The organism is Arthrobacter sp. Edens01 (assembly GCF_001307035.1).
Taxonomy (GTDB): Bacteria; Actinomycetota; Actinomycetes; order Actinomycetales; family Micrococcaceae; genus Arthrobacter_B.
Genome location: NZ_LKIU01000002.1, coordinates 1 through 56,068 on the forward strand (window position 1 = coordinate 1; position 56,068 = coordinate 56,068).

General features: G+C 64.2%; 52 protein-coding genes and 1 pseudogene (1 of these 53 cut by a window edge). 36 read left to right on the top strand and 17 right to left on the bottom strand.

Translation table 11 applies throughout. The features are described from left to right. Nucleotides 1-185: 185 nt before the first annotated feature. The gene (locus tag AO716_RS00400) at nt 186-1,490 is read left to right on the top strand and encodes an MFS transporter (protein ID WP_055238997.1); all 1,305 of its coding nucleotides are present in this window, start codon (nt 186-188) and stop codon (nt 1,488-1,490) included. Between the two features lie 96 nt (nt 1,491-1,586). Here the strand turns inward: AO716_RS00400 and AO716_RS00405 are convergent, their stop codons facing one another. From AO716_RS00405 to AO716_RS00420, 4 genes are all read right to left on the bottom strand, one after another. After that, nucleotides 1,587-2,774, bottom strand: coding sequence for an ABC transporter permease (locus tag AO716_RS00405; protein ID WP_055238998.1), 1,188 nt, complete (start codon nt 2,772-2,774; stop codon nt 1,587-1,589). Beyond that, nucleotides 2,771-3,655 (bottom strand): ABC transporter ATP-binding protein, encoded by an 885-nt coding sequence (locus AO716_RS00410; protein WP_055238999.1) that lies wholly within the window; start codon nt 3,653-3,655, stop codon nt 2,771-2,773. The genes AO716_RS00405 and AO716_RS00410 overlap by 4 nt, the downstream gene beginning before the upstream one ends. Before the next feature lie 110 nt (nt 3,656-3,765). After that, nucleotides 3,766-4,494 (bottom strand): response regulator, encoded by a 729-nt coding sequence (locus AO716_RS00415; protein WP_055239000.1) that lies wholly within the window; start codon nt 4,492-4,494, stop codon nt 3,766-3,768. 87 nt (nt 4,495-4,581) lie between these two features. Next, nucleotides 4,582-6,030 (bottom strand): sensor histidine kinase, encoded by a 1,449-nt coding sequence (locus tag AO716_RS00420; RefSeq protein WP_055239001.1) that lies wholly within the window; start codon nt 6,028-6,030, stop codon nt 4,582-4,584. Nucleotides 6,031-6,219: 189 nt separating this feature from the next. On the opposite strand from AO716_RS00420, the gene AO716_RS00425 reads away from it, so the two are divergent. Further along, complete coding sequence (locus tag AO716_RS00425; RefSeq protein ID WP_055239002.1) at nt 6,220-7,395, top strand: M20 metallopeptidase family protein; 1,176 nt, start codon at nt 6,220-6,222, stop codon at nt 7,393-7,395. A gap of 86 nt (nt 7,396-7,481) precedes the next feature. On the opposite strand, the pseudogene AO716_RS17865 reads toward AO716_RS00425, so the two are convergent. Together AO716_RS17865 and AO716_RS00440 are read right to left on the bottom strand one after the other, a co-directional pair. Continuing rightward, nucleotides 7,482-8,407: pseudogene (locus tag AO716_RS17865) on the bottom strand (LysR substrate-binding domain-containing protein). A 50-nt stretch (nt 8,408-8,457) separates the two neighbouring features. Then, entirely contained in the window at nt 8,458-9,768 is a 1,311-nt protein-coding gene (locus tag AO716_RS00440; protein WP_055239005.1) for an MFS transporter, read from the bottom strand. A 158-nt stretch (nt 9,769-9,926) separates the two neighbouring features. On the opposite strand from AO716_RS00440, the gene AO716_RS00445 reads away from it, so the two are divergent. Beyond that, complete coding sequence (locus tag AO716_RS00445; RefSeq protein ID WP_055239006.1) at nt 9,927-10,394, top strand: DUF3237 domain-containing protein; 468 nt, start codon at nt 9,927-9,929, stop codon at nt 10,392-10,394. Nucleotides 10,395-10,542: 148 nt separating this feature from the next. Continuing rightward, nucleotides 10,543-11,985, top strand: coding sequence for an APC family permease (locus tag AO716_RS00450; RefSeq protein ID WP_055239007.1), 1,443 nt, complete (start codon nt 10,543-10,545; stop codon nt 11,983-11,985). A 67-nt stretch (nt 11,986-12,052) separates the two neighbouring features. Here AO716_RS00450 and AO716_RS00455 read toward each other — a convergent pair whose 3' ends face one another. Then, nucleotides 12,053-12,265 (bottom strand): DUF2945 domain-containing protein, encoded by a 213-nt coding sequence (locus AO716_RS00455; protein ID WP_055239008.1) that lies wholly within the window; start codon nt 12,263-12,265, stop codon nt 12,053-12,055. A 125-nt stretch (nt 12,266-12,390) separates the two neighbouring features. Here AO716_RS00455 and AO716_RS00460 point away from each other — a divergent pair, with 125 nt between their 5' ends. After that, nucleotides 12,391-12,945: an acyl-CoA thioesterase gene (locus tag AO716_RS00460; protein ID WP_055239009.1), complete on the top strand. Its 555-nt coding sequence runs from the start codon at nt 12,391-12,393 to the stop codon at nt 12,943-12,945. 80 nt (nt 12,946-13,025) lie between these two features. Next, the gene (locus tag AO716_RS00465) at nt 13,026-13,640 is read left to right on the top strand and encodes a dihydrofolate reductase family protein (RefSeq protein WP_055239010.1); all 615 of its coding nucleotides are present in this window, start codon (nt 13,026-13,028) and stop codon (nt 13,638-13,640) included. On the opposite strand, the gene AO716_RS00470 is transcribed toward AO716_RS00465, so the two are convergent. Both AO716_RS00470 and AO716_RS00475 read right to left on the bottom strand, forming a co-directional pair. Further along, nucleotides 13,637-14,323, bottom strand: coding sequence for an SAM-dependent methyltransferase (locus AO716_RS00470; RefSeq protein WP_082413215.1), 687 nt, complete (start codon nt 14,321-14,323; stop codon nt 13,637-13,639). The genes AO716_RS00465 and AO716_RS00470 overlap by 4 nt on opposite strands. 133 nt (nt 14,324-14,456) lie before the next feature. Further along, nucleotides 14,457-16,262, bottom strand: a complete 1,806-nt coding sequence (locus AO716_RS00475) for a hypothetical protein (RefSeq protein WP_055239011.1) — start codon at nt 16,260-16,262, stop codon at nt 14,457-14,459. A gap of 369 nt (nt 16,263-16,631) precedes the next feature. Here AO716_RS00475 and AO716_RS00480 point away from each other — a divergent pair, with 369 nt between their 5' ends. From AO716_RS00480 to AO716_RS00485, 3 genes are all read left to right on the top strand, one after another. Continuing rightward, nucleotides 16,632-18,089 (top strand): OFA family MFS transporter, encoded by a 1,458-nt coding sequence (locus AO716_RS00480; protein WP_055239012.1) that lies wholly within the window; start codon nt 16,632-16,634, stop codon nt 18,087-18,089. After that, on the top strand, nt 18,086-18,187 hold the full coding sequence (locus tag AO716_RS17870; RefSeq protein WP_195840660.1) for an MFS transporter small subunit: 102 nt from the start codon (nt 18,086-18,088) through the stop codon (nt 18,185-18,187). The genes AO716_RS00480 and AO716_RS17870 overlap by 4 nt, the downstream gene beginning before the upstream one ends. A 154-nt stretch (nt 18,188-18,341) precedes the next feature. Continuing rightward, entirely contained in the window at nt 18,342-19,379 is a 1,038-nt protein-coding gene (locus AO716_RS00485; protein ID WP_055239013.1) for an NAD(P)-dependent alcohol dehydrogenase, read from the top strand. 10 nt (nt 19,380-19,389) lie between these two features. On the opposite strand, the gene AO716_RS00490 is transcribed toward AO716_RS00485, so the two are convergent. The 3 genes from AO716_RS00490 to AO716_RS00500 form a co-directional block, all read right to left on the bottom strand. Beyond that, a complete protein-coding gene (locus AO716_RS00490) occupies nt 19,390-20,784 on the bottom strand; it encodes a D-serine ammonia-lyase (RefSeq protein ID WP_055239014.1) in 1,395 nt (464 codons plus the stop codon). Nucleotides 20,785-20,845: 61 nt separating this feature from the next. Beyond that, nucleotides 20,846-22,387: a M81 family metallopeptidase gene (locus AO716_RS00495; RefSeq protein ID WP_055239015.1), complete on the bottom strand. Its 1,542-nt coding sequence runs from the start codon at nt 22,385-22,387 to the stop codon at nt 20,846-20,848. Further along, nucleotides 22,384-23,715, bottom strand: a complete 1,332-nt coding sequence (locus AO716_RS00500) for an MFS transporter (RefSeq protein ID WP_055239016.1) — start codon at nt 23,713-23,715, stop codon at nt 22,384-22,386. The genes AO716_RS00495 and AO716_RS00500 overlap by 4 nt, the downstream gene beginning before the upstream one ends. 59 nt (nt 23,716-23,774) lie before the next feature. On the opposite strand from AO716_RS00500, the gene AO716_RS00505 reads away from it, so the two are divergent. Next, nucleotides 23,775-24,893, top strand: a complete 1,119-nt coding sequence (locus AO716_RS00505) for an Lrp/AsnC family transcriptional regulator (RefSeq protein ID WP_055239017.1) — start codon at nt 23,775-23,777, stop codon at nt 24,891-24,893. 3 nt (nt 24,894-24,896) lie between these two features. Here the strand turns inward: AO716_RS00505 and AO716_RS00510 are convergent, their stop codons facing one another. Beyond that, entirely contained in the window at nt 24,897-25,682 is a 786-nt protein-coding gene (locus AO716_RS00510) for an SDR family oxidoreductase (protein ID WP_055239018.1), read from the bottom strand. A 267-nt stretch (nt 25,683-25,949) separates the two neighbouring features. On the opposite strand from AO716_RS00510, the gene AO716_RS00515 reads away from it, so the two are divergent. Both AO716_RS00515 and fmdA read left to right on the top strand, forming a co-directional pair. Next, nucleotides 25,950-26,240, top strand: coding sequence for an FmdB family zinc ribbon protein (locus AO716_RS00515; protein WP_055239019.1), 291 nt, complete (start codon nt 25,950-25,952; stop codon nt 26,238-26,240). Between the two features lie 32 nt (nt 26,241-26,272). Beyond that, nucleotides 26,273-27,529: a formamidase gene (gene fmdA, locus AO716_RS00520; protein ID WP_055239702.1), complete on the top strand. Its 1,257-nt coding sequence runs from the start codon at nt 26,273-26,275 to the stop codon at nt 27,527-27,529. Between the two features lie 48 nt (nt 27,530-27,577). Here the strand turns inward: fmdA and AO716_RS00525 are convergent, their stop codons facing one another. Then, entirely contained in the window at nt 27,578-29,557 is a 1,980-nt protein-coding gene (locus AO716_RS00525) for an acyl-CoA dehydrogenase family protein (RefSeq protein WP_082413216.1), read from the bottom strand. Nucleotides 29,558-29,732: 175 nt separating this feature from the next. Here AO716_RS00525 and AO716_RS00530 point away from each other — a divergent pair, with 175 nt between their 5' ends. The 8 genes from AO716_RS00530 to AO716_RS00565 all read left to right on the top strand — a co-directional run bounded on the left by AO716_RS00530 (nt 29,733) and on the right by AO716_RS00565 (nt 36,600). Beyond that, nucleotides 29,733-30,368, top strand: coding sequence for a TIGR03085 family metal-binding protein (locus AO716_RS00530; protein ID WP_055239020.1), 636 nt, complete (start codon nt 29,733-29,735; stop codon nt 30,366-30,368). Between the two features lie 101 nt (nt 30,369-30,469). Then, entirely contained in the window at nt 30,470-30,913 is a 444-nt protein-coding gene (locus AO716_RS00535) for a MarR family transcriptional regulator (RefSeq protein WP_055239021.1), read from the top strand. A gap of 47 nt (nt 30,914-30,960) precedes the next feature. Further along, nucleotides 30,961-31,305 (top strand): bifunctional 3-phenylpropionate/cinnamic acid dioxygenase ferredoxin subunit, encoded by a 345-nt coding sequence (locus tag AO716_RS00540; RefSeq protein ID WP_055239022.1) that lies wholly within the window; start codon nt 30,961-30,963, stop codon nt 31,303-31,305. Between the two features lie 2 nt (nt 31,306-31,307). Further along, on the top strand, nt 31,308-32,537 hold the full coding sequence (locus AO716_RS00545; RefSeq protein WP_055239023.1) for an NAD(P)/FAD-dependent oxidoreductase: 1,230 nt from the start codon (nt 31,308-31,310) through the stop codon (nt 32,535-32,537). 105 nt (nt 32,538-32,642) lie between these two features. Then, nucleotides 32,643-33,689, top strand: coding sequence for an iron-siderophore ABC transporter substrate-binding protein (locus AO716_RS00550; protein WP_055239024.1), 1,047 nt, complete (start codon nt 32,643-32,645; stop codon nt 33,687-33,689). Between the two features lie 128 nt (nt 33,690-33,817). Next, nucleotides 33,818-35,041, top strand: a complete 1,224-nt coding sequence (locus AO716_RS00555; RefSeq protein WP_055239704.1) for a mechanosensitive ion channel family protein — start codon at nt 33,818-33,820, stop codon at nt 35,039-35,041. Between the two features lie 100 nt (nt 35,042-35,141). Continuing rightward, nucleotides 35,142-35,453, top strand: a complete 312-nt coding sequence (locus AO716_RS00560) for a PRC-barrel domain-containing protein (protein WP_055239025.1) — start codon at nt 35,142-35,144, stop codon at nt 35,451-35,453. Nucleotides 35,454-35,532: 79 nt separating this feature from the next. Next, nucleotides 35,533-36,600 (top strand): YihY/virulence factor BrkB family protein, encoded by a 1,068-nt coding sequence (locus AO716_RS00565; protein WP_055239026.1) that lies wholly within the window; start codon nt 35,533-35,535, stop codon nt 36,598-36,600. On the opposite strand, the gene AO716_RS00570 is transcribed toward AO716_RS00565, so the two are convergent. Further along, complete coding sequence (locus tag AO716_RS00570) at nt 36,582-37,541, bottom strand: DUF368 domain-containing protein (protein WP_055239027.1); 960 nt, start codon at nt 37,539-37,541, stop codon at nt 36,582-36,584. The genes AO716_RS00565 and AO716_RS00570 overlap by 19 nt on opposite strands. A 72-nt stretch (nt 37,542-37,613) precedes the next feature. Next, a complete protein-coding gene (locus tag AO716_RS00575; RefSeq protein ID WP_055239028.1) occupies nt 37,614-38,651 on the bottom strand; it encodes an NAD-dependent epimerase/dehydratase family protein in 1,038 nt (345 codons plus the stop codon). A 136-nt stretch (nt 38,652-38,787) separates the two neighbouring features. Between AO716_RS00575 and AO716_RS00580 the strand changes: the two genes are divergently transcribed. From AO716_RS00580 to AO716_RS16830, 6 genes are all read left to right on the top strand, one after another. Beyond that, a complete protein-coding gene (locus AO716_RS00580) occupies nt 38,788-39,831 on the top strand; it encodes a glutathione S-transferase family protein (protein ID WP_055239029.1) in 1,044 nt (347 codons plus the stop codon). Nucleotides 39,832-40,018: 187 nt separating this feature from the next. Beyond that, nucleotides 40,019-41,077, top strand: a complete 1,059-nt coding sequence (locus AO716_RS00585; protein ID WP_235471968.1) for a FecCD family ABC transporter permease — start codon at nt 40,019-40,021, stop codon at nt 41,075-41,077. 41 nt (nt 41,078-41,118) lie between these two features. Next, entirely contained in the window at nt 41,119-42,129 is a 1,011-nt protein-coding gene (locus tag AO716_RS00590) for a FecCD family ABC transporter permease (RefSeq protein ID WP_055239705.1), read from the top strand. A gap of 3 nt (nt 42,130-42,132) precedes the next feature. Continuing rightward, nucleotides 42,133-43,026, top strand: a complete 894-nt coding sequence (locus tag AO716_RS00595; protein WP_055239031.1) for an ABC transporter ATP-binding protein — start codon at nt 42,133-42,135, stop codon at nt 43,024-43,026. Next, nucleotides 43,023-44,090 carry a siderophore-interacting protein gene (locus AO716_RS00600; RefSeq protein ID WP_055239032.1) on the top strand — a complete coding sequence of 356 codons (1,068 nt, stop codon included), beginning with the start codon at nt 43,023-43,025 and terminating at the stop codon, nt 44,088-44,090. Before AO716_RS00595 ends, AO716_RS00600 begins: the two co-directional genes overlap by 4 nt. 226 nt (nt 44,091-44,316) lie before the next feature. Next, entirely contained in the window at nt 44,317-45,135 is an 819-nt protein-coding gene (locus AO716_RS16830) for a M23 family metallopeptidase (protein ID WP_235471969.1), read from the top strand. Nucleotides 45,136-45,196: 61 nt separating this feature from the next. Here the strand turns inward: AO716_RS16830 and AO716_RS00610 are convergent, their stop codons facing one another. After that, entirely contained in the window at nt 45,197-46,189 is a 993-nt protein-coding gene (locus AO716_RS00610) for a diacylglycerol/lipid kinase family protein (RefSeq protein WP_055239033.1), read from the bottom strand. A gap of 89 nt (nt 46,190-46,278) precedes the next feature. Here AO716_RS00610 and AO716_RS00615 point away from each other — a divergent pair, with 89 nt between their 5' ends. The 10 genes from AO716_RS00615 to AO716_RS00660 form a co-directional block, all read left to right on the top strand. Beyond that, nucleotides 46,279-47,052, top strand: coding sequence for an SGNH/GDSL hydrolase family protein (locus AO716_RS00615; RefSeq protein WP_055239707.1), 774 nt, complete (start codon nt 46,279-46,281; stop codon nt 47,050-47,052). Nucleotides 47,053-47,318: 266 nt separating this feature from the next. Continuing rightward, on the top strand, nt 47,319-48,884 hold the full coding sequence (locus tag AO716_RS00620; protein WP_235471970.1) for an MFS transporter: 1,566 nt from the start codon (nt 47,319-47,321) through the stop codon (nt 48,882-48,884). A 107-nt stretch (nt 48,885-48,991) separates the two neighbouring features. Next, nucleotides 48,992-49,492, top strand: coding sequence for a MarR family winged helix-turn-helix transcriptional regulator (locus AO716_RS00625; RefSeq protein ID WP_055239035.1), 501 nt, complete (start codon nt 48,992-48,994; stop codon nt 49,490-49,492). Continuing rightward, the gene (locus AO716_RS00630; RefSeq protein ID WP_055239036.1) at nt 49,493-50,638 is read left to right on the top strand and encodes a glucose-1-phosphate adenylyltransferase family protein; all 1,146 of its coding nucleotides are present in this window, start codon (nt 49,493-49,495) and stop codon (nt 50,636-50,638) included. A 354-nt stretch (nt 50,639-50,992) separates the two neighbouring features. Continuing rightward, nucleotides 50,993-51,229 (top strand): 50S ribosomal protein L28, encoded by a 237-nt coding sequence (rpmB, locus tag AO716_RS00635; protein ID WP_055239037.1) that lies wholly within the window; start codon nt 50,993-50,995, stop codon nt 51,227-51,229. Beyond that, on the top strand, nt 51,229-51,396 hold the full coding sequence (rpmG, locus tag AO716_RS00640) for a 50S ribosomal protein L33 (RefSeq protein WP_013602737.1): 168 nt from the start codon (nt 51,229-51,231) through the stop codon (nt 51,394-51,396). The genes rpmB and rpmG overlap by 1 nt, the downstream gene beginning before the upstream one ends. A gap of 2 nt (nt 51,397-51,398) precedes the next feature. Continuing rightward, nucleotides 51,399-51,704 carry a 30S ribosomal protein S14 gene (gene rpsN, locus AO716_RS00645; protein ID WP_055239038.1) on the top strand — a complete coding sequence of 102 codons (306 nt, stop codon included), beginning with the start codon at nt 51,399-51,401 and terminating at the stop codon, nt 51,702-51,704. Between the two features lie 235 nt (nt 51,705-51,939). After that, the gene (locus AO716_RS00650; protein ID WP_055239039.1) at nt 51,940-52,224 is read left to right on the top strand and encodes an HU family DNA-binding protein; all 285 of its coding nucleotides are present in this window, start codon (nt 51,940-51,942) and stop codon (nt 52,222-52,224) included. Nucleotides 52,225-52,363: 139 nt separating this feature from the next. After that, nucleotides 52,364-54,505 carry a cytochrome c oxidase assembly protein gene (locus AO716_RS00655; protein WP_055239040.1) on the top strand — a complete coding sequence of 714 codons (2,142 nt, stop codon included), beginning with the start codon at nt 52,364-52,366 and terminating at the stop codon, nt 54,503-54,505. Next, nucleotides 54,502-56,068: the 5' portion of an NHL domain-containing thioredoxin family protein gene (locus tag AO716_RS00660; protein WP_055239041.1), read on the top strand. It continues 344 nt past the right edge of the window; the window shows 1,567 of its 1,911 coding nt (coding positions 1-1,567); its start codon is at nt 54,502-54,504; its stop codon lies beyond the right edge, outside the window. The genes AO716_RS00655 and AO716_RS00660 overlap by 4 nt, the downstream gene beginning before the upstream one ends.

The following is a 56,068-nucleotide window of genomic DNA, read 5'->3' on the forward strand; positions in this document are numbered from 1 at the left end:
AGACCAACCCTGGACATGGATACCCCAGCCAACCGGCTGAACATGCTGCTGCAACCGGCAGCCTAACCCCCCAGCGTTGCACCCACCACTTGACTTAGCCACCCCAAAGCAGCCGTAACTGACCTCTCGAGGGACGCATTCACCCCGCCCCACTCACCCGATGCAACACTGGCAAAGGAGCCATCATGTCTGCACAGTCTTCGGCTGCCGTCCCGGCGCGGCCGGCGTCAGCCACCGCAGGTAAGAAGAAGTCGCTGCTGGCGACCACGGCCGGCAACATTCTGGAGTGGTACGAATGGAGCGCCTACGCGGTCTTCGCCCCGTTCATTGCCGCAGCGATGTTCAACCCGGATGACCCCGTCTCGGCGCTGCTCTCGACACTCGCAGTGTTCGCCGTCGGCTTCCTCATGCGGCCGCTGGGCGGCATCGTTTTCGGCCGTGTGGCTGACCGAAGGGGCCGGAAGTTCGTCCTGATCACCACCATGCTGATGATGGCCGGTGGTTCACTGGTCATCGGCCTGATGCCCAGTTATGAAACCGTTGGCGTCTGGGCTTCGGTAATCCTGTTGGCAGCGCGTATCGGCCAGGGTTTTGCCCACGGCGGCGAGTCAGCCACTGCGAACACCTACATTGCTGAAATCGCCCCGAATCACCGGCGCGGCATGTGGGGGAGCATCGTCTTCGTCGCAATCTTCGCTGGATCAATCCTCGCCTACACGGTGGGCGGTTCGGTGACCGCTGTGCTGGGCGAGAGCGCCGTGGCCGAATGGGGATGGCGGATTCCGTTCATCCTGGGCGCATTCCTGGCCCTCGCCGCGCTCTACCTCCGCAAGGGCATGATGGAGAGCGAAGTGTTCGACGCCGCAGCCGGCGCCGGCGCCGATGCAGCGCCTCCGCTGCCGCGCCGGCAGATTGTCCGGGCGATCATCCTCATGATCGCCATGACCTCGGGCATCACCGCGGCGCACTACACCTGGACTTCCTACGCGTCGACCTACGCGATCACGCAGCAGGATATGCCAGCAGCTTCTGCCTACTGGGTGACGGTCGTGGCCCAGCTGATTGCACTGATTTCGCTGCCGTTCTGGGGCAGGCTTTCGGACTCGGTGGGACGCCGGCCGCTGATGCTGGGCTTCGCGGCCCTGATGATCCTGCTGCAGCTGCCGCTGATGGGCCTGATCAGCTCTGATCCCTGGACGCTGCTCGTAGCGTCCTCGCTGGCGCTCGTCGTCGTCGCCATTCCCGGGGCCCTGCTCTCGGCAACACTGTCGGAGAACTTTCCCACCAAGGTGCGCACCCAGGGCATCGGGTTTGCCTATTCGATTTCCGTTGCCGTGTTCGGCGGGACGGCCCCGTACCTGAACGCCCAATTGATCGAATGGAACGTGGGCTGGATGTCCAGCGTGTACATCATGATCCTCTGCGGCTGCACCGCCGTCGCGGTGTGGATGATGCCTGAGACCAAGGGCATTGACCTCAAGGACGCCTAACCCCCCCCCGCCCGACGAGGCAACAGAACGAGATCACAGAAACTGCCCGTATGAACGCTCATACGGGCAGTTTCTGTCATGTCGATGGGCGGGAAGCTACTGCTCCAGCTTCATCGCCTTGCGCAGGGTCAGCGCTCCGCCGCCCTGCATCACCGCGCGGCGGTAGATCTTCTCGCCGAACCGCAGCAGCGCATAGGCGGCAGCCAGGGCGATGGCCAGGGATACGAACGTCTCCCACAGCGGAATCTCGCTGCTGAGCATGCGCACCGGCATGGCCACCGTTGAGATGACCGGGACGAAGGACGCCACCACCAGTAGCTGTCCCTTGGCGAACAGCCCGGCGAAGAGCGCCGCGATGATCACGGTCAGCACCGGGCCGGAGCTGTTGTTCAGGTCCTCGGAGCGGGAAGCCATTGAACCGAGCATGGCCCACAGGGACGCCAGGATCAGGAAGCCCACCAGGAAGAAGACCAGGAACCAGCCCGACGCCGGAATGATGGTGCTCACCGAGTCTGCCGTTCCGGTGAAGGTCAGGGCCAGCAGGGCAGCACCGGCGTAGAGGGCCAGCTGGATCATGGCCAGGATCGTGTTGCCGGCAACCTTGCCGTAGAGCAGCTGGCGGATCGGAATGGCGGTGGCCAGGATTTCGACCACGCGGTTCTGCTTCTCCTCCAGGACGGAGGTTGCAATCGCCATGCCGAAGATGATGGCCGCCATGTAGAAGAGGAACCCGAAGACGAACCCGGTGAACTGGGCAACGAACTGGTTTTCCGCGTTGCCGTTCAGCAGGGCGGTCTCGAACTCGCTGCCTTCCAGCAGGGCTTCGGACGTGGTGCCGGCCTCACCGGCGTTGATCTCGAGCGCGTAGGCACGCAGGGCCTCGGTCATGCCCTGCTGCAGTCCGCTGGAGAGTTCTTCGTTGCCGGTGAGCATCCACTGGCCGTCCGCGTCGCGGGTCAGTGCGGCGTCGGCTTCTTCGCTGCTGACCAGTTCTTCGGCGCCCTCGGCGCTGGAAGCCACTACGGCCTCGAAGCTGGTGTTCCCACCGTCGGCCTGGCCGGTTTCGTGCGCGAGGTCAACGACGGCGGTCGCCGCGGAATCGTTGACGGCTACTGTGTATTCCTCCGCCTTGGTGCTCATGTAGGCGTTGAAGACCACGACGCCGACAATCAGTACCAGCGTGACGAGCGTGGAGATCAGGTAACTGCGGTCGCGGGCCTTGACCATGACCTCGCGGAGGGTGACGATCGCCCACGCCGGGGTGGGCCGGGAAACGGTGCTCATGCTGCGGTGACCTCACGGTAGATTTCGCTCAGGGACGGACGGATCGGGGCGAATTCCTCAACGGAACCCCGGGTTAGTGCGGTGGCCAGCAGCCGCTGGCGCGCGTCGTCGTCGTCGAACTGGAGGATCGCAGTGGGACCGGCGACGTCGAGGACCCGCACTCCGGGTTCGTCACGGACCCAGCCTGCGTCCGGGGAAATGGTGATCCGGTGGCGGTTCACGGCCTGCGCCCGCAGGTCATCCCCGGTGCCGGAGGCAATGACCTTGCCCTGCTGCAGCACAACCATGTTGTCGCAGAGCCGGTCCACCAGGTCCAGCTGGTGGCTGGAGAAGAGCACCGGAACTCCGGCGGAGGTGCGTTCGCGCAGCAGCTCGACCATTGAATCCACTGCCACCGGGTCCAGACCGGAGAACGGTTCGTCGAGGATCAGGACGGTGGGCTTGTGCAGGAGGGATGCCGCGATCTGGACCCGCTGCTGGTTGCCCAGGGAGAGGGATTCAAGCTTGTCCTTGGTGCGTCCGCCCAGGCCAAAGCGTTCCAGCAGCTCGATGGCGCCCTTCCGCGCTGCGGCGCCGCTCATCCGGTGAAGCTGGCCCAGGTAGACCAGCTGGTCCAAGATCGGCTGCTTGGGGTACAGGCCGCGCTCCTCCGGCATGTAGCCGAAGCTGGAGCGGGCCTCGGCGGTCAGCGGCTCGCCGTCGAGCAGGATCTCCCCGGCCGTGGTGCTGAGGACGCCCATGATCATGCGCATGGTGGTGGTCTTGCCGGCACCGTTGGCGCCGACAAACCCGGTCATTTGGCCCGAGGGGATATCGAACGTCACCGAATCGACGGCGGTCTTGTCACCGAACCTTCGGGTGAGATTGCGGACCTGCAGCATGGGGGTACTGCTCCTTTTCCCGGCAAGCCGGACAGTTGTGGAAGATTAACTGCCTTAAGCCTAGGGAATGGAGCACGACGGCGGATCGGCCGTTCGGGGGAAGCTGCGGGTTACGCCTCGCGGCCTGCCTCACCCGGAAGAATGAGTCCGGATTCGTAGGCGAAAACCACGGCCTGCACCCTGTCCCGCACCTGGACCTTGCCCAGCAGGTTGGAAACGTGGGTCTTGACGGTTGCTTCCGCAACGAACATGCGGGCAGCGATTTCGGCGTTGCTGAGTCCGGCTGCCACCAGTTCCAATACCTCCCGCTCACGCGCGGTCAGGGAAGCGAGGAGCTTCTGCTGGGCCGGGTCCGGCTGTGGCTCCACCGGGGCGGGACCTGCGGGCGCTGCGGCGGTGTTCCGCTCGGCTTCCAGCTGGCGGGCGAAGCGTTCAATCACCCGCACCGTCACTTCCGGAGCGAGCAGCGCGTGCCCGCAGGCTACCGAGTGGACTGCGCCAACCAGGTCATCGGGATCGGCGTTCTTGAGCAGGAACCCGCTGGCCCCGGCCTGGATGGCGTCAAAGAGGTAGTCGTCGCGTTCAAAGGTGGTGAGGATGATGACTTTGGCGCGGTCCGCCGCCACGATCTGCTCCGTGGCCCGGATGCCGTCCAGTACCGGCATCTGCACGTCCATCAGGATGATGTCCACGTCATTGGCTGCCGCGAAGTCCACGGCTTCCTGTCCGTTGGCGACTTCACCCACCACTTCGATCTCATCTTCGACGGAGAGCATCATGGCGAAGCCGGCGCGTACCAGCGCCTGGTCGTCAGCAAGCAGAACACGGATCGGTTCCATTAAGTCCTCAATAAATCCCCGGCCGGCCCAGTGCCGCCCCCCCCCGGATTACGATAGCGGCTTCCCGGGGCCGGCAGGCAAAGCGTGTTAGCGCAGCGTAAAACGAACCCGTACACGCCAGCCGCCGCCGTCGCGGGGGCCAATGTCCGTGATTCCGCCGTGCAGGGCGGCACGCTCGCGGATTCCGCGCAGCCCGTAGCCGGTGCCGCCGGTGCCCTGCCGGGGACGGCCGTCGTCGACAGTTTCAACTTCGACCCAGCCCAGGGAAGGGGCCTCCGGAGCTGCCGGTGTGCTGCCGCTTCGCAGGGCGACGACGGCGCTTCCGGCCGTGGAATGGCGCCGGATGTTCGCCAGGGACTCCTGGATGGTCCGGTAGACAGAGAGCGCGAGCGGCGCGGAGAGGTTTTCCAGCACGCCGGGTTCATGTTCGGCCCGGTGGAACTTCACGTCCAGGCCGTTGTTGCGGAAGTCCTCCAGGAGCTGGGGAATCTCCTCCAGCCCTGGTTCCGGCTGCCGCTGCGCCGGGCCGTCTGTTTCCGAATCGGAAGAGCGCAGGACGCCGAGCAGGGACCGCATCTCCGCCACGGCATCCCGGCTGGAGGACTCGATGGTCTGCAGCGCACCGGCAGCGGCGTCTGGCTTCTTTTCCAGGACCCGCCGGGCTGCACCGGCCTGGATACCGATCACCGAGATGTGGTGGGCAACGACGTCATGCAGTTCCCGGGCGATGCGCAGGCGTTCCTCGATGACTGCCTTACGGGCCAGGTCCGCCGCCTGCGCCTCGAGCTGGAGCGCCTGTTCGGCCAGCTGTTCGCGCTGGTGGGCACTGCGCCAGGAGTTCCAGCCGAACATGATCGCCCCGCCAAAGTAGGCGGCGTTGAGCATAAAGGAGTACAGCACATAGGAAGTCAGCGGCGCGAACAGTCCCACGGGGTCATTCGAACTGATGTTGAACGCCTTGAGGATTTCGTCGTAGCTGCTGGAAAGCGTGAAACCCACGATAATCCAGAGGAACATGGCGGCGACCACCACTGTGACCGCCAGCCACAGTGCCCGCCGGTTCCGTGCCCATGCGACGGCGCTGTAGAGGGAAGCGAAGTAGGCTGCCTGGAATCCCAGCGTCTGGCTGATCGGCGGCATGGTGATGCCGACTATGAGGAAGGTGGCCGAGCTGAGCAGCAGCACCGTTATGGGGAATCGGCGCCGGAAGACCAGGACAACGAAGATGGATGCCTGCACCAGGTGCTGGACCCACGGATTGCCGATGTCCCCGTCGCCAAATGCGAATCCGCGCATGAATTCAAGCATCACCGCGCTGAGCAGGAGGGCGATGAGCACGCCGATCACGTCACGCCGGTACCCCTCGGGGTCAGGAGCGGGGCGTTCCCAGTCGTCCTCCGAGTTCCAGGGCAGGCTGAGCCGGAACCTGCGGATCCGTCCGGCCAGGCTGCGAAGGGACTCTCCGGACACTCCCGGTTTCTTCTCCTGCACCACTGGACCGGCGGTGTCCGTCCCGGACGGCTGGGTTTCAATCATGGCCAACAGTCTAGATCCGGGACGGCCGCTTCCGGATCCGCCGTACGACGGAACCGGAAGGTTATGAATGGCGGCGCACAACCCGGTTCTGTGCCTGCTGACAAGTGCCTTTGGACGCCCGGAGTGGTTTACTTCGACGCAGGACTAAAGTCCTTTTACCGCTGTGCTGGACAAACCGTAAGGACGAGGATGTTTGCTGCTGAGGGCCAGGACCTGCTGCCGGATTTGGTGTCCCTGCGCCGGGATATCCACCGGGAGCCCGAGGTGGGCCTGCACCTGCCGCGAACCCAGCAGAAGATCCTGGATGCCCTGGACGGTCTGGGCCTGGAGATTACGACCGGCAAGTCGCTCAGCTCCGTGACCGCTGTGCTCCGCGGAGGTGAAGACGGACCGTCGGTGCTGCTGCGCGGAGACATGGATGCGCTGCCGGTTCAGGAACTCACCGACCTGGAGTACGCCTCAACAAACGGTGCCATGCATGCCTGCGGCCATGACCTCCACGTCGCCGGCCTGGTCGGTGCTGCCCGGCTGCTCGCTGCGCAGCAGCGGGACATCTCGGGGAACGTGATCTTTATGTTCCAGCCCGGGGAAGAGGGCGACGGCGGTGCCGGGCTGATGATCGAGGAGGGCGTCCTTGAGGCGGCGGGGGAGAAGCCCGTGGCAGCCTACGGCGTGCACGTCCGGCCCGGGCCGCTGGGAGTCTTCCGCACCCGCCCCGGAACCCTCATGGCCGGGGCCAACGAACTGCGGATTACCATTCACGGATCCGGCGGACACGGCTCCCAGCCGCACAATGCCCTGGACCCGGTGCCGGCGCTGGTAGAGATCGCCGGAGCGCTTCAGGTGATGGCGACGCGGAAGTTCTCCGTCTTCGACCCGATCGTCCTGACCGTCACCCAGCTTGAAGCGGGCCGGGCCATCAACGTCATTCCGGATACCGCCAGGCTGGGGGCCAGTGTGCGCACCCTCTCCGCAGAATCAGTGGACAGGCTGATCGTGGAGACCAAGGCGCTCGCGGACGGGATAGCTGCAGCCCACGGCTGTACCGCGGAAGTCAGCTTCGAAATCCTCTACCCCATGACCGAGAACGATCCGTCACGGACCTTCGAGGCGATCCGTGAGCTGCGCGAGCTCTTCGGGGAGGAGCGCGTCATCCAGTCCCGCGACCCGCTGATGGGTTCCGAGGACTTCTCCCTGGTACTGCAGAAGATTCCCGGGGCGTTCCTGTTCCTGGGGGCTACGCCGCCGGAGGTGGATCCTGAGACAGCGGCGTGGAACCACTCGCCGCGGGTGCTCTTCGACGATTCGGTCCTTGCCGACCAGGCCGCCGCGCTGGCGCAGCTCGCTTTCAACCGGCTGACGTAGTTTCGGGGGCGCAGCTCTGCCCTGTTGCCCGGGTTTTCCCAGCCCTCTTTGCTGGTGCGGCCTGTGTGGCCGCACCAGCCCCAGCGCTAACTATGGCTGGGATACAGGGGGTCGGGCGCATAGGAAGTGACGTTTTGCTGCGCGAGCTCGATGAAGCGCAGGGCCTTGGCTGAGAGAGTCCGTCCTGCCGGCCAGACGACGGACACCCGTTCCAAATGGGGCTGCGGATCCAGTGCCCGGGCCAGAACCGGAAGGCCTTCGTAGCTTGAGGGGTTCCGTGGGAGCTGGATGAACAATGAGTACCCCAGCCCCTGCGCCACCAGTGAGCGGGCCAGTTCGAAGTGGCGGGTCCGGTGCCGGATGGTGGGGGAGAGCCCCTGGGCTGTGAAATAGGACAGGATGTCGTCGGCGCTCGGCGGGGCATCAAGAAGGATCATCGGTTCGTTTTCCAGATCCTTGGCCCGCACTGCCGGGCTTTCGGCGAGCGGGTGCCGGCAGCGAGGATCACGTGCATGGCAGTGTCATACAGCCAGGCGGTTTCCACCCTGCGGTCCAGATGCATGTTGTACATGATGGCCAGTTCCAGGTCCCCGGCCTTGAGCTGCTGCAGCAGTGTCTCCTGGTCGCTGGGATGAATGCTCAGTTCCACGTCCGGGTGCAGCCGGGCGAACAGCTTCACCAGCTGGGGCAGGATGGTGGGAGCCAAAGACGGATAACAGCCGACGGCGAGCGGTCCTGCCAGCTCCCGGGCACCGGCTGTCGCCTCCAGATTCTCCGCCGACCGCAGCAGGGAGAGCGCCTGTTCAAACACATACTGGCCGCTGGCGGTCAGCATCACTCCGTGCGATTTGTGCCGGGTGCACAGCTGGGATTTCAGGGCCCGCTCCAGCTCGTCCAGGGCGGCAGCCATAGCCGACCGGGAGACGTGTTCCCTGGCGGCAGCAGCACTGATGCTGCCGGCGGAAGCGATGGCACAGAAGTAACGCAGCTGTCGCAGGGTGAACTGGCTCATCGGTACAGCCTAGAGGCTGGGTCCCGGCGGCCTGGCCGGGACCCGGTGCTCTAGTCCAGCCGGCGGTTCCGGGTCTCGGGCATGGTCAGGATAACCACAGTGCTGACGGCGCACAGGACCATGATGTAGACAACAAAAACAACATGCAGTCCGATGCTGGAGAGCCAGGTGTTGAGGTACGGTGCAGTCCCGCCGAAGATCGCACCTGAGGTCGCGTAGGCAATCCCGATCAGCGTTGCCCTCAGCCGGGTGGGAACAAGTTCCGCGAACACCGCCCCTAGCGGAGCGCAGTTGGCGGCCAGGAGGATGGACGCCAGCGCGACGGTTCCGAACAGCGAGAAGGGGCTGGAGCCAAGTCCAAACTCCAGGGGAATAGCCGCAATGAAGAAACCAACACTGAACACCAGCAGGACCGGACGCCGTCCCCAGCGGTCCGAGGCTGTACCCATGAGCGGAATCGCCAGTAGGAACACCGCCTGGCCGCAGAGCCCTGCAACAAGAGCTGAGGTCGGATTCATGCCGTGCACCGAGACCGCGTAACCGGGAGCAAATATGAACCAGGTGTAGAAGGCCACTACGCCGCTGATGGTCAGTCCCACGATCTGCAGGGTGCCGCGGCGGTTGGCCGCGAGCTGCCGGAGGGCCCAGCGAATGCCGGTCTCACGCTCGGTCTTGGAAGCAGCATTCGCTTCATAGACTGATGACTCTGTCATGGTTCGGCGAATGTAGATGGCGTAGAGACCCAGCAGCGCACCAATCGCGAACGGGATGCGCCATCCGTAGCTGGCCATGTCCTCATCGGAAAGCACCGCTGTAAGGATGGCGCCCAGGCCTGTGGCCAGCATCGAACCGACGCCGACGCCGATCCAGGGGCTGGAAGCCCAGAGCCCGCGCCGGCCCTCCGGCGCTACCTCGGCGAGGTAGGTAAAGGCTGAACCGGTTTCACCTCCGTGGGACAGGCCCTGAACCAGCCGGGCCAGAAGAAGGAGAATCGAAGCGAAGACGCCAATGGCATCGAAGTTCGGTGCCACGGCAATCACCAGGCTTCCGAGTGCAGCCAGGGCAATGGCGAGTGTCAGGCTGAAACGCCGCCCTCTTTCGTCGGCAATCCGCCCGAAGAGCCAGCCGCCGATGGGACGCATCAGGAAGCCGACGGCAAAGATGGCCAGCGTGGAAAGGAGTGCGGACACCGGGTTGTCCGTTTTGAAGAACTGGGCGGCGAAGAACGGCGCGAAGATCGCGTAGATGTTCCAGTCGAACCATTCCAGGGTGTTCCCGATGTTGACGGCAACCAGGTCGCGCCGTTTCTTGCCGACAGTAATGCCGCCGGGTGTTCCGGTATTCGTGGCCGTGGGACTCATTGCTCCTCCATCGCAGCGCAGTCTGTTCCTGCTGCGGGGCAGGCAGGATGGTCCCACTATCCGAGGAGTAGTTGAGAACGTCAACGGTATTAAAGCGGCGTTTGATGTCGGAAAAACCGTCATCGCGCACATGCTTATGCTCCCGCTACGCTCATCCCATGAATCCCACACCACCCACCCTGACGTTTCTCGCTTCCATCTCAGTTCAGGTGGGCCAGCCGATCGAGGTGGGGCAAACGCCGGGAGGGCTGCGGCGGATCATCCCCATCCTCGGCGGCAGGGTGGAAGGACCGGAGCTGCGCGGCAGGGTCCTGCCTGCCGGTGCTGATTTCCAGCTTCTGCGCAGCGCGACGCTGACCGAGCTGGAAGCCAAGTATGCGGTGGAGACGGACAGCGGGGAACGGCTCTATGTGAACAACTTTGGCCTGCGGTCCGGCAGCGAAGAGGACATCGCGGCGCTGATGCGCGGTGAACAGGTTGACCCGGCCCGGATCTACTTCCGCTGCACGCCCCGCATTGAAGCGCCCGACGGCGGGGCCTGGGCCTGGCTTTCAAGCCGCATCCTTGTGGGCACCGGGGTCCGGCTTCCGGATGAGGTCCGGCTGGATATCAGTACGGTCGACTAGCGGGTCGAGCCCGCCGTATAACTTCCCGCCCTGGCAGCGTCCTAACCGGGGCGAAACATTAGGTGTGGCCAGACCATCCCAGTAGCGTGAGTGAGCAATTTACTTCGGTGCCCTAACGGCACAGCTCTACAGAAAGGGGGGTGGCGGCATGTCTGCGAACACCGGAACCGAACCCTCACTCAAAAAGGTCCTTGGCCGCATCGACGTCCTGGCCCTCGGCTTCGGCGCCATGATTGGCTTCGGCTGGGTCGTACTCACAGGAGACTGGCTCTCCAGCGCCGGCACCGGCGGAGCCATCCTGGCCATGCTCACCGGCGGAGCCATTATGGCCATCGTCGGCCTGACCTATGCGGAACTGTGCGCCGCGATGCCCAAGGCAGGCGGCGAGCACAACTACATTCTGCGAGCGATGGGCCCGCGGACTTCATTCATCGGGTCCTGGGCGATCATCGGCGGCTATGTCACCATCGTGGCCTTCGAGGCTGTGGCACTGCCCCGCACAGTGCAGTACATCTTCCCGGACCTCAGCCAGATTCCGCTCTGGACAGTTGCCGGCTTTGAAGTGCACCTGACCTGGGCGCTGGTGGGTGCCGTTGCCGCCGTCGTTATTACCTGGATCAACATCCGCGGCGTGAAGGAAGCCGGAGTTGTGCAGACCTTCGTGGTCCTGTTCCTGCTGGCCATTGGCCTGGTCATGATTGCCGGTTCCTTCACCGGCGGCAGCGCATCCAACATGGAGCCCTGGTTCACGGGCGGGATGAACGGATTCTTCGCCGTGCTGGTTGTGGTGCCGTTCCTCTTCATCGGCTTTGACGTGATCCCGCAGTCCGCCGAGGAAGTGAACATCCCAGCCCGCCAGATCGGCCGGCTGGTGGTTGTCTCGGTCATCCTGGCGACCATCTGGTACGTCATGGTCATCCTGACCACGTCCTCCGCCATGCCTGCCAGCGCGCTGGCAGGTACGGACATTGCCACGGCAGACGCGGTTGGTGCCATGTTCAATTCAGACTTCATGGCCAAGATCCTCATTGCCGGCGGCATTGCAGGCATCCTTACCTCGTGGAACTCGCTGCTGATGGGTGCCTCGCGCCTGATGTACTCACTGGCCCGTTCGGGCATGCTTCCGGCCTGGTTCGGACGCCTGCACCCGAAGTACCACACCCCGCACAACGCACTGCTGTTCATTGGCGGCCTGAGCGTCCTGGCACCCTTCGGCGGAGCGGAGATGCTTGGCTGGCTGGTGGACTCCGGCGCCCCGAGCATCGTGCTGGCCTACACGCTCGTCGCAATTTCGTTCCTGATCCTGCGCCGGCGTGAGCCGCTGATGGAGCGGCCGCTGCGTGTAGGCGGCAAGGGCAAGGGCGGCATCGTCATTGGAATCGCAGCTGCGATCCTCGGCACGGCGCTGTTCAGCCTCTACATGCCCGGCATGCCGGCCGCGCTCGGCGTTCAGCCGTGGCTGCTGTTCGGCGTCTGGTGGATTATCGGACTCGCGATGTTCTTCCGGGTTCCGGGCGGGATCAAAGCCGGCCCGGAAGCGGAGGACCAGGTGCTCGCGAAGCTGCGTGCGCGGGCGGCAGCCCGTTCCTAGCCCGGGCACACCGGCAGTGACGGCGGCGGTCTCCGGGCGGGAGGCCGCCGTCGTTTGTTTCCCGGTCCTAGCCCAGCTTCCGCAGAGCCTCGCGCCGGTGCACCGCATGCAGTGAGGTGGCGTCGCTGCAGACCTTGTACTGCGGTTCGTCTTCCGAGCACAGCCGGCGCCGGCCCATGAACTCAAAGTCGGAGGTATGGACTTCGGTGATTTCCCCGGTGACGGATCCCGTGCGCGAGTTCCACCGCACACGGTCGCCCACCTTGAATTGCTCGCTCATGCCGAGAAGTCATAACACTGCAGTGGCCACCATGTAACGGGTAGACGGCGGTATTTGGGTGCGTGCCGGCAGAAACGCAGGTAACGGTTGATGCTGTCTAAGTTACTCGTGGGTAATATGACGGCATGCACCTGATCTTCCGCACGCTGCTGCTGCTCCTCACCGCCCGCCGCCGCCGGCCCAAACTGGATCTCTTTGACACGTCTTCGCTGCCCATGCGCGTCCTGCCGACCGACCTGGACTTCGCGAACCACGTCAACAACGGCATGTACCTTTCGCTGATGGACCTGGGCCGCTTCGACCTGATGATCCGCAGCGGCTTCTGGAAACTGATGCGCCGGAAGGGCTGGGGCCCGGTCATCAGCAACGAGACGATCAGCTTCCGCAAATCGCTGGAACCGTGGCAGCGCTACAGCATCGAAACCAAAATCATTGGCTTCGATGACCGTGCCATCTACTTTGAACAGCGCATGGTGGTCGACGGCGAGATTTACGCGAGCGCCTTCATCGCCACCCGCATGCTCTCCAAGAAGGGCCCGGTCAGCAATGAGGAGATCTTCGAAGCGGTAGGCCGCCGCCCACCGGAAGACCTGGTGCTCCCTGACTGGATCCAGGACTGGCGGGCGAACGTGGCGCTGCCGGGAACGCGCCGTCCCGCCCCGCACGCGTGGGCGGCGTAACCTACCCTTGACTGCGCTCCGCCGCTGACCGAGCCTAGGGGAACCGCCGCGAACGGTGGACCGGATCCGGGAGGTGCCTCATGCGGCTCACAGTGAACACATTCCTGAGCGTTGACGGTGTGATGCAGGGGCCCGGTGCAGCAGACGAGGATCCGTCCAACGGGTTTGTCCGTGGCGGATGGCTGGTTCCCCTTGCAGGCGAGGAAATGGACAGCCTGGTCTCCGGGTGGTTCCGGCAGGCGGACGCAATCCTTCTGGGACGCTCCACTTACGAGATGATGCAGCCGTACTGGGAGCTTGTGACTGACGGGTCCGACGTCGTCGCCGACGCATTGAACCATCTGCCGAAATATCTGGTGTCCAGCACGATTACAGAACCCAGCTGGCACAACACCTCAGTGATTTCGGGGGACGTTCTCGGTGCTATCGGAGCGCTCAAGGAGCACTCACAGGGGGAGTTGCAGGTGCATGGCAGCTACCGGCTGGCCCGGGCGCTGCATGATGCAGGCATGGTGGACGAATACCGCCTGCTGATCTTTCCCGTGGTCGTTGGCAGCGGAAAACGGCTTTTCGAGGACGGAGCGGCGCCGTCGTCCTTCATGGTTACCGGCACTCATATAACCAAGTCCGGAGTCGTGGCGCTGTCCCTGCTTCCCCGGCCGTTCACCGTGGCGGAGATGCCCAGGGAACCTTAGGCGCCCCGGCGGGCAAGCAGCACGTTGTCGTGGATGACCGCTTCCTGCCCCTCCGGCCCCTGAACCGTCCGCGGAATGGCTTCAGCAGTTTCAATGATCCAGCCCCGTTCAGCCAGCCCGAGTTCCGCGGCAAGTTCCTCCGCGGTCGGCAGGGCAGGGTCCGGCGCAGGATGGCGTCCCCACGGCGGAAATCCCTGATGCCCGACGACGAGGAGGCGGCCGCGGGGTGCCACCGCTGACACCGCGCGCTGCAGGATCGCATTGCGCGGAAGGTCGGTGGGGGAGTGCAGAAACTGGGCGCAGACCAGGTCGTAGCCGTGGTCCGTTCCGGAATCCGTGGCCGACCATTCAGCCAGGTCGGCTTCGACCAGCGTGACGAGGTTTTCGACGCCGGCCTCCCGGGCGTGCGCGGAAGCCCGCTCAAGGGCAACCGCCGAGATATCCATGCCGGTGACATCCCAGCCCTGTTTGGCCAGCCACACGGCGTCGGCACCCTCTCCGCAGCCAAGCTCGAGGGCCGTTCCGGGCTTGAGTCCCTCGACTTCACGGACAAGCAGCGCGTTGGGGTTCCCGCTCCACACCTGGGTGCTTTCACGGTAGAACCCGTCCCAGAACTGGTCGGGCGGCGGCAGAGGAGCGGAGTCTTCCGGGGCGGCGTGCTGATGGGACTGGTTTTCCTGCATGGTTGAACTTTAGTTCCGGGCTACGCGGCGTACCAAGACCGCCTGCCAGGCATAAGAAAGGCCGGGCACCTTCCCCAAAGGGTTGGTGTCCGGCCTTTCCGTCGTCGGTGGTGCGCTTATCGGCGCGCCGCTCCTAGTGCTGCGAGCGGCGGCTGCGGCCTGCAAGCAGCAGGGCCAGCGGGATAAGCAGCAGAGCCACCGGGATCAGGATCGCCAGGATGGCGGGGGAGCGAAGCAGCTCTCCCGGAGTCATGGCGGAGGTGCGCTCCATCATGGTGTCTGCACCGGTGGAGATTTCCCCGTTGCCGTCGGCCAGCGTGACCGTGCCGTCGGCCAGTTTGCCGTTGCCCTCGGCCAGGTCGGCTGCGCCGGTCTTCAGCGTGGTGGTGCCTTCCTTGAGCGTCTTGGCGCCGTCGTCGAGCTTGCCCATGCCTTCGTTCAGGGAATCCGAACCGGAGAGCAGGCGGCCCGAGCCGTCGGCCAGTTTGGCGTTGCCCTCGGACAGCGAGTAGGCGCCGGTTTCGAGCGTGCCCAGGCCGCTGGTGAGCGTGCCTGCACCGTTGGCGAGCTTCGCGTTGCCCTCGGAGAGGGCGTACGCGCCGTTCTCAAGGGTTCCCAGGCCGCTGTTCAGGGATCCTGCACCGGCCGCAAGCTGGGCGTTGCCGTCGGAAAGAGACTGGGCGCCGCCTTCGAGGGTTACAAGGCCCGTCTTGAGGGTTCGAGCTCCGGCCTGCAGGGTCTTCGCGCCGGTAGTTAGCTCAGCACCGCCGTCCGCAAGTAGTCCTGCGCCAGCCTGCAGCTTGGGTGCGCCCGCTGCGATCGCATCGGCGCCCGCTGCCAGCTCGGGGGCCTTTACATGGAGTTGCGCCAAGCCTCCCGCAAGCTGTTGGGAGCCTGCGAGGAGTTCCTTCTCGTTAAGGCCTTGGTTGATACCGATTACCAGCTCCATTAGTCCTTGCAGCTTGGCAGCCGCAAGCCGCAGATCATCCGCGCTGCCGGCCGGGACAAGCAACGGCTCATACGGTTCCAGACGATCTGCTGCCGCCTCGAGTCGAAGCGCACCCCCTGGCCTTCCCGGAGCTCCCATCTCGGCACCGGCTGCATAGTCGGCGGCAATCTGCGCTGCGACACTGGACGCCTGACCATCCTGGGGGACATTTATGCCGTCCCAGACCGCCTGGACTCCACCTGACACACGAGATCCCCCTGCAGCCAGTTGCTCAATCCCTGCGGCCGCTTCCGAGGCTCCAGCAGCCAGAGCTGCAGAACCGTCGACCAGCGGCTGCATCTCCGACTCCAGCTGCCGCGCGCCCGCCGTGAGCTTCTCGGCGCCGGCAACTAGCTGGCCGGTTCCTCCAGCGATCTGCTCCGAGCCTTCACGGGCGCTAGTGGTGCCGGCAGCCAGCTGGTTCGCCCCATCTGAGGCGGATGCAGCACCGTTGGCCAGGGTGGAGGCACCTTCACGGGCACCGGTCGCACCGTTCGCCAGCTTGTTGGCACCGTCTGAAGCGGAGAAGGCTCCGTCGGTCAGCGTCGAAGCTCCTGTGTAGGCATTCGTTGCACCGGTTGCGAGCTTGTTGGCACCCTCGGAGGCGGCAGCAGCGCCGTCGTTCAGGGTGACCGCTCCTTCATTGAGCGACTTGGCTCCGGTCTTGGCCGTGCCGATGCCTTCGGCGAGAGTCTGTGCACCGTCGTCAACCTTTTCAGTGCCCGCGGCGACCTTGTCTGCGCCTTCCTTTGCGGCTGCAGCGCCTTCCTTCAGGTCGCCCGCTCCGGCGGATGCCCGCTGGGCACCTTCAGAAAGCTGCGTGGCACCGCTGGCCACCTGGCTTGTGAAGAGAACAAAGAAGGCCAGCAGCAAGACCAGGAACAAGGCCAACAGGCCGGTCAGAATGCTGAGCGGCCGGGTAGTGGACCGGCCGGTCGTGGAACTCGTCATTGAATATCCCTTTTCTGATTCAACTGCGGTCCCGTGGACCGCGTGGACTGCGGGAGTACGCCTGTGGGCTCCGCCTTCGTGGTGCACTGCGCAGCTTTTCCGGGTGTCATACCGTGTAATGAATCGGGGTTACTGAGCAGTAGGAATGTGATGTCGGTTACATCTAACTTACTGAGCGGTAACAAAGCAAGGGTTTTTCAAAATTAGTTACCCGCCGGTAGGTTGCGGCTGGTCCAGACATGTGACCCAGCTGATCACGGCGTGTCGGCACCCCATGAGGCCCGGTAATCGACGAGGCTGGGCGCACAGGCCGGTGCCGCGCTGGCGGCACCGGCCGGCCAAAACCGCTGGGAGACACAGGAGTCTTAAATGAGCTGGCTGGACCGAGAACGCATCATTGCACCACCCGGATTCAACCGCTGGCTTATTCCTCCAGCCGCTTTGGCAGTGCACCTCTGCATCGGCCAGGCCTACGCCACGAGCGTCTACAAAACGGCACTGGTCCAGTACTTCGACGCAAGCCTCACCCAGATTGGCGTCATTTTCTCCGTCGCGATCGTGATGCTCGGTCTCTCGGCAGCAGTGATGGGAACCTGGGTGGACCGGAACGGGCCGCGCAAAGCCATGTTCGTGTCGGCGCTGTTCTGGTCCGGCGGGTTTATGGTCGGCGCCCTGGGCATCTTCACCGGGCAGCTCTGGCTGGTCTACATCGGCTATGGGTTCCTTGGCGGTATTGGCCTGGGCATCGGCTACATCTCTCCGGTCTCCACCCTGATCAAATGGTTCCCCGACCGTCCAGGCCTTGCCACCGGCATGGCAATCATGGGATTTGGCGGCGGTGCGCTGATCGCAAGTCCGCTGTCCTCTGCTCTCCTGGCCTTCTACGACCCGGATTCCGGAACCGACGGCTGGGTTGCCAGCGGCGATGCCGTCGGAAAGCTCTTTGTGACCCTCGGCATCGTTTACCTGGTCTATATGCTCTACGGGGCATGGACCATCCGCGTCCCCGCAGACGACTGGAAGCCCAAGGGGTTCGATCCCGCCACGGTGGCCAAAAAGCCGCTGGTAACCACAGCCAACGTCTCGGCGTCGAACGCCATCAAGACCCGCCAGTTCTGGCTTGTCTGGATTGTGCTCTTCTGCAACGTGACGGCCGGGATCGGCATCCTGGAACAGGCAGCGCCCATGATCCAGGACTTCTTCCGCCAGCCCGACGGCGCCTCCCTGGTTACCGCCGCAGTCGCGGGCGGCTTCGTGGGGCTGCTTTCGATCGGCAACATGGGAGGCCGGTTCGTCTGGTCTGCCACCTCTGACGTGATCGGCCGCAAACGGATCTACATGATCTACCTCGGTGCCGGAGCTGCGTGCTACGTGCTGCTGGCCCTGTTCGGATCATCGTCGACCATCCTCTACGTGCTCCTGGCGTTCATCATCCTCTCCTTCTACGGAGGAGGATTCGCCACGGTTCCGGCGTATCTGCGGGACCTCTTCGGAACGTTCCAGGTCGGTGCCATCCACGGCCGCCTGCTCACGGCATGGTCCGCTGCGGGCATCGCCGGCCCGCTGATCGTCAATTCATTCCTGGACGCACAGGGCACCCCCGGGGAGCTGACTGCACAGGCATACCAGCCTGCACTGCTGACCATGGTTGGCCTGCTGATCGTCGGGTTCATTGCCAACCTGCTGATCAAGCCCGTGGCTGAGAAGCACCACGAACCGGCCAAGACACCGGCACCGGGGCGAACGGCTGAAGCAGCGGACGCAACAGCAGCGGACGCAACAGCAGAGAAGGACCTCGATTCAACCCTTGAGGAAGGCACCCGATGAGCAACGTGAAACTGACTTTTAGCTGGCTGCTGGTGGGAATTCCACTGGCCTACGGTGTCTTCCAGACCCTGACGAAGGCGGCGGCACTCTTCGGCTGAGCGCGTTTCCCGGCATACCTGCTCCAGTCCACAGCCCCGCAGCCCGGTACTCGGCCTGCGGGGCTGTGTATTGAGCTGATCAATGCAAGGATTAAGGGGCAAATCCATCCACCCGTGCGGGCGGGATCTGCCGGTGCGGAGACAGGAGCATGCCATGAAGGCCCTTCAATACCGCAGCATTGGTGCAGCCCCGGAAGTCGTCGAAATCGATACCCCGGAGCCCGGACCGGGACAGGTGCGGCTCAAGGTTACTGCCGCGGGCGTCTGCCATTCGGATGAATACATCATGTCCCTGCCCGAAGGCGAGTACGTCTACGGACTGCCGCTGACGCTGGGCCACGAAGGCGCCGGCATTGTGGACAAAATCGGCGAAGGCGTGAAGTACATCGAAGAAGGCCAGTCGATGGCCGTCTACGGTCCGTGGGGCTGCGGGCTCTGCTACGAGTGCTCCTCCGGACGGGAAAACTACTGCCGGAACGCGGCCAAGTTCGGCATTGCCCCTCCCGGGTTGGGGGCACCCGGTTCCATGGCGGAATACATGATTGTTGACAGTGCCCGGCATCTGCTCCCTCTTGGGGATCTGGACCCGGTGAAGAACGTTTCCCTGACAGATGCGGGCCTGACGCCGTATCACGGCATCAAGGGCTCCCTGGAGAAGCTGCACTCCGGTGCCACCGCCGTCGTCATAGGGGTGGGAGGTCTGGGGCACGTGGCCATCCAGATCCTGCGTGCGCTCACCAGCGCCACGGTCGTGGCGCTGGACATTGACGAGGCAAAGCTGAACCTGGCCAGTGACGTCGGTGCCCAGTACACCTTCCCGTCCGAGGCCGGCGCCGCGACCATGATCAGCGACCTCACCAACGGCCTGGGCGTCGACGCCGTCTTCGACTTCGTAGCCAACCAGGCCACCCTTGACCTGGGCCAGGCAATGGTTCGCCACCAGGGCGACCATGTGCTGCTTGGTGCCGGAGCAGGCACCCTGAAGATGGGGCTGGTGTCGGGTGCGGCGTGGGATGTGTCAGTGCGCTCGCCCTACTGGGGATCGCGCACCGAGCTGTTCGAGGTCCTCGACCTTGCCCGGGGCGGGCACATCAACGTGCACACCGAAGTCTTTTCACTCGATGACGCACCGGCTGCCTACGAGAAGCTGAAGAACAACCAGCTGCTGGGCCGGGCCGTCGTCGTCCCCTAGCCGGAGGAGCTCACTTGATTTCAGCCGAGTCTGTCACTTCGGCGTCGGCGCCGTCGGTGTGGAGGAGGATGTTCCGACCCTCCTCCATATAGCGGTTCATTTCAGCAGTGGGAACCATTCCTCCTCCCGTTGTCCATACGATGTGGTTTGCCGCGGCCAAGCAGTCCTCGTCCAAGCCGAACGCTGCAAGGTAGGCGTCGTCCGAAAGAATCCGCCAGGGGTTGGTGAAACCGGCTGTGGCCGAGGGTTCCAGCGATATGTCCTCGGCGTCCTGCAGGAGGCTGACAAGCGATTTCATACGTTCGTCGCTGACCGTCACGTACCCGTCCACCAAGTCCTGCATGCGCTGTCCCACCAGACGAGAGGGCCTGCCGACGGCCAGTCCGTCAGCTGCTGTGCGGCCGTCGAGGCCGATGTCTTCCACGCAGATTTGGTCGTGCAGCCCGGACCTGACGCCCAGCGACATGGAGGGTGACCGCGTCGGTTCGGAAAAGACGCAATGGACGGCGTCTCCGAAGGCGAGCTTCAGCCCGAACGTTACCCCACCCGGCCCTCCTCCGACGCCACATGGCAAGTGCACGAACAGCGGATGGTTCGCGTCGACGGGCACCTCAAGGGCAGCCAGCTGGCCCGCGAGACGCGCCCCCGCTACCGCGTAGCCGGCGAACAACCCCAGAGAGTCCTCGTCATCAATAAAGTGCGTGTTAGGTGAGCTCGCGGTGGTTTCACGCGCCTCAATCAGAGCGGTCGAGAAATCTGCGTCGTGCTCGATGACATCCACTCCGCGGCTTCGGAGGAGTTCCTTCTTCCACTCGCGTGCATCCAGGGACATGTGCACTGTGGTGCGGAACCCTAGTTCCGAGGCGACAATACCAATGGACAGCCCCAGGTTGCCCGTGGAGGCAACAGTTATCCCCTGTGCTCCCAGTGTTTTCCGCACACCCGATGAGGTGAACACCTGGGCATATCCGTCTCGGTCCAACGGGAATGAGCCAGCGACGAGCTGCTCGGCGAGTTGAAGCACTTCATGGATGCCCCCACGGGCCTTGATCGAACCACTCACGGGAAGGATGTCATCGCGCTTGATCCAAAGTCGCCCCGGAAGGTCCCTCCCGAGCAGTGAGCTAAGAGCGCGCTGCGTTGATGGCGCTCCGACCAATGGCGACTCGATAACGCCGTACGCAGGACGGGTATCCGGAAAACGGTCCGCAAACCATGGTGCGAAACGCTGGAAGCGGGCGCGAGCGTCGGCGACGGTGGCCGGGGAGATCCCGGAACGCTCGATTCCGTCGGCCACCGGTATCGGCTGGCCACGGAACCAAGCGGTTTCTCCGCCCTGCGCTAGAGCAGCCACGACGGGATCGTTCAGGAGTTGCTGAAAGACAGGCAGCAGCTTCACGGTCATTGTTTCTCCAGCTTCCTCGGATGGATGGGCTCGCGTGCGAGCTTCAACGTCACGCGACATTTCACGCAGAACTGCGCCTTCGCTCGTTCACGCGTTCTGGTCCGTCGATTTGACCAGATGATTCCATCGGGGTGAAGGCTGGACCTAGGGGGCCAAGCCGAAGGCCCGGCCGTAGATTGCGCCATGGCAGGATGGCAGGGTCTGCGGGGAACGGGCCGGGGGCAAGCGCAACAATGATCTTGCCACCCATCCCGGCAAAATCGGCACGGAAATGGACGGAACTCTTCACCACGAGGAGCTGCTGCTTTTCCGGTGATACCCCTGCCGCGCGAAACTGATTGCGGTCCATTATCTGTGCCTTGTGGCTGTTGACGACGATCCGGACATTGCCGCGCCGCAGGAGGACTGAAGGTCCCACAGACAACTCGTTGCCGTTCATCATGGGGCCGTCAAAATGAATTTTTCCATCCGTGATTTCCTCGACATGAAAGATCTCACCAAACGGGCTGTCGCCGTCCACTTCAGACCCGGCAAACGAGGCAGTCACGGTTTCTCCCCGCCCGGCCGCGATGGCCGCTTGGACAATCTCCGGAGACCACATTGCCGCCAAGGCGCTGGAAGCTATGTTCCGCTGGACCAGTTGCCGCAGTAATCCGGTCGTCGTAGCATCCCCGCCAGCTCCGGGATTATCCTGCGTGTCTGCGATAACGACCGGCGTCTGCCCGTCTGCGATGGCCCGAACCGCCTCGTCCAGCGCCTGATCAGCCGGGAGCGCTTTCAAACGGAACTCGGGTTCAAGGTTGTGAATGGCCGCCGCAATGCCATCAACGGCCTGGGATAGCTGACCTTCATCTACGCCGTACCCGAAGACACAGGGCTGGCACTCCTCGACGTCGGCAGCAGGAAAAGCCATGGCGATGGACAAGACAGCACCGTGGTCCGGGGAATCCAGCAGCTCGTACACAAATCGTGCCGGCCCCTCAAGGGTGCTTCCAGATATCGTCGGGATGAGGAAATTGATGCGCTCCGCACGCATCGTCATGTCCTCTCCGGCGAGCATCCGGCGGAGCAGTGCCGCCGCAGAGCGGCCCGTCTCAGCCATGTCGACGTGTGGGTAGGTCCGGTAGGCCACCATGGCATTCGCCGTTTCCAGCATTAGGTCACTCACATTGGCATGGAGGTCCAAGCTGACAACGATCGGAGTGTCGGCGCCGACCACGCTCCGTACCCTACGCAGGATCTCACCGTCGCCGTCCGGATAGTCCTCGGAGACCATCGCCCCATGGAGATCGAGGTAGACAGCATCGGGTGTTTCCTGGGCGCACGCGTCCTCAATCATGCCGGTGATGCGTTCAAAGGTGGACGATTCGACAGGCCCCGATGGGGAAGCAGCACACCAGACCACGGGCAGCATCTCCCAAGCGGGATCCGCTGCCAAGACAAACCCGCCGAGCGGTATGTTGACCGAAGTGAGATTCAGCACGTCATTGCCGAGGTGCATTCCGGGAAACCCTTCGCCGTTACGGAAGTTCTCCCAGCGCGCCGGAGTTGGAGCGAAGGTGTTGGTCTCGTGCAGGAATCCTGCGATTAGTACTCGAGTCATTGGCTGACCTCCAGTTTTCTCTGGCGGAGCGCTGCCGGCAAAAGCAGCAGGGTGACGGCTGACAGAACGAGAAGGCCAACCATGGTTAGCAGGCCTCCCTGGGTGCTCCCGGTGGCCTCCCGCACGAATCCCATGAGGGTAGGGGCGACGAAGCCGCCAAGGATTCCAATCGTGTTGATGAAGGCGATCCCCCCTGCAGCGGCTGTACCACCGAAGTGCTGGCTGGGGACAGCCCAGAAAACTGTGTACGCGGCCCAGACAGCGCATACGGCGATACACAGGGCAATGAAGGAGACCATGAAGTTGGTGGCGGTGAAAGCGGCAACAGTTAGCCCGCCGGCAGCAATGAGGGCCGGGACTACCGCGTGCCATTTGCGTTCCTGAAGACGATCTGAACTGCGCGATAGGATGATCATCGTCGGTATGGTCAGTGCGTACGGAACCGCTGTCAGCAGACCGATGGAAAGTGTTCCTTCTACGCCGTTGTCCTGCAAGATGGTGGGAAGCCAGAAGCTAACGGCATAAATCCCGCACATGATGCCGAAATAGGCCACCGCCATGACATAGACGCTTGGCTCTTTTAGCGCGTCGATGAACCGGTGCGTGCTTTGTCCGGCGGTCGTCTGGCCGATGGCTTTGGCAACGAGCGCTTTCTCTGCCTCGTTCAACCATCCGGCCTGCTCCGGCCGGTCCGACACCCTCTTCCAGAAAAGGTATCCCAGCAGCACGCATGGGAGGCCCTGGATGAGGAACATCCACTGCCAGCCGGCTAATCCGCCAATGTTGTCCATAGCCGCAATAATTGCCGCGGAGACACCAGAGCCAAGAATGGACCCGATCGGGCCAGCCAGCATGTAGATACCCATAACGGCGGCCATGCGCCGGGCTGGGAACCAATAGGTCAGGTAGAGGATGATTCCGGGCGCGAACCCGGCCTCGAAGATTCCCAGCAGAATTCGTAGAACGTAGAACGTTGTTTCGTCCCGGACGAACATCATGGATGCCGACGTGATGCCCCACAAAACCATGATGCGAGTGATCGTTCGGCGCGCGCCCACCTTGTGCATCAGCATGTTGCTGGGGATTTCGAGGCAGGCGTAGGCGAGGAAGAACAAGCCCGCACCGATTCCGAAAACCACTTCGGTCAGTGCCGGAATGTCTTCCTGCATGTGGAGCTTCGCGAAACCAATGTTTACGCGGTCCAGGTAGGCGAACGTGTAACAGAGGAGAAGCAGCGGCAACAGACGTCTGTTGATCTTGCGGTAGACAGATTCCTCCGTGATGGCGGACTGGCTACCGTCGAGGCGTCCCTGGCGTGTGACTGGCATATTGCCTCCTGTGTAAGGGTGCTGCACAGTCTAGGATCCTGAAGAAGCCGATCGAGAAAATGAAGGATTCTTACCTATTCGAGCTAAAACTGTTGGAAAAGGTACCCAAAATAATCGAGGTAACGATGACAACGCTCGAAGTCCACGCAACGGATTTAGAGATCGTAGACGCGCTGCAGATCAATCCGAGGGCCAGCTGGGCGATGGTTGCCCGCGCTTTGGGTGTGTCTGAAGTGACCGTCGCGCGCCGCTGGAGAAGCCTCGAGGAACGAGGGCTGGCGTGGGCCTGTGTTGCTCTGCATCCGTCGACCTCGCAGGGAGCCTTCATTGAGGTGCGCTGCAACGCGAAACATCTAGAGCGGCTGATGATGTCGCTGGGTAGGCATCCTGATGTGATCACAGTCGGGCAGACGACAGGCGACTACAACCTGTTCTGCATTACGATCGCCACTGTTCTTGGCGATGTTCTGCGTTGTGTCCATGGCGGGCTCCCGGAGCTGCTGGACACCGCACAGATGAGGATCAGCCTTTTCAGGCAGATGACGGGCGGCGTGGACTGGCGCCAGGGCATCCTGTCTGTCTCAAATGAGAAACAGCTGCAGGAAGAACACCATTCAAGGCACCCGGAATCGGTCTCCCCCATATCAATTAGTGACCGGCAGCTGTTCCTACAGCTGGGTGTGGACGGCAGACAGTCGCCCGCGGAACTGGGACGGAGTCTGGGGCGAGCTGCCGGAACTGTTCGTCGGCGACTGGCAGAGCTCGAAGCACGAAACCAGGTCGTGTTCCGGTGCGACGTCGCTCGACCAGCCTTCGACCTGCCCTTGGGGATGCTGGTCTTGATGAAGGCGCCTCCACTAGAGGCCGAAGGCACAGCTCGCCTGCTGGGACGACGGCGGGAAACGCGGTTTTGTGCGTCAGTAATCGGCACAGCGAACATCATCCTGGTGGTCGGACTGCATGATCTGGCTGATGCTGAACGCGTCTTGGGAGAACTTTCGCAGGATCATCCTTCTGCAGAGGTGCTAGATCGAAGGGTAGTAACCAGGATGACCAAAATCTACGGGCGCATGCTGGACTCGGCAGGCCGATCCGTGGGAGTCGTGCCGGTGGACCCATGGATTCGCACTATGCGCCCCATGGGCGTGGCCGAAGACGGCACTGAACAGTCGATTTAGGGTTTATCCACCGGCCAGCAGTCCGCCGTCGAGTGTCAGCACCTGCCCGGTGACCCACGCGGCGTCGTTCGATGCCAGGAACGCTGCGCCCGCCGCGACGTCCTCCGGCGCGCCCAGCCGCCCAAGCGGATAGGCGGCGGCTGCCTTCTCCTCGCGTCCTTCATACAGGGCCTGAGAGAAACGGGTTTTCACCACGGCAGGGGCCAGGGCATTGACGCGGACTGCAGGTGCCAGCTCGACGGCGAGGGACCGGGTCAGCTGCTCGAGCGCGGCTTTGCTGATCCCGTAGAACGCGATGCCCTTGGCCGCGGTGCGTGCGCTGACGGAAGACATGTTGATCACTGATGCCCCGCCCCGGAGGAAACCCGCACCGGGATGCCTGCAGGCAGCCTGCACCCAGGCAAGGGCAGTGAGCACATTCGTCTCGAGGATCTTGCGTGCGGCATCCAGATCCAGGTCCAGCAACGGACCATAAACGGGGTTGGTGCCTGCGCAGTTCACCAGGACGTCCAGCGCACCGAACGCCTCAGCTGCCGCGTCAAGCACCGAACGCTGGTGCAGAGGGTCCGCGGCGTTGCCGGACACGGCAACAACCGTGCCCTCCGGAAAACCCGCGGCGGCCTCCTGCAGCGCCGCCTGATCCCGGCCCGTGATCAGTACCCGCGCCCCCTCAGCTACGAAACGGTGCGCGGTTGCCAGTCCAATGCCGCGGCTGGCGGCAGTGATGACGGCGGTCCTTCCGGCAAGGCGGTGCGGACCGGCCGCTGCGGGTGCCGGGTAGGTGCTCATGGGCGTCCCTTCGATTTCCATCCTGGCCGGACGGCCCGAGTCTGCGCTGGAGGCGTGCGGGTGTCAAGGCAGTTCCCCGCAAGTTGGCCGTGCAGGGAAAAAGGAACCATTGACCTTTATCGAGAACTTTCATTAGGGTATTGAACAATCGCGGCCCAACGGTTTTAGATGCCACCTTGGTGCCGTTTGGTACACCTTTTCTGGTCTGTCGAATATCCCAGATTGTGGGTTTGCAGGTCAGGAAACCGAGTCCCGGAAAGGTGACTAATGCCGCTTTACGCCTACCGGTGCAAGGACTGCGCTGACTTCGAAATCCAGGCGCCCATGGGTCAGGTCCGGGAGGCAGTGCCCTGCCCCGGATGCGGGGCTCCGGCGCGGCGGCGGTTCACGGCGCCCAACCTGTCCCGGTCCTCCTCCAGCGCCTACAGACTCATCGAAAGTACGGCGCGCACTGCGTCCGAACCTGCCGTCGTATCCTCGCCCGGTACGGGGCGCAGGTCTTCCGGCACGGGAATCACCCGGAATCCGCTCCACCAGAAACTTCCCCGCCCCGACTAAAAAGCGTGATCCAGTTTCCCCAAGGAGGAATGGTGCCAAAAAACCTGTTTCCACTCGATTCAGCCAGGAAATTCGAAGACCAGGAAAAGCTTGGCCACAATCGATGGCATCCCGAAATTCCTCCGGTAGCAACCGTAAAACCCGGAGAATCCTTTCGCGTTGACTGCCGTGAATGGTTCGACGGTGCCATTGTCAACGACGATTCCGCCGAAGACATCCTCAACGCCCCGCTCCTGACAGTGCACAAACTCAGTGGCCCCTTCGCCGTTGATGGGGCGAAGCCCGGAGACCTGCTGGTGGTGGACATCCTGGACGTGGGGCCGATTCCGCAGGAAGACTCCGGTCCGCTGGCGGGACAGGGGTGGGGGTACACCGGGATCTTCGCGAAGGAGAACGGCGGCGGCTTCCTCACGGACCAGTTCCCGGACGCCTACAAAGCAATCTGGGACTTCAACGGCCAGACAGCGACGTCGCGCCACGTCCCGGGCGTTTCCTTCACCGGTCTCATTCATCCCGGCTTAATGGGCACCGCGCCGTCGGCGGCATTGCTGGCGAAATGGAACAAGCGTGAAGGTGACCTCATCGCCACCGATCCGCACCGGGTGCCGCCGCTGGCGCTTCCACCGGAAGCCGAACATGCAGTGCTCGGCGGCCTGCCCAGGGACGATTGGGCCCGTGTGGGCGGCGAGGCTGCCCGCACCGCGCCTCCGAGGGAGAACGGCGGCAACCAGGACATCAAGAACCTCTCCAAGGGTTCCCGGATCTTCTACCCGGTCTTCGTGGACGGCGCCAACCTCTCGGTGGGGGACCTCCACTTCTCCCAGGGCGACGGTGAGATCACGTTCTGCGGCGCCATCGAGATGGGCGGCTTCATCGACCTGCGCGTGGACATCATCAAGGGCGGCATGGACACCTACGGCGTGCAGGAGAACGCCATCTTCATGCCCGGCAACGTGGAACCGCAGTTCAGCGAGTGGATCGCATTCTCCGGGACGTCAGTGACGCTCGACGGCGAGCAGCGCTACCTTGACTCCCACCTCTCCTACCAGCGGGCATGCCTGCACGCGATCGATTACCTGACCAAGTTTGGGTACAGCCCGGAGCAGGCCTACCTGCTGCTCGGTGCTGCGCCGATCGAGGGCCGGCTCTCCGGAGTGGTTGACATCCCGAACTCCTGCTCCACGGTCTACATTCCGACGTCGATCTTCGACTTCGATGTACGGCCGTCGGCAACGGGGCCGTTCCAGATCGATCCCGGTATCGGAGCTCCGCGCGCCTCGAACAGCTGACGGGTTGCCTGCCCCGGGAACAGTTCCGGGGTAGGCAGCCCCTGCTCGTCAGCGGTACTTGCGGTGGAGGTTCTCCTTGGGTTCTCCGTCAGACGCTGTCGTGGAAATCCACGGCCCGGTCCCCTCGGACTGGTCCAGCACCCCCTTCTCCAGCCAGGTGTACCGGCCGTCCAGGACCTTCTTCGACACCTTGTGGTCTACCGCATCGGAGTTGTTCCACAGCTCGGTGAACAGTGCATCCACCCGGACCTTCGACTGGGCGCAGAAGGCGTTGGCCAGTTCGTAGGCTGATGCGCCCTCCGCCGGATCCCTCCGCCGGATAGTCTCGGCCTTCATGCAGGATGCCGACATGGCAAAGAGCTCGGCGCCAATATCCACGATTCTGCCCAGGAAGGCCTGGTGCTGTTCCAGTCCGGCCTGCCAGCGGGCCATCCCGTAGAAGGTTGAGCGTGCCAATTTCCGGGAGGCACGCTCCGCGTAGCGCAGGTGCTTGGCCAGCGGACCAAACTCGGCGTACGACGTCGGGACGTTGCCCTGGCCGAAAGCGAGAGTTGGGAGCCACTTGCCGTAGAAGCCGCTCGCCTTCGCGCCGGCCCTCACCTTGCTGGCCATCGGAGCGTCAGCCACGGCCAGGTCTCCAGCTGCCTTCAGATGCGCATCCACTGCCTCGCGGGCAATCAGCAGGTGCATGATCTCTGTGGACCCCTCAAAGACCCGGTTGATGCGCAGGTCCCGCAGCTGCTGTTCGGCAGCGACGGCACGTTCCCCGCGGGCAGCCAGGGAAGCCGCTGTCTCAAAGCCGCGGCCGCCCCGGACCTGGACAAGTTCATCGGCAATGTTGTAGGCCATTTCGCTGGCCCACAGCTTCGCCAGCGCCGCCTCAATGCGGATGTCCTTGGTGCCGGCGTCTGCCATTTCCGCAGACAGCTCGAAGACTGATTCAAGCGCGAAAGCCGTAGCGGCAATAAAGGCGAGCTTCTTGCCCACAGCTTCATGGCGGCCGATCGGACGGCCCCACTGCTCCCGTGCTCCGGACCAGCCGCGGGCAATCTTCAGGGACCACTTTGCGCCGGCTGCGCACATTGCGGGAATGGACAGCCGTCCCGTGTTCAGCGTGGTCAGGGCAATTTTCAGTCCCTGGCCCTCGCGGCCCACCCGGTTCGCAGCCGGAACCCGGACGCCCTGCAGGCGGGTGACACCGTTTTCAATGCCGCGCAGGCCCATGAAGTTGTTACGGTTCTCCACGCTGATCCCGGGTGAGTCCATTTCAACGATGAAGGCGCTGATCCCGCCTTTTTGTCCGTCGTGCGGCGGAACCGCTGCCATCACCACCACCAGCTCAGCAATCACGCCGTTGGTGGTCCACAGCTTTACCCCGTCCAGCACGTACTCGCTGCCGTCTTCAGAAGGGACAGCGGTGGTGCGCATACGCGCGGGGTCTGAACCGACGTCGGGCTCCGTAAGCAGGAAGGCAGTGATGGCGCCGGCGGCGCAGCGGGGGAGGTACTCACGGCGCTGTTCCTCTGTGCCGAAGACCTTCACCGGTTCCGGCACCCCGATCGAGAGGTCGGCGGAAACCAGGGCTCCCAGGCTGGGGTGCACCGTCCCGAGAACCATCAGTGCCCTGCCGTAGTAGAGCAGCGACAGGCCGAGCCCGCCGTACTCCTGCGGAATCTTGATGCCAAAGACTCCGAGTTCGGCCAGGCCGGCCAGATACTCGTCGGGGATCACCCCGGTCCGCTCGATCAGCTGCCCGTCCATGGTCGAGCAGTATGCGGTCAAATCCGCCAGGAACTTTTCGGAGCGGGCCACCTCTTCGGGTGCGGGCGCCGGATGAGGGCGGATCAGTGAGAGATCGAAGTCCCCAAGATAGATTCCCTTGGCGAAGCTGGGCCGCTGTTCATCGGTTATTCGGGACGCCTCGGCGACCTCTCGGGCGTCTTTTTCACTGACTTTCCGTTCCCGGAGCCGCCGGACCGAATCGTCTTCGCCGGTGTTTTGGGCATCCTGCAGATTAGTGGAACTCATGTGTTTTCCCCTAGGTCAGGGCCGCTCCCCATGCAGCCTCCGCTGGCTGTGCCAGCCATGCTACGCGTTCCTACTGGCGGGTAAAGGGGTAGCTGAAGAACAGGTACCGGACAGTAGCTAATCCCGTCCGGCACCCCTGGCAGAGCCCGGGCTGCGAGCATGTAAGGTACCGGGCATGGCATGGATGGAAACTGAACGTCAGGCGATGGTCCGGACTCTGCACGGCACTGATCCGTCGGCACCCACGCTTTGTGCAGGCTGGACTGTGGCACGGCTGCTCGCACACCTGATTGTGCGTGAGGAACAGCCGTGGAAGATGGCTGGAGACGCAATCCGCCGGGACCGGCCGGGCCAGGAAACAAGCCTGAACCCCCTGGTGGCCGAGGCTGCGACGGAACAGGGATACCGCCGCCTGGTGGACCGGTTTGCCGCAGGCGGGCGCGGATTCTCCGTCATGCGCTTCAGCGGTGACGCCGCCAACCTGCTTGAGTTCGTTGTCCATCATGAGGACGTCCGGCGCGGAGCCGGAGAGCCTGCACCCCGGCAGCTTCCTCCGGGAGAGCTCGCTGAGATACGGCGGCGCCTGCCCCTTATGGCCCGTGTGGGTTACCGTCGCAGCCCGGTCGGTGTCCTGCTGGAGCTGCCCAGCGGCGAACAGGCACGCGTTCGGAGGGGTGACCGTCCGGTGACCATTCGGGGAGACGTGACGGAGCTGGCGCTCCACGCCATGGGCCGGCGCTCAGCCGCCCGCATTGATCTGTCCGGAGAGCCCGATTCACTGGAGCAATTCGAATCCTTCGCCGGGCGCTAAGCCGGACCCTGCTTGACAGGCACCCCCCAACTGCGGTTTGGATAGTAAGTACACTGAGGAATTGGAACACCAGCCACAGCTATCTCAGGGGGAACCAAGGTATGCAGAACGAGGGGGATTGGGAAGCCATCCGGCTGCTCTCCACGGCAGCGAGGATGCTGCGCCGGGAAATGGACAACCGGCTGCGGGCGATGGGCCTGACGCAGGAGCGGGTCACGGCTTTGAAGGTACTGCGGGACTTTGGTCCGATGCGGCGCGCGGAGCTTGCCCGCCGGCTGAGGGTCACAGCACAGACGCTGGGGACCACGCTGGTAAGCATGCGGGCGCAGGGCCTGGTCAACGAAGTGGGTGAAGGAGCTGAAGCGCCCAAACGCGCAGTGCATATTTCCGAGTACGGCCGCGAAGCCCTGGACCAGGCGATCCGCCTGGAAGACCAGAGCCTTACGGCTGAACTGCGGCCGGCACTGCGCAGGGAGCTGATTTCCCTCATTTCCGAACTTGAGGGAAACCGCCAGTACGGGACAGCCGGGACCGCGGGTGCCTAGGAGTCTGGTTTCCGGGACAGTCTGCTGCGGGCGGTAACGTGGGGAGCATGAGTGAAGGCATCCGCGTAGCTGCGGCAGATGAAATTGACGAAGGCGAAGCAGTCACCGTGGATTCCACCACCGCGGGGACAGCTGATGACATCGCGGTATTCCACAGCGACGACGGCAACTTCTACGCCCTGAATGACACATGCACCCATGAAGAGGCCTCGCTGGCTGAAGGGTGGATCGAAGACGGGGAAGTGGAGTGCCCCGTTCACTCGGCGCGCTTCTGCCTGAAGACCGGAGCGGCGCTTTGCCTGCCCGCCACGGTGAACGCGGTGGCACACCGCGTTGAGGTGGTCGACGGCGACGTCATCCTCTATCCGGGCGATGCCCCCGCAGGATCCTAGGTATGCCCAGCGGCTCCCTGCCCCGCTCCGTTGTTGTTATCGGTGCCGGACCCGCAGGATTCAGCGCCGCGGCTGAACTCCGAAGGCGTGGATACCAGGGCGCAATCCAGCTTCTGGATCCAGCCGGCATGCCCTATGACCGGCCGCCGCTGAGCAAGGACTATTTGACCGGAGGGCTGGCTTTTCCGGCGCTCGCCGAACCTGGCTGGTACGGGTCCAACGCAGTGGAGGTCGTACCGGGCACTGCCGTCAAGCTGGACCCGGACAACGGGTCCGTGACGCTGGCAGGCGGAGGCGAACTGCGGGCCGATGTGTTGCTGCTGGCCACCGGCGGGGTCGCCAGGACTCTCCCGTTTACCGGTTCCGACCTGCTCCACACTCTTCGCAGCCGCTCAGACGCGGACCTGCTGCGTTCGCGGCTCGGCCCGGATAAACAGCTGGTCATCATCGGTGCCGGACTCATTGGCGCCGAAGTGGCCTCGAGTGCTGCCTCGCTGGGCACCGCCGTCGTGCTCATTGATCCTGTCCCGGTGCCGCTGGTTCCCGCAGTGGGCCCGGAACTCGCTGCCTACCTGCACTCCCTGCACGAAACCGCGGGCGTCCGAACCCTAACCGGACTGCCCATCGACGTGGTGCGCGCAAACGGGGCACTGTCTGTCCTAATGGAAGACGGGTCTGCCCTGCCGGCGGACACAGTGCTTGCAGCGGTAGGAATGGTCCCGGACACAACGCTGGCTGCTGCGGCCGGCCTCGGTGTCGATGATGGTGTGCTGGTTGACGCCGCCGGGCGCACCAGCCATCCCCGGGTGTTTGCAGCGGGTGATGCCGTCCGGCGGAGCAGCAACGGAGGACTTCAGCGGCGCACCGAACACTGGGATGCGGCGGTCCGCTCCGGACAGGCTGCCGCGGCCGGCATTCTCGGTGAAGAGCCGCCGGAGGACGCCGTGCCGTGGTTTTGGACGGACCGCTACGGGATGCACGCGGAAGCTGTTGGCAATATGTCAGCATCCGGAACAACCGTGGAACGCGGCAGCCCGGGTCCGGGATACATGGTCTTCCGCCAGAAGCCGGACGGTACCCTGGCCGGAGCTGCCGGCATCAACGCCGGTAATTCACTGCGTGCAGCCCGCCGGCTGATCACGCTGGGCAAGCCCGTGGAGGCTGCCGATCTTTCAAACCCGGATGCCGATCTGCGCCGTCTGCTCCGCGCACGACCCTCGAAAACTGATTAGCGCACATCAGTTTTGCGTAATTCGGGCTTCCATAGGTTAGCCTTACCTTGCCGGTAAAAACCTCCGGCCTCCCAGTCCACATTGCACTATCAAGGAGCCCAAAACATGGCCCTGTCCCGCATGCGCAGCCTCGCGGCCGTCGCCGCCGTCGCCGTGCTGTCCCTCTCTGCCTGCTCCACGGGATCGTCCTCGGATGCGGGCACCTCCAGTGCAGCCGGCTCCAGCGACCAATTCCCCGTCACCATCGAGCATGCCTTCGGCGAAACCACCATCGAGTCCGCCCCCGAGCGCGTTGCCACCGTTTCCTGGGTGAACACGGACACGGCCCTCGCGCTCGGCGTTGTTCCGGTTGGTATGCCGCTTTATGAGTGGGGCGGCAACGAAAACGGCACGACGCCGTGGATCGACGACGCACTTGAAGAACTGGGTGCACCCATCGGCTCGGAAAACGCCCCCGTGCAGTACGCCGAAACCGACGGCATCAACTTCGATGAAATCGCGGCGACAACTCCGGACGTCATCCTGGCGGCCTACTCCGGTATTACCGAAGAGGAATACGACAAGCTGAGCGCCATCGCGCCGGTTGTCGCCTACCCGGAAACGCCGTACTACACCTCCTGGCAGGACTCCGCCACGATGATTGGCGAGGCCCTGGGCAAGAGCGACGAAGCAGCCCAGCTGGTTGAGGATACCGAAAAGGCCATCGCCGACAAGGCTGCAGAGTATCCCGAACTTGCCGGGACCAGCTTCATCTACGGCAACCTGGACACCACTGCCGGAGCTGACCAGATCTCCATCTACACCTCCGGCGACAACCGGCCGAAGTTCCTGAAGGAACTGGGAATGGTCCAGGCGCCGATCGTTGATGAGAACGCACCCGATGACGCGTTCTACCTGACCTGGTCGCCGGAACGTGCGAACGAACTCGAAGCCGACCTGTTCGTGAGCTGGGTTGCGGACGACGCCGCCAAGGACGCAATCACTGCGGATCCGCTGCTGAGCCAGATCCCGGCCGTCAAGAACGGCGGGCTTGTAGCCGACTCGGACAACACCCTGACACTGTCGATTTCAGCAGCCAACGTGCTGAGCATTCCTTACGCCCTGGACAACTTCGTCCCCATGCTGGGCGAGGCCGCGGCGCAGGTCAAGTAAGCCTGCTGACCCCTGAGAAGTGCCCCTCCCGGCCTGCCGGAGGGGCACTTCTCCGTTAACCGGCCACGATGCCGACGAACATCACAGAATTGGACACACCCCCGGGGAGGTTTGCCATTATCGGCACCATGCAGGAATTCCTTGACGCAATAGACCCGCTTCGTCCGCTGATCGCGGTGGCCATCGCCGTGGCCGCAGCGCTCATCGCAGCCAGGATCGTGCGGGGCTCTGCCACCCGGATCTTCCGAAAGGTCCCGCACATCCGCGATGTGACCGCCCTCGGACGGAACCCTTTACGGCTGGTGCTGGCCCTTATTGGGACCCGCATCGCCCTCGGCGCTACAGTGCGCGGGGAGCCCTGGCACGAGACGGTGGACTACATCCTGGTCATTGGCCTGATTGCCGCGATCGGATGGCTCGCCGTCGTGGCCCTGCTGATCGTTGAAGCGGTCATCCTGACCAAGTACAGCACCGACACCAAAGACAACCGCCGGCTGCGCCGTCTCAAAACCCAGGTAATCCTGGGCCGCCGGGTTGCCGTTGCCCTGGTCATCACCGTCGCCGTGGCGTGCGTCCTGCTGACCATTGATGAAGTCCGTGCGCTCGGCGCCGGCCTGCTTGCCTCCGCCGGCCTGCTTTCAATTGTTGCCGGCCTTGCCGTGCAGAGCACGCTGGGCAACGTCTTCGCCGGCCTCCAGCTCGCGTTCACCGATGCGATCCGCGTCGACGACGTTGTGGTGGTGGAGGGGCAGTGGGGCACCATCGAGGAAATCACCATGACCTACGTGGTGGTGCACATCTGGGATGACCGGCGGTTGATCCTGCCCTCCACCTACTTCACGTCCACGCCGTTCGAGAACTGGACCCGCAAACAGTCCGCCATCCTGGGCACCGTTGAACTGGACCTGGACTGGGAAACCCCGGTTGGAGAGCTGCGCACGGAACTGAAGCGAATCCTGGCTGACACCGATCTCTGGGACGGGCGCACGGGTGTCCTGCAGGTGACTGATGCAATCCAGGGGCTGATCCGTGTGCGCATCCTGGTCTCCGCGCCGGACTCGGGAACTCTCTTCGACCTGCGCTGCCTGGTCCGTGAGTCCATGGTCTCCTTCCTGCAGGAGAACCACCCCAAGGCGCTGCCGCGCCAGCGGTTCGAGCGCCTGGGCGAGTCCTATGCGGCAGTCCGCCCCCGGAGCCGTGAAACGGTGCGGCGCCCGGCAGGCGGCGATCCAGAGGATACCAGCACCTCGCAGCTGTTCACCGGCAGCATCGACGCGGTGCAGCGCAACCGTGCTTTTGCCGGTCCCGGGAACGACGCATGGGAGGACCGGGATGAGAACGTGGACCGCTAGCTGTTGACAACCCGGGGGTCGGGCAGGCTGGAATGATACCCACGGCGCAGGCGCCCGGTCCCGGACGGTGCGGACAGAGAACTGAAAAGGAGCCAATCGAATGGTTGACCAGTACGTGATCCATGAACTGCAGGGTTCGAATGTTTGGGCAAAAGACGGCGAACGGCTCGGCCTGGTAGGAAATGTCCACCTCGACCGGGCCACCGGACAGCCCGCATGGGTCACGGTGGCCCTTGGCCTTTTCGAGGGCCGCCAGTACTTTGTACCCCTGACGGGTTCGAGGCGGGATGACGACGACCTCTACGTGAACTATTCCCGGAAGGCCATTGAGGACTCCCCGGACATGGACCACGGCGGCGCTTTGACTCCGGACGAAGAAGCGCAGCTGGAGGACTACTACAAGGCCTGGTGAGAACGGCGGGGCTGCTTGGACATAAGCCTGCTTAGCAATACGATGGGTAACCCGGACTCGACCAGCGCCAGGAGGGCCCATGGCTCAGCAGGACAAATCTGACCAGGCGGGCGAAGCGTCGCTCGGAACGGCGTCCAAGCCGGACAGTCCGGGCGAAGTCACCAAGCCCAGCTGGATGTACATCTTCCGCAAGACAGCGCGGGAGTTCTCCAAGGACCAGTGCACCGACCTGGCCGCTGCGCTGACGTATTACACCGTGCTTTCACTGTTCCCGGGGCTGCTGGCGATGGTCTCCATCCTGGGCCTGGTGGGCCAGGCTGAAAGCACTACGAACGCGATGATCGAATACCTGGAGGGCTTCGCTCCGGCTGCTGCGGTGGAGGTGCTGAAAGGCCCAATCGAGCAGCTCACGTCTTCCCGCGGTGCAGGCCTTGCCCTGTTTGTTGGTCTTGCCGGTGCCCTGTGGTCCGCTTCCGGTTACGTGGGAGCCTTCGGCCGGGCCATGAACCGGATCTACGAAGTCGAAGAGGGCCGGCCCATCTGGAAGCTGCGCCCGCTGCAGCTGCTGGTCACCCTGATCATGATCCTGCTGGCGGCCAGCCTGCTGATCATGCTGGTGGTCAGCGGCCCGATCGCCGAATCGATTGGCAACTTTATTGGGCTGGGCAGCCAGGCCCTGCTGGTCTGGAACATCGCCAAGTGGCCGGTCATGGTGATTTTCGCAGTCATTCTGATTGCACTGCTTTACTACGCCACCCCCAACGTGAAGCAGCCCAAGTTCCGCTGGATGAGCATGGGGGCGTTCCTCGCTCTGGTTGTCCTGGCCATTGCGACACTGGGCTTCGCGTTCTACGTCGGCAACTTCGGCAGCTACAACGCCACCTACGGAGCCATCGGCGGCGTGATCGTGCTGCTGCTGTGGATCTGGCTGGCCAACATTTCACTGCTCTTCGGTGCCGAGTTTGATGCTGAGGTGGAACGCGGCCGGGAACTGCAGGCTGGGATCCAGGCCGAGCACTCGATCCAGCTGCCCCCGAGGGATACCCGGCAGAGCGACAAACGGGCGGAACAGGAAGAGAAGGACGTCCAGCAGGGCCGCGAGCTGCGCCAGCAGCACGCGGGCAAGGATTACGACGACGACTTGTAAGCGGCAGCCGCAGCGCGTGTTTGGCCGAACCAGAGGATCAGGACCACTCCGGCACCGGACAGGCATGCGGCCAGCGGGCCCATCCAGGCATCGCCGGGAGCGAGCAGGGCACTGTTTTCCTGCCAGGGCCACAGTGCGCGAAGGGAACCCAGGATAAGTCCGGTGGCTACCAGCAGCACAGCACGCCGCCGGACACGGAGCAGGTATCCCAGCAACCGGACAAACGAGGCCAGTCCCAGGACCGCGCCGGTGGCGAAGAGGGCCAGGTAGCCAAGGTCCCGGTTGCTGACTGCCGCGAGAGTTGGTTCATACATGCCGAAGGTCAGCAGGAGAAACGACCCGGAGAGACCTGGCAGGGCAAGTGCGCACACGGCTATGGCGCCGCTGAGGATCAGGATCCACCACGACGGTTCTTCAATCTGCAGCGCCGGAATTCCAAGCAGCATAAATGCCGCTGCGGCAGTCAGCAGCACCAGGAACGGCCCGGTAAACCTGCCCGCCGGCGTCGTCGGTCCTGCTGCCCGAGCCATGCTGATGGGGACGACCAGACTCGCGGACACCATACCGAAGAACAGCGCACTGGCAATGACCTCGTAGTTCTCGACAAAGGCATGCAGTGGCCTGGACAGAACCACCAGTGCGAGGAACATGCCGAGGACCAGCGGAAGTATCAGGTTCCACTCGACCGGGGCCAGTTTGCGGGCGGCGCCGGCCCGGTCCCGTCGGAAAAGCAGGTGCACGGCGCCGCTGATGAAGTGGTTCGCTGACGCGATCAGCCGGTCAAAGACACCGAGGACAAGCGCTACGGTACCGCCGGACACGCCGGGGACCAGCTCCACCAGGCCGATGAGGCCTCCACGGCATGCGTGGAGAATGCCTGAAAAAATCGTCGGCTTTGGCGCGGGCGCCGGGGGCACAGGGGGCAGGGAAGATGAGGCCATTGAGGCCACGCTACTAGATGCGCCCGGACAGCATGCAGCGGTGCCAGCCGCCCGGACGGGCCGCCCGTGCTGCTACCGGCCGGGTCCCAGCAGGGGAGAGGCGGGGACGCCTGCCTGTTCGCTGAGCCCGTCCAGGACGTCCTGGAAAGCCCGCAGCGAAGACCGTTTCGGCTCCCAGCCGAGCACTTCGCGAGCCCTGGTGGTATCCATCAGCGGCGCCCCCGCAGCCATGTCGATCCACCCCGGGTCGGTAGCCTGAAGCCCCGCTGCCCAAGTCAGGCCCACGACTGCGCGCACTGCCTTGACCGGAATGTTCAGGATCCGGCGTGCTCCGAGCAGGCCCGCGAGCAGTTCAGGTGTCACAACCGGATCCGCCGCTATGTTGAAGGCACCCTCAGCCCGCTGGTCCACCACACGCCAGTACGCGTCGGCAATGTCGTCCGCATGGACCACCTGGAAGGAGAATTCTGCCGGCAGCGGGATCAGCGGCAGGCTGAGCTTGTTCAGGATGGAGCGGGGAACGAGCGGACCGAGGAAATAGCGCCCAATTTCGCTGCCGGCGTCGGACTGGAAGATCAGTCCGGGGCGCAGGCGCGCCACGCGGATTTCGGGGTAGCGGCGCTCAAAATCGTCGAGGAGCTCTTCCTGCTCGCCCTTGTGCCGGCTGTAGTGGGAAGTGGCGATGCCTCGGGCCGGCCAGTTTTCGTCCGTCAGCCTGTCCTTCGGGGCGGGGGAGTAGGCACCCACCGAGGAGGCGCACACAACCTGCCGGACGCCGGCCTCAGCAGCCGCAGCCAGCATGTTCTGCGTGCCGCGGACGTTGATCCGGTGAAGTTCGGCTTCGTCACGGTTCGGCTGGATGGCCCACACCAGGTGGATCACGGCATCCACTCCGCGCAGCACGTCAGTGAGATCCTCGGTCCCGGACCGGGCTGCCACATCGATGCTGTGCCACTGCACCCCTTCATAGGGGCCGGTCGCCTGCGCCGGGACCCGGCGTGCGACGCCGACTATCTCCAGTCCGCCGGGGCGCTCAGTCCGTGCGGCCTGCAGTCGCCGCAGGACGGCGGTCCCGACGTTTCCGGTGGCTCCGAGGACGGCTACGCGCATCAAGAAAGTCCCTTCGTTCTGAGAACCCGCGGTTCGGCAGTGCTGTTGGTCCCCGACTCTACAGCGCAACCTGCTCCGCGGGCAGGGCGATAGGGTGGAGGGCAGAGCAGGTACGCGGCTGAGGGATGGAGCGAGCATGGCGGAGACAGCATCCGGCGGGGACTACAGCACCAAGGGGTCCTATGTGTCCGGCGGGCAGGAATACACCCGCGACACGAACTACATCGAAACCCGCATCACCCGCGACGGGCGGGACGGCTACCCGGTGGAAGCTGGACGCTACCGCCTGATCGCTGCGCGGGCCTGCCCCTGGGCCAACCGCACCATCATTGTGCGCCGCCTGCTGGGACTCGAAGACGCCATTTCCCTGGGCACGCCCGGCCCCACGCATGACTCCCGCAGCTGGACTTTCGACCTCGATCCGGACGGAAAGGATCCAGTGCTCGGGATCGAACGCCTGCAGGAAGCATTCTTCCGGCGGACTCCCGGATACAGCCGTGGAATCACGGTCCCCGCGGTAGTGGACATTCCCACCGGTGCCGTGGTGACCAATAATTTCCCGCAGATCACCGAGGACTTCTGCACCGAGTGGGTGGACTTCCACCGCGAGGGCGCACCGGATCTCTGGCCGGCCGAACACCTGGATGAAATGCGCGAAGTGAACAAGCGCGTCTTCACCGAGATTAACAACGGTGTTTACCGCTGCGGTTTCGCCGGTTCCCAGGAAGCCTACGACGCTGCTTATGACCGGCTCTGGACGGCCATGGACTGGCTGGAAGACCGGCTTTCGAAGCAGCGCTACCTCATCGGTGACACCATCACCGAGTCCGACGTCCGGCTGTTCACCACCCTGGTCCGGTTCGATTCCGTCTACCACGGCCATTTCAAATGCAACCGGAACAAGCTCACCGAAATGCCTAACCTTTGGGGCTACGCCCGGGACCTGTTCCAGACCCCAGGCTTTGGCGACACCGTGGACTTCGTGCAGATCAAGCAGCACTACTACATCGTCCATGAAGACATTAACCCCACGGGAATTGTCCCGAAGGGACCGGACAACTCAGTCTGGCTGACCGATCACGGCAGGGAAGCGCTCGGCGGACGTCCGTTCGGAAACGGAACCGCTCCCGGCCCGGTCCGCCCAGGCGAGGAAGTTACCCCGGGGCACGGCGCCGAGTAGCCGCCTTTTTGCACCCCTGCCGCACGTACTCCCACGCGAGAGGTCAGTTACGGCTCCTCTGAGCCTTCATAAGGGCCGTAACTGGCCTCCCGGCGGGAGTAATACGGCACAGAACTGTTTCTTAATCTGACCGGCTGTAGGTTAGCCTTACTTAAGTCATATACCGCTGGCTTCAGGAGGTGCCGCCGTGTCCTCAACAGCCATGGTCAGCACCCCTGTTTCCGGCCCGCAGCTGTCTGCAGGGAACCGCCGGCGGATTCAGCCCACGCTCCTGCTCGGTCTATCCCTGGCCGTACTCCTGGCCGCAGCCTTTGCATCCGTTGCGCTGGGCGCACGCCCCCTGTCCCTTGAAACCGTGTGGCAGGCCCTCACCAGCGCTGATCCTGCCAACGGCGACCACGCGGTAGTGCTGAGCCGGCTTCCCCGCACGGTCGCAGCCCTCCTCATCGGAGCAGCGCTCGGCCTGGCCGGAACTGCACTGCAGGGTATGACCCGCAACCCGCTGGCCGATCCGGGCATCATGGGGCTCAACGCCGGCGCCGCGTTCGCGGTCGTGACGGCCATCTACGTCTTTGGCGTCACCTCCTTCACCGGCTACGTGTGGTTCGCGCTGGCCGGTACGGCACTGGCAGCCCTCCTGGTTTATGCCGTTGCTTCCCTGGGGCGGGAAGGGGCTACGCCTGTGAAGCTGGCACTGGCCGGAGCGGCGCTTACTGCCGGGCTTACCAGCCTGCTCTCTGCCGTGCTTGTCTCCAGCCAGCAGACACTGAACACATTCCGCTTCTGGCAGGTCGGCACCGTCTCCGGCCGCGGCTGGGACGTGCTGGTCCCGCTGATCCCTTTCCTCGCCGTCGGCGCGGTAATTCTGCTGGCGTCCGGGCGGGCGCTGAACAACCTGAGCCTGGGTGACGACGCCGCCCGCGGCCTTGGGCAGAACGTGGCGCTTTCACGCGGCATCATGGCGGTCGGGGTAGTGCTGCTCTGCGGCGCTGCCACTGCCGCAGCCGGTCCCATCGCCTTCCTGGGCCTCGTCATCCCGCACCTCGTGCGCGGACTGGCCGGCCCCGACTACCGGTGGATCCTGGTTATTTCAGCCGTGCTGGCGCCGGTCCTGCTGCTGGTTTCCGACGTCGTTGGCCGGCTTATCCTGCCACCGGGCGAGGTGCCTGTGGGCATCATGACCGCCGTTATTGGCGCACCCGTCTTCATTGCGATCATCCGCCGGCGGAAGCTGGCCGAGCTGTGAGCGCCGCACCCCTGCTGCGCGGGAACAGCTCCGCTGCAGCCATGGTCCATGACGTCCGCCGCCGCACCGGCCGCCGCCGCCGGCGAGTGCTGGCCGCCCTGGCCGCCGCCGTCGTCGTCCTGTTCTTCGCCGGCGTGCTGCTGGGCAGCTATACCGTGACGATCCCGGACTTTGTGCGGATCCTGGCCGGCGAGAAGATCCCGGGAGCATCCTTCATCGTGATGGAGAGCAAGCTGCCGCGCGCCGTGACCGCAGTCCTTATCGGAGCCGCCTTCGGCGTTTCCGGCCATCTCTTCCAGACAATGCTCCGCAACCCCCTGGCCAGTCCGGACATCATCGGGATCAGCTACGGCGCCAGCGCTGCAGCGGTTACCGCCATGGTGGTCTTCGGCGCTGCGGGTGCTTCCGTCTCCCTGGCCGCCCTGATCGGGGCCAGCCTGATTGCGGTTTGTCTTCATCTGCTCAGCCGACGCGGCGGAGCGGCGGGAGCCCGGCTGGTGCTCATCGGAATCGGCTTTGCCGCGGTGCTCCAGGCCCTGGTCAACTTCCTGCTGACCCGCACAGACGTCCGCACTGCGGCTGAATCGCTGGTGTGGCTGACCGGCTCCCTGAACTCTGCGTCCTGGGAACGCGCCGGCATTGTGGCCGTTGCCCTCGCGGTGCTCCTTCCCGCCGCGGTCCTGCTGGGACGGCGCCTGCGGGTCCTTGAACTCGGTGACGATTTCGCTGCCGGGCTCGGCCTGCCGGTCGAAGGTACCCGTGCGGGACTGCTGTTCACCGGCGTGGCCCTCGCAGCCGTTGCGACCGCGGCAGCCGGGCCCGTGGCTTTCGTGGCGTTCCTCGCGGGACCAATCTCCCGGCGGCTGATCGGAGGCCGTGCGTCCCTGGCAGCAGCGGGACTGACCGGTGCCGTGATCCTGCTGGCCGCCGATTTCACGGCAAGCAACCTGCTCCCGGGCGCACTGCCCGTTGGCGTGGTTACCGGCGCTCTGGGAGCGCCCTTCCTGCTGTGGCTGCTCGTCAGCTCCAACCGTGTTGGCCAAGGAGGCTAAAGCATGCAGAACAAGCTTCAAGCGCGGGACCTGGTGCTCTCCTACGCAGACCGGACGGTAGTCGACGGGCTCAGCCTGGAACTGCCGGCCGGCAAGATTACCGTGATCGTCGGGGCAAACGCCTGCGGCAAGTCCACGCTGCTGCGCGGCCTCGCCAGGCTGCTGAAGCCTGCCTCCGGAGCGGTGGAGCTAAACGGGCGGGACATCAACGCCATGCCGAGCCGCGAAGTCGCACGCATCCTGGGCCTGCTGCCGCAGACCCCGAACGCTCCTGACGGCATTACGGTGGCGGACCTGGTGGGGCGCGGACGCTACCCGCACCAGGGCTGGTTCCGTCAGTGGAACGCAGAAGACGAAGCCGCCGTAGCCGCTGCACTTGAAGCCACCGGCACACTTGAACTGGCCGGACGGGATATTGATGAGCTCTCCGGCGGGCAGCGCCAGCGGGTCTGGATTGCCATGGCACTGGCTCAGCAGACAGACATCCTGTTGCTGGATGAGCCCACTACTTTCCTTGACGTCACGCACCAGGTTGAGGTCCTCGACCTCATCACGGACCTCAACAAGCGGGCAGGCACCACCGTGGTGATTGTGCTGCATGACCTTAACCTCGCTGCCCGCTACGGGGACCATCTCATTGCCATGAAGGCAGGCCGGATCGCAGCGCAGGGCACCCCTGAGGAGATTGTCACCGAAGAGCTGGTCCAGGACGTGTTCGGCCTGGAAGCCGCTGTCATCCCCGATCCCGTTTCGGGCACGCCCATGGTGGTGCCGGTGGGCCGGCATCACACCCGCCCGCCGGCTGCACCCGCAAAGCAGCCCCCAGCCGTGGGCTACCTGCCCAACCCGCACGATTCCCGCCTTGAGACCCGCAATCCTATGGAGGCAGCTTCATGACCGGCACCCGCACCACCACCAAGGCTGCAGCTGCGGCTCCCCGGCGCCAGGGCGCCAACGCCGCGGTTCTGGCCTTCGACGTCGAAGTCCGTGCAGTGCAGCGGTTGAGCGCGAACTTCCAGCGCATTACCTTTGGCGGCGAGTGCCTGCGCGACTTCGGGGTGCAGGGAAGCACAGATGACCTGCGCATCAAGGTGGTTATTCCGCCGCAGGCAGCCGACGGCACCCGGACGCCCTTGCCCGTGATCGACTGCGAGGATGCCGGCTGGTACCGGAACTGGCTCGCCATGGACGTGCAGGAACGCGGCTCAATGCGCACCTACACGGTGCGTGCCGCCCGTTGTTCACTCCCGCAGCCGGAAATTGACGTCGACTTCGTGCTCCACTTCGACGCCGACGGCGTGGGTGGTCCAGCCTCCACCTGGGCTGCCGAAGCCAAGCCCGGAGACCGTGTCACGGTTATCGGCCCCAACGTGGTGCACTGCGTCACCGCGGAATCCTACGGCGGCATTGAATGGCGGCCCGGACTCGCCCAGCACGTCCTGCTCGCGGGGGACGAGACAGCCGTGCCCGCCATCGCCTCCATTCTGGAGAATCTGCCGGCGGACTTCACCGGACACGCTCTGCTGGAGATCCCGGATGCCTCGGACATCCAGCCCCTTTCCACCCCGTCCAAGGTTGCCGTCACCTGGCTGCCGCGGAACGGCCGCCCTCATGGTGAAGCGCTTGAAAGTGCAGTACGAAGCGCCGTGGCCGTGCCCGGTTACGCCAGTGTGGGGAGGATCGAAGCTGCGCCGGTTCCCGCCCGCCGGCAGGAGCTGGAGGACGTGGACATCGATTCAGTCATCCTGTGGGAGACCCCGGCACGGCTGGCGCCGGAAGTCGTGGAGAACTCTCCCAGCCCCAACACCCCGGCCGGAGCCCTGCCGTTCTACGCCTGGATTGCCGGCGAAGCAGCCGTGGTCCGGGGCCTTCGCCGCTACCTCGTCCGTGAGGCGGGAATTGACCGGAAGCAGGTCGCGTTTATGGGTTACTGGCGCCACGGCCGGGCCGAGACCGCGTAGCTGCTGCTCCCACACTGAGTCTTCCTCCCCTTAGGCTGTGAACCAGCCCGGACACGGGTGCTGTAGACCGTGCCACCGCGGTCTGTTGAATCCCACACAAAACCTCCACTGTCAATATCTGCTTGCCTAAACTGGAACAAGTCACTCGAATCTGCGTAATTCAACGCGTCCTCCTCAGGCACAAGCAGTACCGACAGAACTGATGTCTAGCCACAGTGGAGTATGCATGACAACACATGTAAACGAGACTGCCAGGAACCTCACTGACGCGCTCCGCCGGTACGTTTCCCAGACAGCGTCCCGGTACCGCCCAGGGGGAAGGCACGCCGGGCTGCCCGGCAACGGCCAGGGGCCGGTTCTCTCCCGGGAGGCCCTTTCCCGGCAGGTCCGGGAAATCCTGCAGCGCGCCAAGGGCTGCAGCACGCCTGCCCGCAAGACTGCGGCTCTCGGAGCGGGTGCCTCCCTGCTGCTGACGGGGATGGTATTCGGGGTGGCTGAAGCCGCTACCGTGGCCGCACCGGAGACGGTTGCGGACCGCCAGCTGGTCACCCGGCCCTTCGAGGAGCCCGAACCCGCGCAGGAAGCACCTGCACAGGAAGCACCTGCGGAGGGAGGCACGGGCTCAACAGCACCCGTCACGGAAGAAGCCCCGGCAAAACCATCGGTACCGGTGGACGGCCTGGTGATCACCTCGCCGTTTGGCTGGCGGCTCAACCCGATCACCGGCTACGGCCAGGAATGGCACACCGGCACCGATTTCCGCGGCGCCCTGGGCACCGACGTCCGGAGCGCGCGGACGGGCACGGTAACCGAAGCCGGCTGGCACACCACCGGCGGAGGCGGCCTGCGGATCGTCGTCGACCACGGGGACGGCGTCCTCACCACCTACAATCACCTGAATGACATTTGGGTCGAACCCGGCCAGCAGGTTGAAGAAGGCCAGGTTATTGGTGCCGTAGGCAGCACCGGTAACTCAACCGGCCCCCACCTGCATTTCGAAGTGCTCATCAACGGCGAGTACATCGATCCGATGTCCTGGCTCTAGGCCAACTGAATCAGCCCCGGACAAGACCGGGGCTGATTGCTTTAAGAAACGGTCACCGGGACTAGGGCTCCGGGTTGGTGAGGATTGCCGGGTCCTTCTTCCCGTGCGGCATCCGGATCCTCAGGGCACTCGGATCAACACGGAGGGAAAGCCGGGTGGCGCTGCCCAGATGGTCCCCGTCCATTTCGAAGTCCTGGGGAGTGTCTGCCCAGATATCAGCGCTCTTGCACTGGAAGTACTCGACGGCTGTTCCCCGTCCCTTGCCGCGGCGCAGAAGGCCGGCAGCCACTGACAGCCAGCCCAGGCTGCCCTTAGGGGCCATTGTCATGATGTCCAGCAGTCCGTCGTCGATCTTCGCGCCGGGAAAGACCTCCAGGCCGCCCATGATCTTGCCGCAGTTCCCGCCCATCACGCTGCGCAGCCGCCGGGAGAACGGCTTCCCGCCGTCGATCGAAATCATGGTCTTCACCGGCTTGCCGGGCAGGTTCCGGATGCCGGCGTCCACGTAGGCCAGCCATCCCACGCGGTCTTTGAGGGAAGTGTTCGTGTCCCCCATCATCACGGCGTCGTATCCCAGGCCGGCCATAACCAGGAAGATCTCACTGTCCACGGCTTCGTCCACCTTCACGTGGACCACGTCGATGCGCCGTTCGGTTCCGGTCAGGGCAGTGCGGACGGCCCCTTCGGGATCGTCCACCGGCACGTCCAGATTCCGGGCCAGCAGGTTGCCGGTGCCAAGGGGGAGCAGGCCCAGCGGCGTGTCCGTGCCCGTAAGTTCAGCGGCCACACAGCGGACGGTTCCGTCGCCGCCGGCAGCAATTACGACGTCGGCGCCCTGCTTTAGGGCTTCCCTCGCCATCCCGTGGCCCGGGTCGTCCGCCTCGGTCTCAAGCCACAGCGGTTCTGCCCAGCCTTCGCTGCGGCAGATGTCCTCCACAAGGGCGCGGATATCCACGTCGGTCTTCTTGGTGGGGTTAATGACGACGGCGGCGCGCCGTCCGGAGCTGTGCGGATCCGGCGCGGGAGCGTTCTGCGTCTGGGACTGGCTGGACATGGTGCCCTTCGATTGACGGGAGTGTTCCGGCTCCGAGTCTAGACTGCCCGTTGCCCGGCTGGCGGAAGATCGGCTTGTAGGCTGTGGTGGTGACTTTCTCGCAGCGATACGTGGCCCTTGGAGACTCCTTTACTGAAGGCGTGGGGGACTGGGACCCGTCCCGGCCCAACGGTGTCCGGGGGTGGGCAGACCGGGTCGCCGAACAGCTGGCCCTGGCAGACGATTCATGGGGATATGCCAATCTGGCCATCCGCGGCAAAAAACTCCGCCAGGTCATCGACGAACAGATCGAGCCTGCGCTGGCCCTGGAACCTACCCTCGTCAGCATCTACGCCGGCGGCAATGACATCCTGCGGCCGAAGGTGGACATCGACGCGATTGTGCAGTCCTACGACTCCGCGATCGGCCGCCTGCGCGCTTCCGGAGCGGCGGTGCTGGTCTTCACCGGATTCGATTCCGGACAGTCACCGATCTTCGGCCGGACCCGGGGCCGCACGGCGCTGTACAACGAACTGGTGCGGGAAGCCGCGGATGCGCACGGGGCGATCCTGGTGGACTACTGGCGGCTGAAAGTCCTTCAGGATGAAAGGTTCTGGGACGTGGACCGGCTCCACATGTCCCCGGCCGGCCATATCCTCACTGCGAAGAAGGTCCTGGAAGTCCTTCGGGCCACCGATGCCCTGGACGTCCCCGAGTTGGATACCCTTCCCGCCCGTGACCGGATCCAGCGGCTCAGGCACGACGCACGGTGGGCGCGGGAGTACCTGGGTCCCTGGGTGGGCAGGAGGCTTCGAGGGGTCTCCTCAGGAGACAACCTCAGTGCCCGTTTCCCCTCCCTGGTGCAGCTCACTCCGCAGGGATAAGAGCCTGCAGGAGTGCAGTGCAGGGCATCCAAAACCCATAATGTGATCCACTTCACATAAATTGCTGCTTCTCCTTGCGGATAGTGGCCAAGACAGGTGCCTGCAGTGGGAATCTTCAAGCATAAGTACGCTTACGATTCGGCTAATACGGCCTTCTTTTTTACACTTGTTGGTCTGCCCGGACCTGTCCGGGACAGGGATGCACATTGCCCTTACGCAGATGACCTCTAGAGAAGAAGGCCCAAATGCAGCAAGAAGCACCTGATATGAGCTCCGCTCCGCCCGGTTCACTCCCGGGTGCAGCGGCACGCAAGCCGAAGCGGAGTCCGCTCCGCCGGCGCCGCCTTGAGGTGGAAGACGTCAACGTCGTTGACCACGCGATGATGAAAAAAGCCGTCGGCGGCACCGTCGTCGGCAACACCATGGAGTGGTTCGACATTGGTGTCTACGGCTACCTCGCCGTCACCATGGGCGCCGTCTTCCTGTCCGACGCCGACCCCGCCTCCCAGCTGCTGTTCAGCCTGGGCGTGTTCGCGGCAACCTTCGTTGCCCGCCCGCTGGGCGGCGTGATCTTCGGCCGCATCGGCGACAGGATCGGCCGCCAGAAGACGCTGGCCACCACGCTGATCCTGATGGCAGCGTCCACGTTCGCGATCGGGCTCCTCCCCGGCTACGCCCAGATCGGCATGGCTGCGCCCGTGCTGCTGATTCTCATGAAACTGCTCCAGGGCTTCAGCACCGGCGGCGAATATGCCGGCGCCACAACCTTCGTCTCCGAATACGCCCCGGATAAGCGGCGCGGCTTCCTGGCCAGCATCCTGGACCTCGGCAGCTACATGGGCTTCGCCCTGGGTGCGCTGACGGTATCCACTCTCCAGCTGACACTGAGCGAAGAAACGATGCTCGACTGGGGCTGGCGCATCCCGTTCCTGATCGCCGGACCGCTTGGTGCCGTTGCGATCTACTTCCGCCTTAAGATCGAAGAATCCCCGGCATTCCAGGCGACCCTGGATGCGCAGCAGGAACAGGCCGCCTCAGCTGCCGGCAAGGCAGCTGACAAAGATGCCGTGGCACAGGGAACGTTCGGCATTTTCCGCACCTACTGGCGGCCGATTGTGCTGGCCATGGTGCTGGTGGCAGCAGCGAACACCGTGGGATACGCGCTGACCTCCTATATGCCTTCCTACCTGACCGATTCAAAGGGATATGACCCGGTACACGGAACGCTGCTGACCATTCCCGTGCTCGTGGCGATGGCGCTGTGCATCCCGCTTACCGGCCGGCTGTCAGACCGCATCGGCCGCCGCCCGGTGCTCTGGATGGGTGCAGGCTCAACGATTGTCCTGGCGGTCCCGTCATTTGTGCTGATCGGGCTGGGGCCCATCTGGTCCACTCTCCTCGGCCTGGCACTGCTGGCTGTCCCGGTGACGTTCTACGTAGCCAACCTGGCCTCCGCGCTGCCTGCGCTCTTCCCGACGGCAAGCCGCTACGGAGCAATGGGCATCGCGTACAACTTCGCCGTGGCCATCTTTGGCGGCACGGCTCCGCTGATCATGCAGGGCCTCATCACCATCACCGACAATGACATGATGCCCGCCTACTACCTGATGGCCACCTCAGCGGTCGGTGCGGTCGCGATCGGCATCATGAAGGAATCGGCCAAACGGCCCATGCCGGGTTCAATGCCCAGCGTCGCCACGGAGGCCGAAGCCCGCGAGCTGGTGGAAACCCAGGATGAGAACCCGCTGCTCGACGTCGACTCCCTGCCGTTCGATGCCGCTGGAGTCTCTGCACCTCCCGCAGACCAGGGCGACCGGGAACCGGTCCGCTAGCCGCTCCTCCGGGAGGCGGCCGCGGCCGGTGCGCGCAACGCCGGCGGCCGCGGCTGTCTTCCAGAGGACCAGCTTGAAGCGTCAAGTTACGTGAGAGAATTACCCGCATGACCGAACCGCAGCCCACCCGCTGGCTGAGCCCGCAGGAGCGCAGCGCCTGGCTTTCCATCTATGCCGTGGCCACCCGCCTTCCGGGGACGCTCGATGCCGATCTCTTCCGCCGGGCGCGGATCACGCTTTTCGATTACCACGTCCTGGCAATGACTTCCGAAGCGGAAGGGCAGCAGCTGGCCATGAGCGAGCTGGCTTCACGGTCCAACGCGTCCCTTTCCCGCCTCTCCCATGTAGTGAAGAAGCTGGAACAGCGCGGCTGGATGCGCCGTTTTCCGTCCCCTGCGGATGCCAGGGTGACGACGGCGGCACTCACCAAAGAAGGCATGGATGCGCTCGTCGAACTTGCTCCCGGACATGTGGAAGCCGTCCGCGCGGCTGTCTTCGACGCGCTGGATGACAAAGATGTCGAAGACCTGACCCGCGTCGGCACGAAAATCCTGACACTGCTCGATCCGGCCTCGGACCGCCCGGGTGCCCCAACCGAAGGATCCTGAATGCGCCAGCCCCGGATACTGACCATCATTCTTGCCGGAGGTTCCGGCGGACGGCTCGGGAGCCTCACGGATACCCGCGCCAAGCCGGCAATGCCGGTGGGCGGTTCCTACCGGCTGATCGATATTCCCCTCTCCAACCTGCATAATTCCGGACTTAGCGACGTCTGGATCGTCGAGCAGTACGAACCGAAGTCACTGAACGACCATCTGGTCAGCGGACGTCCCTGGGATCTGGACCGGACCAATGGGGGACTGCGCGTCCTGCCGCCGTTCCAGGGCTCTGATGGTGAAGGGTTCGCCGAGGGCAACGCAGATGCCCTGTACCGCCAGGTGGACTACATCCGCGAATACGACCCCGATTTGATTCTGGTCCTCAGCGCCGACCACCTTTACCGCCTGGATTACCGCGACGTGATTGCCACGCATTCGGCTGCCGGAGCAGCGCTGACCGTGGTGAGCCACCGGATCGTCCACGACCCGTCCGAGCACGGTGTCCTGGAAGTGGACGGCGGGACCGTCACCGGGTTCGAGTACAAGCCGGAGAATCCCAGGACAGACCTGATCGCCGCGGAAATTTTCCTCTACGACGCCGAGGTGCTGCTGCGCAGCCTCGAGGAACTCATGGAACGCGACGGCAAGCTGGAGGACTACGGAGACCAGCTGCTGCCCTATCTTGTGGAACGGGAGAAAGTCGTCGAGCACCGGCTGGACGGCTACTGGCGGGACATGGGTACTCCGGACAGCTACCATCAGGCCCACATGGACCTCCTGGACGGCCACGGGATGGTCTTCGATGACCCGGCATGGCCGATCCTCTCCGCGACTCCGCGGCGGCTGCCCGCCTTCGTGGGTGCATCTGCCCGGGTGGAAACAAGCCTGCTGGCTCCGGGCTGCCGGGTGGACGGTGAAGTCACCCGCAGCGTCGTGGGACCGGACTGCCACATCGAGCCCGGTGCCGAGGTCCACGGCTGTGTCCTGCTCGACGGCGTGCGCGTCATCACGGGCGCCCGGCTGCGGAACATGGTGGTGGATTCCGGAGCCGTGGTGGGCGGTGCAACTGACCTGGATGGTGTGAAAGAGGACCCGGAAACCGGGATCGCCGTCGTGACTTCCGCCGGAGCGCTGGAGAAGCCTTCCGCTGATTAGCCGGTTTGGCTCAGGCGACGTAACCGTTTAGGATAGGAAGGCGTTAAGTCGCGCCCATGATCTGGTTTGGTCCCGCAAGGGTACGGACCAGAGCATTTGCGTGGCCGCCCGTATAAACCTAGAATTGAAGGCTGTCACAGTGGATTACTGCTATGGCTGCCCGAACTTCACCGTCTTCCCCGCGGCGAGGCACTTCGGCTGGATCTCACCCCGCCAGGTCAACCTCCGGAAAGTCGCAGTAATAACGGTGTCAAAACTGGTGGCGGGACGCTCTTTATTGCAGGTGCCATGGCGGCATCGCCTGGTGCTTGTTTTTTGAGGACCGTCATATTTACTACAACTGGAGGAGAGATCATGGCAGCTTACTGCCAGGTAACCGGAGCTGTTCCCGGCTTTGGTCACAGCATTTCGCACTCGCACCGCCGCAACAAGCGTCGGTTCGACCCGAATATTCAGAAGAAGCGCTACTGGGTTCCGTCCCTGCGCCGCAACGTGACGCTGCAGGTTTCGGCCCGCGGCATCAAGACGATCGACGTCCGCGGCATTGACGCAGTCGTCACCGAACTCCTCGCGAAGGGTGTGAAGCTCTAGTGGCTAAGGATAAGGACGTTCGTCCGATCATCAAGCTGAAGTCGACCGCCGGCACCGGGTACACCTACGTGACCCGCAAGAACCGTCGTAACGACCCGGACCGCATGGTTCTGAAGAAGTACGACCCCAAGATCCGCCAGCACGTCGAATTCCGTGAGGAGCGCTAAGAATGGCAAAGAAGTCCAAGATTGCCCGCAACGAGCAGCGCAAGGTTGTTGTTGAGCGCTACGCTGCCAAGCGCCTCGAACTGAAGAAGACCCTGGTCGACCCGAACGCGACTGACGAAGCACGCGAAGCAGCACGCCTCGGCCTGCAGAAGCTTCCCCGCAACGCTTCGCCGGTTCGCCTGCGCAACCGCGACCAGATCGACGGCCGCCCCCGCGGTACCCTCCAGAAGTTCGGTATCTCCCGCGTGCGTTTCCGCGATATGGCTCACGCCGGCGAACTGCCCGGCATCAAGAAGTCCAGCTGGTAAGCATCGCTTTCCACGCCTGAAAAGGGCGGCAACCGTTATGGTTGCCGCCCTTTTTGCGTCCTAGGCAGTTCCGCAGACCAAAAACTGCCCTGATTCGTCCAAAAACCCGAAAAAACCGCGAAAACCCGCGGTTTTCTGCGCGACTTGGGCTCCTAAGCTGGTAAGTTTTCGAACAGAGGCGGTTACGCATCCGTGAACCGCTCGCGCTAAACACCAGAGTCCAGGAGGACATAAATTGGCTATGAACCGCAGTGAACTTGTTGCCGCAGTCGCAGAGAAGTCCGGCAACAGCCAGACCGCCGTCAACGGCGTGCTCGATGCTGTCTTCGACATCTTCGCCACTTCCGTTGCCAACGGCGAGAAGATCACCATCCCGGGCTGGCTTGCTGTTGAGCGCACCGACCGCGCAGCTCGCCAGGGCCGTAACCCGCAGACCGGCGAAACCATTCAGATTCCGGCCGGCCACAGCGTCAAGCTGACCGCAGGTTCCAAGCTGAAGGCTGCTGTCGCCAAGAAGTAGTATTTCGCTTTTCACTCGAAGGGCCGGTGCCGGAATGGTACCGGCCCTTTGTGTTGCTGCCGCGCATCCGGTACGCCACCCGCAGCCGAATGGATCAATCTGCGGCAGTGATTGGCCCAATTTTTACAAGGGGTAGAGAATGGATAGCGTGCCGAACTCTGCCAAGACCCAGAACACGCTCCCTGGCCGTCCAGCCGGCGGAGCGTCCGAACCCGGTCATCCCGCCCGCAACGGCTGGCTCGCCGCAGGCGCCGCCGTTATGCTGCTGGCGCTCGGAGTGGCGCTGCTGTTTACAGGCTCAGCAGCCGCCGCTCAGCTGGCGGATCCGGGCGCGCTGACACGCTGGGGCCTGCCCATCGCAAAGGCCGTCCAGAACGGCGCCGTGGCAGCAGTCATCGGCGCCCTGGTGTTTGCCGTCTTCATCCTGCCCAAGCACGCGGGACCTAAACGCGGCAGGGGCGAGCGGGAAACCCGCCCCGAGCATCCGGCCTTCACCCAGGCCATGTACCTGGCCTCCGGCGCCGCGGCACTGTGGACGCTGTCCGCCATCGCCGTCATGCTTTTTACCTACTCCGACGTGTCCGGACTGCCCCTTAGCCCTGACCCCTCCTACACCGACGGGCTCGCGTCCTTCCTGACGGACTTCGCCAACGGCCGGGCCTGGCTGGCAGTGAGCATCATCGCTGCCGTGGTGACCACCCTGACATTTGGTGTCCGCTCGCTGACCGGCCTGGCGCTGACCCTGATCCTTGCCATGGGTGGCCTGCTGCCAATGGCGCTGGTGGGCCACGCGGCCGGCGGCGATGACCACAGCGCCGCGGTGAACTCCATTGGCCTGCACCTGATCGGCGTCTGCGTCTGGATTGGCGGGATCATTGTCCTCGCCGTTATTGCCAAGCAGCTCGGGGACATCACCGGCACGGTCCTGCGCCGCTTCTCGGCCCTGGCCGGCTTCGGTTTCGTGCTGGTTTCCCTCTCCGGCCTGGTGAACGCGTCCCTGCGCATCACGTCCCTGGAACAGCTGGATTCCCGCTGGGGGGCGCTGGTGCTCTTCAAGGTCGCGGCAACCCTGGTGCTGGGCATCCTAGGCCTGCTGCACCGCCGCTGGATCATCCCCCAGCTTCCGGTGGCCGCTTCCGGCAAGGGTGCGACGACGCCCGCTTCCGGCGGTATGAGCGCACGCCGTGTGCTGTGGCAGCTGATCGGCGTCGAACTGCTGATCATGGGGGCAATCTCCGGCGTGGCTGCGGCGCTGGCCCGCACCGCTCCGCCGCGTCCGGAGGAACTGCCCCCGAACGCGTCGCCCGCACGCATCCTCACCGGCTACGACCTGCCGCCCGAGCTGACCGCGGAACGTTACCTCACCGAGTGGCGCTTCGACTGGCTCTGGGTCGCCATTGTGGTGACCATCGGCGTCGCGTACCTGCTGGGCGTACGCAAGCTGCGCCGCCGGGGGGACAAATGGTCCTTCGTCCGGACCGTCTGCTGGTTCGTGGGCCTGATCGCCCTCACCTACGTCACCTCCGGCGCGCCGGCGGTGTACGGCATGGTGCTGTTCAGCACGCACATGCTCGGACATATGGCGCTGACCATGGTGGTCCCGCTGTTCCTGGTCCTCGGCGCGCCCGTGACGCTGGCCCTCAAGGCTCTCACTCCGCGCGGGGACGGCAGCCGCGGACTGCGCGAATGGATCCTGATCGCGGTGCACTCGCGGTACTCCAAGATCATCACCAATCCGATCTTTGCCGCCGCGAACTTTGCCGGCTCGATCGTGATTTTCTATTACTCGGAGCTGTTCGGGTTCGCGCTGCGCGAGCACGTGGGCCACGAGCTGATGATCCTGCACTTCCTGCTCACCGGCTACATCTTCATCCTGACCATGATCGGGATCGACCCGCTGCCCAGCCGGGCCCCGTACCCGCTGCGCCTGGTGATCCTGCTGGCAACCATGGCGTTCCACGCGTTCTTCGGCGTCGCGGTCATGGGCCAGACCTCGCTCATCCAGGCGTCGTACTTCGGCAACATGGGCCGGGACTGGGGTGTCAGCGCACTGGAGGACCAGCAGCTCGGCGGAGCCATCATGTGGGGAATCGGCGAAATTCCCACTGTCCTGGTGGCAATCGGCGTCGCACTTCAGTGGTCGCGCACGGATGCACGTGAAACAAAACGCAAAGACCGTGCGGCCGAACGGAATAACGATGCTGAACTTACGGCTTACAACAATATGTTCGCCCAGCTGGCCGAACGTGATGCTAGGACAGACCAAGGAGAACGCAGATGACTGAAACGGTGCGCGCCGGATACCGCGTCCGGGCCTCCGAACTGGAGGGACGCAACTGGCTCAACACCGGTGGCAGGCAGCTGGGACTCGAAGACCTCCGCGGCAAGATTGTGCTGCTGGACTTCTGGACCTTCTGCTGCATCAATTGCCTGCATGTGCTGGATGAGCTGCGGCCCCTGGAAGCCAAGTACTCAGACGTCCTGGTGACGGTGGGCGTTCATTCGCCCAAGTTCGAGCACGAAGCCGACCCGGTTGCCCTGGCGGCCGCCGTCGAACGCTACGAAATCCACCACCCGGTCCTGGACGATCCGGAACTGGCAACGTGGCAGGCTTACACCGCCCGCGCCTGGCCCACCCTGGTGGTCATCGACCCCGAAGGCTACATCGTTGCCCACCTCTCCGGTGAGGGCCACGCAGCCGGGCTGGAGTCCCTCGTCGCCGAGCTTGTTGCCGAGCACGAAGCGAAGGGCACCCTGCACCGCGGGGACGGTCCCTACGTCCCGGCCGAGGCGACGTCCGGCGATCTGCGCTTCCCGGGCAAGGCCGTTGCCCTTCCGGAGGGGACCTTCCTGGTTGCCGATACCGGGCACCACCGTCTGGTGGAGCTGGAAGCGGACCTCACCACCGTCCGCCGCACCATTGGCGAAGGCACCAAGGGCTGGCGCGACGGCGACGCCGGAACTGCGCGGTTCAACGAACCGCAGGGGCTCGCCGTGCTGCCGGCCGCTGTCGCTGAGACCCTTGACTACGACGTCCTGGTGGCAGATACCGTGAACCACCGCCTGCGCGGCGTGAACCTCGCCACGGGCGCAGTCACCACGGTGGCCGGCAACGGAGTGCAGCGGCTGCTCGACGCGGAGAACCAGTCCGCCCCCGTATCGACCGATCTCGGAACCGACCCGCTGGGCACGTCGCTCTCCTCCCCCTGGGACGTCCTCTGGTCCACCGCCCTGAACCAGGCCGTTATCGCCATGGCCGGAACGCACCAGATCTTCGCGTTCGATCCCGCCACCGGCGCTCTTTCCATCCTGGCCGGCACAGGCCTGGAGGGACTGCTCGACGGCGACGGTGACGCCGCATGGTTCGCCCAGTCCTCAGGCCTGGCACAGGACGCCGAGGGCAGCATCTGGGTAGCGGATTCGGAAACGTCAGCGCTCCGGAAACTTACCTTCGACACGTCGGGTGCGGAAACGGCAGTCACGGTCGAAACTGCAGTAGGCGCAGGACTCTTCGACTTCGGCTACCGCGACGGCGCCTCCGCCGAAGCACGGCTGCAGCATCCGCTGGGCGTCGCTGTGCTGCCGGACGGCTCAGTAGCCATTGCCGACACCTACAACGGTGCCGTGCGGCGCTACGATCCTGCCGCGCAAAGCGTCTCGACGCTCTCCCGCGGCCTTGCGGAACCATCGGGGGTCCTCATCGACACAACCGCCGCTGAGCCGCTCCTGATCGTTGTGGAGGCCAACAAGCACCAGCTGGTGCGGCTTCCCATCCCCAAGGAAGCACAGTCAGTGGATGAGGGAGCGCGTCAGACACAGCGCCCCAAGACGGCCATTGCGGCCG

Excerpts from the sequence above, each read along its gene's own strand:
- AO716_RS00400 (WP_055238997.1), top strand. The coding sequence starts at position 186 with ATGTCTGCACAGTCTTCGGCTGCCGTCCCGGCGCGGCCGGCGTCAGCC.
- AO716_RS00405 (WP_055238998.1), bottom strand. The coding sequence starts at position 2,774 with ATGAGCACCGTTTCCCGGCCCACCCCGGCGTGGGCGATCGTCACCCTC.
- AO716_RS00410 (WP_055238999.1), bottom strand. The coding sequence starts at position 3,655 with ATGCTGCAGGTCCGCAATCTCACCCGAAGGTTCGGTGACAAGACCGCC.
- AO716_RS00415 (WP_055239000.1), bottom strand. The coding sequence starts at position 4,494 with ATGGAACCGATCCGTGTTCTGCTTGCTGACGACCAGGCGCTGGTACGC.
- AO716_RS00420 (WP_055239001.1), bottom strand. The coding sequence starts at position 6,030 with ATGATTGAAACCCAGCCGTCCGGGACGGACACCGCCGGTCCAGTGGTG.
- AO716_RS00425 (WP_055239002.1), top strand. The coding sequence starts at position 6,220 with ATGTTTGCTGCTGAGGGCCAGGACCTGCTGCCGGATTTGGTGTCCCTG.
- AO716_RS00440 (WP_055239005.1), bottom strand. The coding sequence starts at position 9,768 with ATGAGTCCCACGGCCACGAATACCGGAACACCCGGCGGCATTACTGTC.
- AO716_RS00445 (WP_055239006.1), top strand. The coding sequence starts at position 9,927 with ATGAATCCCACACCACCCACCCTGACGTTTCTCGCTTCCATCTCAGTT.
- AO716_RS00450 (WP_055239007.1), top strand. The coding sequence starts at position 10,543 with ATGTCTGCGAACACCGGAACCGAACCCTCACTCAAAAAGGTCCTTGGC.
- AO716_RS00455 (WP_055239008.1), bottom strand. The coding sequence starts at position 12,265 with ATGAGCGAGCAATTCAAGGTGGGCGACCGTGTGCGGTGGAACTCGCGC.
- AO716_RS00460 (WP_055239009.1), top strand. The coding sequence starts at position 12,391 with ATGCACCTGATCTTCCGCACGCTGCTGCTGCTCCTCACCGCCCGCCGC.
- AO716_RS00465 (WP_055239010.1), top strand. The coding sequence starts at position 13,026 with ATGCGGCTCACAGTGAACACATTCCTGAGCGTTGACGGTGTGATGCAG.
- AO716_RS00470 (WP_082413215.1), bottom strand. The coding sequence starts at position 14,323 with ATGCAGGAAAACCAGTCCCATCAGCACGCCGCCCCGGAAGACTCCGCT.
- AO716_RS00475 (WP_055239011.1), bottom strand. The coding sequence starts at position 16,262 with ATGACGAGTTCCACGACCGGCCGGTCCACTACCCGGCCGCTCAGCATT.
- AO716_RS00480 (WP_055239012.1), top strand. The coding sequence starts at position 16,632 with ATGAGCTGGCTGGACCGAGAACGCATCATTGCACCACCCGGATTCAAC.
- AO716_RS17870 (WP_195840660.1), top strand. The coding sequence starts at position 18,086 with ATGAGCAACGTGAAACTGACTTTTAGCTGGCTGCTGGTGGGAATTCCA.
- AO716_RS00485 (WP_055239013.1), top strand. The coding sequence starts at position 18,342 with ATGAAGGCCCTTCAATACCGCAGCATTGGTGCAGCCCCGGAAGTCGTC.
- AO716_RS00490 (WP_055239014.1), bottom strand. The coding sequence starts at position 20,784 with ATGACCGTGAAGCTGCTGCCTGTCTTTCAGCAACTCCTGAACGATCCC.
- AO716_RS00495 (WP_055239015.1), bottom strand. The coding sequence starts at position 22,387 with ATGACTCGAGTACTAATCGCAGGATTCCTGCACGAGACCAACACCTTC.
- AO716_RS00500 (WP_055239016.1), bottom strand. The coding sequence starts at position 23,715 with ATGCCAGTCACACGCCAGGGACGCCTCGACGGTAGCCAGTCCGCCATC.
- AO716_RS00505 (WP_055239017.1), top strand. The coding sequence starts at position 23,775 with ATGAAGGATTCTTACCTATTCGAGCTAAAACTGTTGGAAAAGGTACCC.
- AO716_RS00510 (WP_055239018.1), bottom strand. The coding sequence starts at position 25,682 with ATGAGCACCTACCCGGCACCCGCAGCGGCCGGTCCGCACCGCCTTGCC.
- AO716_RS00515 (WP_055239019.1), top strand. The coding sequence starts at position 25,950 with ATGCCGCTTTACGCCTACCGGTGCAAGGACTGCGCTGACTTCGAAATC.
- AO716_RS00525 (WP_082413216.1), bottom strand. The coding sequence starts at position 29,557 with ATGAGTTCCACTAATCTGCAGGATGCCCAAAACACCGGCGAAGACGAT.
- AO716_RS00530 (WP_055239020.1), top strand. The coding sequence starts at position 29,733 with ATGGCATGGATGGAAACTGAACGTCAGGCGATGGTCCGGACTCTGCAC.
- AO716_RS00535 (WP_055239021.1), top strand. The coding sequence starts at position 30,470 with ATGCAGAACGAGGGGGATTGGGAAGCCATCCGGCTGCTCTCCACGGCA.
- AO716_RS00540 (WP_055239022.1), top strand. The coding sequence starts at position 30,961 with ATGAGTGAAGGCATCCGCGTAGCTGCGGCAGATGAAATTGACGAAGGC.
- AO716_RS00545 (WP_055239023.1), top strand. The coding sequence starts at position 31,308 with ATGCCCAGCGGCTCCCTGCCCCGCTCCGTTGTTGTTATCGGTGCCGGA.
- AO716_RS00550 (WP_055239024.1), top strand. The coding sequence starts at position 32,643 with ATGGCCCTGTCCCGCATGCGCAGCCTCGCGGCCGTCGCCGCCGTCGCC.
- AO716_RS00555 (WP_055239704.1), top strand. The coding sequence starts at position 33,818 with ATGCAGGAATTCCTTGACGCAATAGACCCGCTTCGTCCGCTGATCGCG.
- AO716_RS00560 (WP_055239025.1), top strand. The coding sequence starts at position 35,142 with ATGGTTGACCAGTACGTGATCCATGAACTGCAGGGTTCGAATGTTTGG.
- AO716_RS00565 (WP_055239026.1), top strand. The coding sequence starts at position 35,533 with ATGGCTCAGCAGGACAAATCTGACCAGGCGGGCGAAGCGTCGCTCGGA.
- AO716_RS00570 (WP_055239027.1), bottom strand. The coding sequence starts at position 37,541 with ATGGCCTCATCTTCCCTGCCCCCTGTGCCCCCGGCGCCCGCGCCAAAG.
- AO716_RS00575 (WP_055239028.1), bottom strand. The coding sequence starts at position 38,651 with ATGCGCGTAGCCGTCCTCGGAGCCACCGGAAACGTCGGGACCGCCGTC.
- AO716_RS00580 (WP_055239029.1), top strand. The coding sequence starts at position 38,788 with ATGGCGGAGACAGCATCCGGCGGGGACTACAGCACCAAGGGGTCCTAT.
- AO716_RS00590 (WP_055239705.1), top strand. The coding sequence starts at position 41,119 with ATGGTCCATGACGTCCGCCGCCGCACCGGCCGCCGCCGCCGGCGAGTG.
- AO716_RS00595 (WP_055239031.1), top strand. The coding sequence starts at position 42,133 with ATGCAGAACAAGCTTCAAGCGCGGGACCTGGTGCTCTCCTACGCAGAC.
- AO716_RS00600 (WP_055239032.1), top strand. The coding sequence starts at position 43,023 with ATGACCGGCACCCGCACCACCACCAAGGCTGCAGCTGCGGCTCCCCGG.
- AO716_RS16830 (WP_235471969.1), top strand. The coding sequence starts at position 44,317 with ATGACAACACATGTAAACGAGACTGCCAGGAACCTCACTGACGCGCTC.
- AO716_RS00610 (WP_055239033.1), bottom strand. The coding sequence starts at position 46,189 with ATGTCCAGCCAGTCCCAGACGCAGAACGCTCCCGCGCCGGATCCGCAC.
- AO716_RS00620 (WP_235471970.1), top strand. The coding sequence starts at position 47,319 with ATGAGCTCCGCTCCGCCCGGTTCACTCCCGGGTGCAGCGGCACGCAAG.
- AO716_RS00625 (WP_055239035.1), top strand. The coding sequence starts at position 48,992 with ATGACCGAACCGCAGCCCACCCGCTGGCTGAGCCCGCAGGAGCGCAGC.
- AO716_RS00630 (WP_055239036.1), top strand. The coding sequence starts at position 49,493 with ATGCGCCAGCCCCGGATACTGACCATCATTCTTGCCGGAGGTTCCGGC.
- rpmB (WP_055239037.1), top strand. The coding sequence starts at position 50,993 with ATGGCAGCTTACTGCCAGGTAACCGGAGCTGTTCCCGGCTTTGGTCAC.
- rpsN (WP_055239038.1), top strand. The coding sequence starts at position 51,399 with ATGGCAAAGAAGTCCAAGATTGCCCGCAACGAGCAGCGCAAGGTTGTT.
- AO716_RS00655 (WP_055239040.1), top strand. The coding sequence starts at position 52,364 with ATGGATAGCGTGCCGAACTCTGCCAAGACCCAGAACACGCTCCCTGGC.